48 protein-coding genes and 1 other annotated feature (2 of these 49 running past the window's edge) are annotated in these 57,671 nt (G+C 55.7%); of the genes, 26 read left to right on the plus strand and 22 right to left on the minus strand.

Going from position 1 to position 57,671, the window contains the following annotated elements:
• From AABA21_RS19320 to AABA21_RS19335, 4 genes are all read left to right on the plus strand, one after another.
• Positions 1-642 carry the 3' portion of an RRXRR domain-containing protein gene (locus tag AABA21_RS19320; RefSeq protein WP_338253064.1) on the plus strand. 453 nt of this gene lie to the left of the window's left edge, so 642 of the gene's 1,095 nt are visible here — the last part of the coding sequence; its start codon lies beyond the left edge, outside the window; the stop codon is at positions 640-642.
• Between the two features lies 1 nt (position 643).
• Positions 644-898, plus strand: coding sequence for a hypothetical protein (locus AABA21_RS19325; RefSeq protein ID WP_338253066.1), 255 nt, complete (start codon positions 644-646; stop codon positions 896-898).
• Positions 899-982: 84 nt separating this feature from the next.
• Positions 983-3,484, plus strand: coding sequence for a ComEC/Rec2 family competence protein (locus tag AABA21_RS19330; RefSeq protein WP_338253068.1), 2,502 nt, complete (start codon positions 983-985; stop codon positions 3,482-3,484).
• 166 nt (positions 3,485-3,650) lie between these two features.
• Complete coding sequence (locus AABA21_RS19335) at positions 3,651-4,301, plus strand: zinc ribbon domain-containing protein (RefSeq protein WP_338253070.1); 651 nt, start codon at positions 3,651-3,653, stop codon at positions 4,299-4,301.
• A 167-nt stretch (positions 4,302-4,468) separates the two neighbouring features.
• Here the strand turns inward: AABA21_RS19335 and AABA21_RS19340 are convergent, their stop codons facing one another.
• Positions 4,469-5,482 carry a tyrosine-type recombinase/integrase gene (locus AABA21_RS19340; protein ID WP_338253072.1) on the minus strand — a complete coding sequence of 338 codons (1,014 nt, stop codon included), beginning with the start codon at positions 5,480-5,482 and terminating at the stop codon, positions 4,469-4,471.
• Positions 5,483-5,808: 326 nt separating this feature from the next.
• Positions 5,809-6,234, minus strand: coding sequence for a hypothetical protein (locus tag AABA21_RS19345; protein WP_338253074.1), 426 nt, complete (start codon positions 6,232-6,234; stop codon positions 5,809-5,811).
• Between the two features lie 473 nt (positions 6,235-6,707).
• Between AABA21_RS19345 and AABA21_RS19350 the strand changes: the two genes are divergently transcribed.
• Complete coding sequence (locus tag AABA21_RS19350; protein WP_338253076.1) at positions 6,708-8,648, plus strand: sensor histidine kinase; 1,941 nt, start codon at positions 6,708-6,710, stop codon at positions 8,646-8,648.
• A 19-nt stretch (positions 8,649-8,667) separates the two neighbouring features.
• Entirely contained in the window at positions 8,668-9,324 is a 657-nt protein-coding gene (locus AABA21_RS19355) for a response regulator (protein WP_338253078.1), read from the plus strand.
• Between the two features lie 235 nt (positions 9,325-9,559).
• On the opposite strand, the gene AABA21_RS19360 is transcribed toward AABA21_RS19355, so the two are convergent.
• From AABA21_RS19360 to ade, 5 genes are all read right to left on the minus strand, one after another.
• The gene (locus AABA21_RS19360; RefSeq protein ID WP_338253080.1) at positions 9,560-11,557 is read right to left on the minus strand and encodes a serine/threonine protein kinase; all 1,998 of its coding nucleotides are present in this window, start codon (positions 11,555-11,557) and stop codon (positions 9,560-9,562) included.
• Between the two features lie 383 nt (positions 11,558-11,940).
• On the minus strand, positions 11,941-12,789 hold the full coding sequence (locus tag AABA21_RS19365; protein ID WP_338253083.1) for a hypothetical protein: 849 nt from the start codon (positions 12,787-12,789) through the stop codon (positions 11,941-11,943).
• A gap of 647 nt (positions 12,790-13,436) precedes the next feature.
• Entirely contained in the window at positions 13,437-16,403 is a 2,967-nt protein-coding gene (locus AABA21_RS19370; RefSeq protein ID WP_338253085.1) for a molybdopterin-dependent oxidoreductase, read from the minus strand.
• Complete coding sequence (locus AABA21_RS19375) at positions 16,404-17,372, minus strand: FAD binding domain-containing protein (protein ID WP_338253087.1); 969 nt, start codon at positions 17,370-17,372, stop codon at positions 16,404-16,406.
• Positions 17,373-17,377: 5 nt separating this feature from the next.
• A complete protein-coding gene (gene ade, locus AABA21_RS19380; protein ID WP_338253089.1) occupies positions 17,378-19,123 on the minus strand; it encodes an adenine deaminase in 1,746 nt (581 codons plus the stop codon).
• A gap of 353 nt (positions 19,124-19,476) precedes the next feature.
• Between ade and AABA21_RS19385 the strand changes: the two genes are divergently transcribed.
• Positions 19,477-19,749, plus strand: coding sequence for a hypothetical protein (locus AABA21_RS19385; RefSeq protein WP_338253090.1), 273 nt, complete (start codon positions 19,477-19,479; stop codon positions 19,747-19,749).
• 4 nt (positions 19,750-19,753) lie between these two features.
• Complete coding sequence (locus tag AABA21_RS19390) at positions 19,754-20,725, plus strand: uroporphyrinogen decarboxylase family protein (protein WP_338253092.1); 972 nt, start codon at positions 19,754-19,756, stop codon at positions 20,723-20,725.
• 170 nt (positions 20,726-20,895) lie between these two features.
• Here AABA21_RS19390 and AABA21_RS19395 read toward each other — a convergent pair whose 3' ends face one another.
• The 6 genes from AABA21_RS19395 to proS all read right to left on the minus strand — a co-directional run bounded on the left by AABA21_RS19395 (position 20,896) and on the right by proS (position 28,384).
• Positions 20,896-22,317: a putrescine aminotransferase gene (locus tag AABA21_RS19395; RefSeq protein ID WP_338253094.1), complete on the minus strand. Its 1,422-nt coding sequence runs from the start codon at positions 22,315-22,317 to the stop codon at positions 20,896-20,898.
• Between the two features lie 331 nt (positions 22,318-22,648).
• Positions 22,649-22,900: a hypothetical protein gene (locus AABA21_RS19400; protein ID WP_338253096.1), complete on the minus strand. Its 252-nt coding sequence runs from the start codon at positions 22,898-22,900 to the stop codon at positions 22,649-22,651.
• A 540-nt stretch (positions 22,901-23,440) separates the two neighbouring features.
• Positions 23,441-24,604: a bifunctional glutamate N-acetyltransferase/amino-acid acetyltransferase ArgJ gene (argJ, locus tag AABA21_RS19405; protein ID WP_338253098.1), complete on the minus strand. Its 1,164-nt coding sequence runs from the start codon at positions 24,602-24,604 to the stop codon at positions 23,441-23,443.
• Between the two features lie 36 nt (positions 24,605-24,640).
• A complete protein-coding gene (locus tag AABA21_RS19410) occupies positions 24,641-25,117 on the minus strand; it encodes a GNAT family N-acetyltransferase (protein WP_338253100.1) in 477 nt (158 codons plus the stop codon).
• Between the two features lie 51 nt (positions 25,118-25,168).
• Positions 25,169-26,914, minus strand: coding sequence for a proline--tRNA ligase (locus tag AABA21_RS19415; RefSeq protein WP_338253102.1), 1,746 nt, complete (start codon positions 26,912-26,914; stop codon positions 25,169-25,171).
• A gap of 18 nt (positions 26,915-26,932) precedes the next feature.
• Positions 26,933-28,384 carry a proline--tRNA ligase gene (gene proS / locus AABA21_RS19420; protein WP_338253104.1) on the minus strand — a complete coding sequence of 484 codons (1,452 nt, stop codon included), beginning with the start codon at positions 28,382-28,384 and terminating at the stop codon, positions 26,933-26,935.
• Between the two features lie 48 nt (positions 28,385-28,432).
• Positions 28,433-28,677, minus strand: a binding site (T-box leader).
• A 131-nt stretch (positions 28,678-28,808) separates the two neighbouring features.
• Between proS and AABA21_RS19425 the strand changes: the two genes are divergently transcribed.
• A complete protein-coding gene (locus tag AABA21_RS19425; protein WP_338253106.1) occupies positions 28,809-29,267 on the plus strand; it encodes a cupin domain-containing protein in 459 nt (152 codons plus the stop codon).
• 30 nt (positions 29,268-29,297) lie between these two features.
• On the opposite strand, the gene AABA21_RS19430 is transcribed toward AABA21_RS19425, so the two are convergent.
• Positions 29,298-29,615 carry a winged helix-turn-helix transcriptional regulator gene (locus AABA21_RS19430; RefSeq protein WP_338253108.1) on the minus strand — a complete coding sequence of 106 codons (318 nt, stop codon included), beginning with the start codon at positions 29,613-29,615 and terminating at the stop codon, positions 29,298-29,300.
• 167 nt (positions 29,616-29,782) lie between these two features.
• Here AABA21_RS19430 and AABA21_RS19435 point away from each other — a divergent pair, with 167 nt between their 5' ends.
• Entirely contained in the window at positions 29,783-30,415 is a 633-nt protein-coding gene (locus AABA21_RS19435) for a class I SAM-dependent methyltransferase (protein WP_338253109.1), read from the plus strand.
• Between the two features lie 191 nt (positions 30,416-30,606).
• Positions 30,607-30,987: a cupredoxin domain-containing protein gene (locus tag AABA21_RS19440; RefSeq protein ID WP_338253110.1), complete on the plus strand. Its 381-nt coding sequence runs from the start codon at positions 30,607-30,609 to the stop codon at positions 30,985-30,987.
• An 89-nt stretch (positions 30,988-31,076) separates the two neighbouring features.
• On the opposite strand, the gene AABA21_RS19445 is transcribed toward AABA21_RS19440, so the two are convergent.
• On the minus strand, positions 31,077-32,900 hold the full coding sequence (locus AABA21_RS19445) for a S53 family peptidase (RefSeq protein WP_338253111.1): 1,824 nt from the start codon (positions 32,898-32,900) through the stop codon (positions 31,077-31,079).
• Positions 32,901-33,313: 413 nt separating this feature from the next.
• On the opposite strand from AABA21_RS19445, the gene AABA21_RS19450 reads away from it, so the two are divergent.
• From AABA21_RS19450 to AABA21_RS19495, 10 genes are all read left to right on the plus strand, one after another.
• Positions 33,314-34,324: an ABC transporter ATP-binding protein gene (locus tag AABA21_RS19450; protein WP_338253112.1), complete on the plus strand. Its 1,011-nt coding sequence runs from the start codon at positions 33,314-33,316 to the stop codon at positions 34,322-34,324.
• Between the two features lie 33 nt (positions 34,325-34,357).
• A complete protein-coding gene (locus AABA21_RS19455; RefSeq protein ID WP_338253113.1) occupies positions 34,358-35,020 on the plus strand; it encodes an ABC transporter permease in 663 nt (220 codons plus the stop codon).
• 12 nt (positions 35,021-35,032) lie between these two features.
• On the plus strand, positions 35,033-35,689 hold the full coding sequence (locus AABA21_RS19460; protein WP_338253114.1) for an ABC transporter permease: 657 nt from the start codon (positions 35,033-35,035) through the stop codon (positions 35,687-35,689).
• A 99-nt stretch (positions 35,690-35,788) separates the two neighbouring features.
• Complete coding sequence (locus AABA21_RS19465; RefSeq protein ID WP_338253115.1) at positions 35,789-36,763, plus strand: glycine betaine ABC transporter substrate-binding protein; 975 nt, start codon at positions 35,789-35,791, stop codon at positions 36,761-36,763.
• 154 nt (positions 36,764-36,917) lie between these two features.
• On the plus strand, positions 36,918-37,667 hold the full coding sequence (locus tag AABA21_RS19470) for a sulfite exporter TauE/SafE family protein (protein WP_338253116.1): 750 nt from the start codon (positions 36,918-36,920) through the stop codon (positions 37,665-37,667).
• Positions 37,668-37,840: 173 nt separating this feature from the next.
• The gene (locus AABA21_RS19475; RefSeq protein WP_338253117.1) at positions 37,841-38,749 is read left to right on the plus strand and encodes an LLM class F420-dependent oxidoreductase; all 909 of its coding nucleotides are present in this window, start codon (positions 37,841-37,843) and stop codon (positions 38,747-38,749) included.
• A 39-nt stretch (positions 38,750-38,788) separates the two neighbouring features.
• The gene (locus tag AABA21_RS19480; RefSeq protein WP_338253118.1) at positions 38,789-39,235 is read left to right on the plus strand and encodes a TIGR03668 family PPOX class F420-dependent oxidoreductase; all 447 of its coding nucleotides are present in this window, start codon (positions 38,789-38,791) and stop codon (positions 39,233-39,235) included.
• A 400-nt stretch (positions 39,236-39,635) separates the two neighbouring features.
• Positions 39,636-41,342: an ABC transporter substrate-binding protein gene (locus AABA21_RS19485; protein ID WP_338253119.1), complete on the plus strand. Its 1,707-nt coding sequence runs from the start codon at positions 39,636-39,638 to the stop codon at positions 41,340-41,342.
• 71 nt (positions 41,343-41,413) lie between these two features.
• Entirely contained in the window at positions 41,414-42,376 is a 963-nt protein-coding gene (locus AABA21_RS19490) for an ABC transporter permease (RefSeq protein WP_338253120.1), read from the plus strand.
• Positions 42,377-42,394: 18 nt separating this feature from the next.
• Complete coding sequence (locus AABA21_RS19495) at positions 42,395-43,327, plus strand: ABC transporter permease (protein WP_338253121.1); 933 nt, start codon at positions 42,395-42,397, stop codon at positions 43,325-43,327.
• A 69-nt stretch (positions 43,328-43,396) separates the two neighbouring features.
• Here the strand turns inward: AABA21_RS19495 and AABA21_RS19500 are convergent, their stop codons facing one another.
• From AABA21_RS19500 to AABA21_RS19510, 3 genes are all read right to left on the minus strand, one after another.
• Complete coding sequence (locus AABA21_RS19500) at positions 43,397-44,869, minus strand: DNA-3-methyladenine glycosylase 2 family protein (protein ID WP_338253122.1); 1,473 nt, start codon at positions 44,867-44,869, stop codon at positions 43,397-43,399.
• Between the two features lie 487 nt (positions 44,870-45,356).
• Positions 45,357-46,277 (minus strand): protein DA1, encoded by a 921-nt coding sequence (locus AABA21_RS19505; RefSeq protein WP_338253123.1) that lies wholly within the window; start codon positions 46,275-46,277, stop codon positions 45,357-45,359.
• 133 nt (positions 46,278-46,410) lie between these two features.
• On the minus strand, positions 46,411-47,202 hold the full coding sequence (locus AABA21_RS19510) for a GNAT family N-acetyltransferase (RefSeq protein WP_338253124.1): 792 nt from the start codon (positions 47,200-47,202) through the stop codon (positions 46,411-46,413).
• Between the two features lie 257 nt (positions 47,203-47,459).
• Here AABA21_RS19510 and AABA21_RS19515 point away from each other — a divergent pair, with 257 nt between their 5' ends.
• Together AABA21_RS19515 and AABA21_RS19520 are read left to right on the plus strand one after the other, a co-directional pair.
• Positions 47,460-47,630: a hypothetical protein gene (locus tag AABA21_RS19515; RefSeq protein ID WP_338253125.1), complete on the plus strand. Its 171-nt coding sequence runs from the start codon at positions 47,460-47,462 to the stop codon at positions 47,628-47,630.
• 196 nt (positions 47,631-47,826) lie between these two features.
• Positions 47,827-49,107, plus strand: a complete 1,281-nt coding sequence (locus AABA21_RS19520; protein ID WP_338253126.1) for an alkaline phosphatase family protein — start codon at positions 47,827-47,829, stop codon at positions 49,105-49,107.
• A 134-nt stretch (positions 49,108-49,241) separates the two neighbouring features.
• On the opposite strand, the gene AABA21_RS19525 is transcribed toward AABA21_RS19520, so the two are convergent.
• The 3 genes from AABA21_RS19525 to AABA21_RS19535 all read right to left on the minus strand — a co-directional run bounded on the left by AABA21_RS19525 (position 49,242) and on the right by AABA21_RS19535 (position 53,534).
• Positions 49,242-51,980, minus strand: a complete 2,739-nt coding sequence (locus AABA21_RS19525) for an ABC transporter permease (protein ID WP_338253127.1) — start codon at positions 51,978-51,980, stop codon at positions 49,242-49,244.
• Positions 51,980-52,669, minus strand: coding sequence for an ABC transporter ATP-binding protein (locus tag AABA21_RS19530; protein WP_420917201.1), 690 nt, complete (start codon positions 52,667-52,669; stop codon positions 51,980-51,982). Before AABA21_RS19530 ends, AABA21_RS19525 begins: the two co-directional genes overlap by 1 nt.
• A gap of 634 nt (positions 52,670-53,303) precedes the next feature.
• A complete protein-coding gene (locus tag AABA21_RS19535; RefSeq protein WP_338253129.1) occupies positions 53,304-53,534 on the minus strand; it encodes an RNA polymerase sigma factor in 231 nt (76 codons plus the stop codon).
• Positions 53,535-53,837: 303 nt separating this feature from the next.
• On the opposite strand from AABA21_RS19535, the gene secD reads away from it, so the two are divergent.
• The 3 genes from secD (at position 53,838) to AABA21_RS19550 (ending at position 57,629) form a co-directional block, all read left to right on the plus strand.
• Complete coding sequence (gene secD, locus AABA21_RS19540; protein WP_338253130.1) at positions 53,838-55,232, plus strand: protein translocase subunit SecD; 1,395 nt, start codon at positions 53,838-53,840, stop codon at positions 55,230-55,232.
• Positions 55,233-55,243: 11 nt separating this feature from the next.
• Positions 55,244-56,620, plus strand: coding sequence for a protein translocase subunit SecF (gene secF / locus AABA21_RS19545; RefSeq protein ID WP_338253131.1), 1,377 nt, complete (start codon positions 55,244-55,246; stop codon positions 56,618-56,620).
• 103 nt (positions 56,621-56,723) lie between these two features.
• Positions 56,724-57,629: a VOC family protein gene (locus AABA21_RS19550; RefSeq protein ID WP_338253132.1), complete on the plus strand. Its 906-nt coding sequence runs from the start codon at positions 56,724-56,726 to the stop codon at positions 57,627-57,629.
• A gap of 38 nt (positions 57,630-57,667) precedes the next feature.
• Here AABA21_RS19550 and AABA21_RS19555 read toward each other — a convergent pair whose 3' ends face one another.
• Positions 57,668-57,671, minus strand: partial view of a hypothetical protein gene (locus AABA21_RS19555; RefSeq protein WP_338253133.1) — the 3' end only. Its footprint extends 638 nt past the window's final position; 4 of the gene's 642 nt are visible here — the last part of the coding sequence; the start codon falls outside the window, past its right edge — the gene reads right to left on this strand; its stop codon occupies positions 57,668-57,670.

Raw genomic sequence — 57,671 nt, forward strand, 5'->3', positions numbered from 1 at the left:
ATAGAGGATGTGCAAGCGGTCACCAGAAATGGGAAAGGAGGCACATGGAATCGCTCATTTAGTCCGGTCCAGGTTGGCAAAGACCATCTGTATCGATTACTCGCTGACATGGGGTTGCAGGTGCATCTCAAGCAAGGATGGGGAACCAAACAATTGCGCGAGAAGTATGGCCTCAAGAAAACAAAGCAGAAAGCCAAACGAAGCTTTGAGTCGCATTGCGTGGATAGTTGGGTCTTAGCAGCTTCAGAGAGTGGGGCAGAAAAACCGACCTGCCAACGGCTCTGGTATGTGATTGGAGCCGTGTTGCACCGTCGCCAACTCCATCGTTTGCAAGCCTCAAAAGGAGGTGTGCGCAAGCCCTATGGGGGCACGCGTTCACTTGGCTTGAAGCGTGGAACGTTGGTGTATCACGCAACATATGGCCTCTGTACAGTAGGTGGCTTTGATCGCAAAAAGCAAACGGTGAGCTTGCATGCCGATCGAACGAACACGCGTCTCACACAGGGAGCGAAGCCTGCTACATGCAACGTCAAAACGTGGGTTGCATGGCGTAGTTGGCTTGTCCCCCAAAAAGAAAGAAAGGAGCGGCTTTGTTTCCTCCCCATGACTGAAGTCAGGGATCTCCACAAAGCCGAGTTTTAAGATGGCGTTGCTGCAAGGCGCGGTCTGGGTTGTGTGTCTATTGTTGGGTATAGGCGTGGGAACATTGCTGGGGCGCTGGCTGGGCGCGTTGCTAGGCTGGATGGTGGCGACGTCGCTGGACCTGAATATTATGAGAGGAGGACGACTGGGCAAGCGCCTGGGTATGTTGATTGGCATCGGCATCGGTGCCGCTATCGCGGCTTTCTATGCCAATCAACTGGTAACCTTGATGGCACACCAGTTCACGGCCCACTAAGCAACGGCGGCCCGACTTCAACATGCTGAATGGGCGCGAAAAATCTACAAGCGTTTGAGATGGTAGTGTGGGGAGGAGGAAGTAATGGACAAAACTTGGCCGGAGCCAGCCTCTGTTCCTGGGTTTGCGCTGCCCGGGTTGTCCGTTGTGGTTGCTGGCAGCGGCTGGTTGGCCGGTATCCTACTAGCCGCCTGGTTTGCAGCATTCTCGCCATTCTTACTCCTCTGCGCGGCGATAGGAGCCCTGCTGGCCCTCGCCTATTACTGGCGAACACGTACCATACGCCAGCCGCTGCTGGCGCTGCTATTTCTCATTCTGGGGGCCTGGCGCTATACAGGTGTCCTTCCCGCCAATGATCCCTTGTCCATCGCGCATCAGGTTAGTTCCAGGGTAGTAAAGGTTCAGGGTACGGTCAGTGATGAGCCGCGTCTGGAAGGTCGGACCCGTCTTTTAAAGGTGGCGGTGGAGGGGATTACCACACCGGGCAGCACTGCCTGGCAGGCGGTACACGGTACGATTGAGGTTCAGATCAGTGGGACCAGTATTGAAGATATCTATGGCGCCAATTATGGTGATCAACTGACGCTCCAGGGAAAGCTTGGCGCGCCTCCTCCCCATGGTCCAGCGGATGTGCTGGCGCAGATGACGTTTCCACGGCTCACCATCACCGGTCATGGTGGCAATTCGCTCGTAGCCTGGCTCTATCACTGGCGCGTTCAATTCATGACGTTAATCGAGCAGTCCCTCCCCCAGCCATACGCGGCCTTACTGGTCGCGATCGTGCTCGGCCTGCGTACACAACAACTCGGGCCGCTGAGCCAGGCCTTTAATGTTACAGGAACTGCCCACCTCATTGTTCCATCAGGATTCAAAGTTACGTTGGCGGCAGGACTGGTCGCTAGCTGTATGCGCTGGCTTTATGAAGGTTGGCTGGCGACAAAGATTGGCGGATCCAGGGTAAGGAGCTGGCAACGCTGGCTCAGCACCATTATCGTGCTGCTCAGCATCGGCGCGTATACCATCCTGAGCGGCGCTGGCTCAGCGGCCATTCGTTCAGGAGTGATGGGATGCCTGCTGGTGCTGGCTCCTCGGCTGGGTCGTAGCTACAATATTTATACCGCCCTGGCCTTTACGGCCATGGGCATGAGCCTGCTCGATCCATTGGTGTTGTGGGATACAGGCTTCCAGCTCTCTTTTCTGGGGACACTGGGTATCGTACTCTTTACGCCCCATATCCAACGACCTCTGCATCCACTCACCCGCTTACCCGGAGGTCATTTTCTGGTAGAGACCGGCGCTGTGACGCTAGCGGCACAGTTGGCAACGCTACCCATCTTCGCCCTGACCTTCCAGCAGATTTCGTTCATCGCACCCATCGCCAATATGCTCACCGTACCGTTGCTGGGGATAGTTATTACCCTTGGCCTGCTCCTCTGCGCAGTGGGACTGATCTCAACGCTGGCGGCAGCTATCTGTGGCTGGCTGGTCTGGCCGCTGCTGTGGTATATGAGTCAGAGCATCCTTATCTGCGCATCCATTCCCGGTGCCTACCTGAGCGTCACTACGCTGGATAGCCGCCTGGCCTGGCTGTATTATCTCCCTCTCTCCCTATGGCTGCTCTTTCTATTGAAACACCGGTCCAGCTATCCAGCCGGTGAGAAACCCAATATCCCCAGGGAATCACGCTCAAATTGGGGGCGGCGCTTACTCTACGCGGGCATAGCAATTACCATTATCGCAACTACCGCTATCGCCAGCCTGCCCTCACAGGCCACAGGAACAACCATCATCGACTTCTTGCGCGTTGGTCCCACCGGCAAGCCCGCGCAGGGTGAAGCGATCTTTATCCGTACGGCAGACGCGAAAACGATATTGATCGATGGCGGACTGGATGTGCCATCCCTTTCTCAGGCGTTAGATAACCGTCTCCCATCCTGGCAGCGTTCCCTGGATCTGGTTATCTTAACGGTTCCGCGCACCGATCATCTGCTGGGATTACAGGATGTGGTGACGCGCTATCGTGTTGGTACAGTGGTTGATGGGGGCATGCTCCATCCTTCGGCCACCTATGCCCGCTGGCGGCAGACGATTCAGGAGCAACAGCTTCCCTATCAATCTCTGACACGTGGAAACGTACTGGCGGTGGGAAAATATACGTCGCTGCAGATCATGTGGCCGGGTGCGCAGCTCCATCCCAGCAACAGCATACAGGATAATACGCTGGTTATACGCCTCATGGCCCCCGGTATCCGGCTACTCTTGCTGGGTACGGCAGCGCAGAGCCAGTATGCCCTTTCTCAGTTGAGCAGTCAAACGACATCGGGTGCGCTCGGTGCTGATATTGTTCAGATTGTTGGCGATGGTCAGCAACCGGTGCGCAAAGAATTGAGTCTCCTCGTTCAGCAGGCCCATCCATCTCTGTTGATCGAAACCCCTCCGGCAAAGCAAAAGAAAGGCCAGGCAACAGATGTAACCGCCATAAAGCTACCAGAAACGCTATCCCATATTCATACTGTAAATGTAGGGAAAGCGGGTACAATTGAAGTTACAGGTGATGCTCAAGGATGGAAGGTAGCCCCACCATAACGGGTCCGCTGGCGCCTTGCATCTACAACCTATATCTTTTGCGTACGTACAAGTAAGTAATCAAATACATACGGCACATGGACATGCGACAGCGGATACTGTCAGAGTGTATTAGAGGCCGTAAAAACCTGCGCGTCCATTGATAGTAAGAGGGACTTGGCTAACCATGTTTTGTACACGTTGCGGAAAAGAAATAGCAGAGACAACCAGGATATGCCCGGCATGTGGAAGCAGCACCGGCAATGAGCAGCCACATACATCATATGGCGCATATCCGCCACTTGAAAACGGGTCGCCCACATCCCGGCAGCGACAAAACGTTGTACCACCAATCCAGGAGCCAGCACCACGTGGTCCAGGTCAGAGCTCGTATCGTCCTCCCTACTCCAATGGCTATACCGCCTCACCTCCACCTTATCAGCAACCACCAACGTACCAGGCTACATTTACCGCCTATGCACCGCCTGCAGATGGAGCCAGCGCATTTACCGTCACCCAAAGAGATAATACGGCCCTGATAACAGAATTTATTTTATCGCTGATCGGCATCTTTGGGGTTGGCTGGCTCATGACGCGTGAAACAACGGTTGGATCGATCCTGCTAGTATGCAGTTTCTTCCTCTACTGGCCTTTAATGATCCTTGGCACCCTGTTTACGCTTGGCTTCGGGCTGATCTGCCTGGGACCGCTGGCCATTGGAGCCATTATTCTCAATGTTGTACTGCTCAACAATGCCATCAAGCGTAAAGCTACCCACTTCGTCATCACACCCCAGCCTCCTCAAAGAATGACGGTACCACCGCAGCGCTACTCATAAAAACACTGTTGGGAAACATAGGCGCACCAGAGTGCTCCCTATTTAATGTGTCGGTGGCACCTGGTGCGAATGCACCAGGTGCCACCGACACATTAAAACCAATTGCGGCCGCGCATGCGGACGCCTATGCGGAGGCGCCCACGTACGCAAACAAGAAGAGTGCCCCGCTACTTAGCGGGAAAAGCCAGGCGGCGATACTTTTCTTTTGACTCCAGCCAGGCTTCATCTGAGAGGCCCAACTTTTCACGCAGGCCATCCAGCGAGATACCATCGCGCAACTGCTGTACAGCAAAGGTGTCACGCAACAGTTGCAGGGTCACGCGCTTCTTGATGTTGGCGGCGCTCACTGCCCTGGCCAGAATATAATTCAGGTTGCGATCGGTACAGGGAAAGACCACATCTGTCACATGGTAGTCCTGCTGATAGCGGTGGAAGATATCTGTAAACTCAGCTGGCAAGGCGATGCGGCGCTCGCGATGCTGCTTGTTTGTGGAGGCGGCAAAACGAATGGAGACCAGGGGATTATGGGGATCGATCAGATCGATATGGTGAACCTTGAGCCCCATCACCTCTTCTTTTTTCAGGCCGGCTCGTAAGATAAGATACACCAGGCAGTGGCAGCGGGCGTCCTCCTGGGCCGCCTCCATCAACTGCCGAACTTCATCGTCCGTAAGGAGTTCAGGGAGCGGCGGCTGTGGTCGCTCCAGTGTCAGGCTGGCGGACGGATTCTCGCGAATAATATGCTCACGCTCCAGCCAGGTAAAAAAGTTCTTCAGAAATGTGACGCGACGAGCCATTGTCTTAGGGGCCGGGGTCATACCGGGCGTGCCAAACTTCAGCTTCATCAGCCAATCCGTCACGTTCTCTTTCGTAATACGACCAACTGGGATATCAGCGCCCATAAAATCTATCAGCATCTTCAGATCCGAGAGAAAGCATGTCACAGTGTAATTAGATTTGCCGCGCAGCATCAATTCCTGACGATACGGTCCCGCGCAGGCGGCCAGGCTGGTCTGCTCGTTCAGAGCAGCCATGTGCTCGGGTGGAGACGCAGGTGCTTCAGACTCATCGAATTGATCGTCAAGCACAATGGGGGTTCCGAAAAGATTGTCCTGTTCAATGGGTGCTTCTTCGGTTTGCACCGCGATAGGTTGTGTTTCCTGCTCAGAATCCTTCTGCATTTTAGCTCCTCATTGCTTTATATATTCCACTTGCACATTTGTATGGAGTCGCAACCGATGGTATTCCTATAATGTGCCGCATTGGTACAGGAAAACGTCTCGATGCACACGTCCATCAATGCTCTCTTATTGCCTCATGCCACATGCTTATGCATTTCATTATAGCAGAAGATGAAAAGATAGCAAAGCATCTCATACTCATTCAAGGCAATTCTTCATGCATAAAAAAAACACCTTCCAGATCGCAACTATCCAGAAGGTGCCGCACACAATGCGCTACAGTCACATTGATATTTAACTTTTATCTATATAAAAAAGGCCTGGCGCTACTCGCGCTCGGCATCCAGGTCTTCGGCATCCCACTCTTCGTCTTCGTCTTCATCCTCATAATCATCATCGAGATATTCAAGGTCTGAATATGAGTAATCAGTTAAATACGACTCTCGACGAATCTGGATGGTCGGCTGAATGACAGGAAAAGGCTTCAATCCGTTTAACGCATTCGGGCCTTCCATCTGCATCTCGGGCATAGGAGAACTTTCTCTCACCAGAACATTTTCTGCTATGGCTACCGACTCAAACCCCAGGCGCCGCAGGTCCATTACCATTCCAGGCCAGATGTCTTCAGAGTCGACAGCCCACCACTCACGACCCATGTAGCGCACCGGTCGGACGCGCAACGGTCGGTTCCCCAGATCGTTCAGAATCGCTATCTGACGACCCGATGGTTTGTTAGCTTGTTTTGATCCCACTTAGCACCTCCATAAAGTTTTGGTGGTGACACCTGATCCTTGAAGATCTATTCCAGGATATACGTAAACTCTTACTCCTAACGGTCTTATGATACCTCGTTTTTCTCCGTAACTCAAGAGCAGATAAGGGTTTTCATTAATATTCACATCAATATGGGAGATATCTCGGTGTCAGGAATACCTATATATGATTATACGTCCATACTACATAATTTTTTTCAGGGTTCGCAAATCTGGCATTACTCCAGGGTCATTTAAAAGTCTTTCCTTGCTGCCTTCGGCGGCGCGAAAAAAAGAGAAGCCGGATGGAGCGCTTCCAAATTTACTGTTCACATACTATAACACTCCGAACGTCTTCGATATTCCAGCCACGTGAGCTCATCTACATTGACTCGCCCTGTAAAACAGGGCATAATTGAGAAGATTAGGATGAATCTACAATACAGGTTCAAATCATAAAGGCGGCAGTTGCCATGATGCAAGCGAGAAATTTTTTCCGTGCACGAAACGTGCCCCGCTCAACCTTACGGCGGCTCCGTGTTATACCCAGTTACTTCTTTCTGGTCTGGCGCTGGAGCATGTGGCTCTATGCGCTTATCGTTATTATCTTCGCCCATTCTACATATATTGATAGCCAGGCAATCAAATACGGGTCAATGGCAACCCTTCTACTGGTCATTACATTCATCGAAACCCTGATCGTCACCCTCTATGCCCCTGTGCTGCGTATCCTGTTTCCGCGCTTACTCTCAGGGCCGGTGCGCTCCCCAAAGGGCCAACCCGGCTCCTTTCGACATCGGCAAGAGGACGAAGAAGGAGAAGCCGAGCTCATTCCGCCCCTGGCGCAGACACGCAATCATTATTGGAATATCACTATTTATACTATGGATGTCATTATCTGTGGACTCGTCATGTATTTTAGCGCGCCATTTTTGAATCCGCCATTCGGTCTTGGCTCACCATTCTATCGCTATGGGATGTCGACCGTTTTCGCGGCCGCGGCGGCGTTCCGCTACCGGGGTGGCCTGCTGGCCGCCCTGGGCTATGATCTGTTCGCGCTGCTGGGCCTGTTCATCCATGCGCCCGGCGCAGTCAACTATACGCCAAACGCGGTCGATATCGCGGGCTCGCTCGTCGATACGCCCATTGTGGCCATCCTGGTCGCCTACTTATCTAACTTGTTAGAAAACTACGCACGTAGCAAACGGCAAGAACGGGAGAATGCACGCACGCAGGCCGCGCTGGTCCACATTGGTGAGGCGCTGCTCCAGGGTAGCGGCGATCGTCAACAACTATTGCAGCGCAGCCTCAAATCTATTCAGAGAGGCCGTTTTGACCGCCTGACCATCGCCCTGATCGATCTTGCACGCGACGATACGACCGCCCGTGTACCGCTTCACCTGGCACCTATGTTGATCCGTCAGGAAAATACGTTTACAGTGGATCAACTGCCAGATAACAGCACCCGGCTCATCCAGAAGGTGCTGCAGACCAAACAAAAATTGCTGACGTTTGAACCGATTGAGCAAGAGAACAGAGGCATCGCGCGCCTGTATCTGCCCCTGCTCAAGGATGAGCATGCACAACTGGTGCTGGGAGCCGAAAGCCTGCGCATGACGCCATTCAACATGCAGCACGAGAAGTTTTTGACCATTGCTGGGACCCAGCTGCTGGTAGCGCTAGATAATATTCGCCTGGCCGAACAGACGGTCCGGCTGGCTGCGGATGCCGAACGTGGGCGTATCGCCCGTGAGATTCATGATGGGATCGCGCAGCTGACGTATATGCTGAGCCTGCAGGCGGAAACGTGCCAGGCACAGGCGCAACGCATCATAGAGGCGTCGGAAGAGGATGCCGAGCTGCTCTCTCCACTGGCGGAACGCCTGAGCAAGATGGTCATGATCTCCAAGCAGGCCCTGTGGGAGACGCGCAACTATATGTTCTCGCTCAAACCATTAATGAGCGGCACCACGACCCTGACGCAGATGCTGAGCAACCAACTGCGCGAGTTTGAGGCGATCAGCGATATCCCCACCCAGTTACACCTAGAAGGGTCAGACGATATATATGATGAGGCACGCCTCCGCTCGCGCCGCTATGCGCAGATAGGAACGACGTTCTTTCGCATCGTGCAAGAAGCATTGACCAACGCCTATAAGCATGCCGGGGCCAGCCAGCTCGATGTCGTGATACGCTATCAACCAGAGCAGATTGAAGTTGATATCCGCGACAATGGTCGTGGCTTTCCCTTATCCGATATGCGAGATATTCGACAGACACCTGAAGCACCGCAGATTCTCTCCGGCCACGGCATAAAAGGCATGCGTGAACGTGCCAGCGAGCTTGGGGGGCACTTCACCATCGTACCACAGCCAGACGGTGGCACAACCGTCCGTGTCGGCATACCTTTCTAAACAGAAAAAGGAGTTTCCCATGCCCAAAATCCGCCTCATGATAGTTGACGATCACGAAGTAGTCCGTTTAGGAATGCGTGCCGCATTTGAGCTGGAATCCGACATCAACGTGGTCGGCGAGGCCAGCAACGGGGCCGAGGCCCTGGCAAAAATCACTGTCCTCATGCCCGAAGTAATCCTCATGGACGTACGCATGGAAAAGATGGGAGGGATCGAAGCCTGCCGCGAGATCCGCAGTCAATATCCCCAGGTAGCGGTCCTGATGATCACTTCTTATCCCGACGGTGAGGCGGTCACCGCTTCAATCCTGGCGGGCGCCAGTGGCTACCTGCTCAAAAACGTGAGCCGCGCAGAACTGCTCAAAGCGGTGCGCCAGGTAGCGGGCGGACAATCTCTACTCAAACCAGATACCACCAGAAAGGCCATTGCACACATGAGCAGCATAGCCAGCCACGGTGGCACCACACCTGGAGACGATCTCACCGATCGCGAACGGGAGGTACTCGCGCTGGTTGCCCGTGGCTATACCAACAAACAGATCGCCGAAGCCCTCTACCTCAGCGAGAAGACCGCCCGCAACCACGTCAGCCACATCCTGGAAAAGCTGGGCCTCTCACGCCGCAGCGAAGCGGCCGCCTACGCCGTCGAGCACAAACTCACCAATCCCCACAACTAAAAATCATGCGCAATTTAATATTTAACGGGGTGATGCCACACGGTGCGCGACATCACCCCGTTAAATATTAAATTGTGAGGCTCTTCCCTATTAATAGCGTAGTGCCAATGGTGCGCGAATGAGCACCATTGGCACTACGCTATTAATAAAAATTGCGGCCGCGCATGCGGACGCCCGTGCGGGGGCGCATACCTTCCCAACGCACTAAAAACAAGCAATATAAATGTGCATCCGCTCACGAAAGCGGATACACACTTACATTGCTATACACCACAGTAGTCTTCTCCCCTTTATCCCAGGCGGCCATGAAACCGATGTCGCCACCGTTTAAGGTAGCATCCTGAATGGGGGCCGGCTGATACATCCCATTGATATAGAAGAGCAGCGTACCGTCGCGCGCAATCACCTGCAACCGGTTCTTATTGGTGCCGGTCTTCAGATCGGGAGAGGCGGTCCAATCGCGCAGAACGGTCATGGAACCTAGATCATAGTTCTTTGAGACAGAAATTTTATAATTCCCCTTATCATCTACCTCAAACAGATACCCCTTCAAAGGACCGACATCCATACGAAAGAAGAGTCCGCCAGAATGCCCGCTCTGAATCGACATATCGATCTGGACGGTAAAGTTCTGGAATTGCTTGCCCGCTTCATGGCATCCGACGAAAGTATTCAGCTGGTTGGCGGTAACGTGATAACCATCATCATGAAATGAGCAGGTCATCAGATTGGTGTCCCACTGCGCCGCCTGGGTATTGGCGTCATTCGGATTATTCAGGGCGTCCGAGTAGAGCGGATTGGCGGCGGTCGCCGTCTGGATGACGCCCGCGGTGGCGCTGGCCTTCGCCTGCACCGTCGCCGTAGACTGGGCCTGTGCTGTCGCTGTGGCCTGCTTTTTCGCCGTCGCGGTTGCGCTCGCTTTAGCCTGCACCGTTGCCGTAGACTGGGCGACCGCAGTCGCGCTTCCGTTGGCCTGCTGTACAGCCGTGGCCGTAGACGCCTGTGCCGTCGATTGTAGATCTGGAGTAGCTGTAGGGGGAACCGGGGTGGACACCGCGACCGGGCGATTGATGGTCTTCATCACCGCGTAGGAGACCGGTATGGCAATGATCAATAAAATGATAATGGCGATCATGGTCACGATCCAGCCCTGCGTGCGAGCCGGTTGATTTTTCTGCAGGTCCGGCGGCGGATAGAGCGAAGCCTGGGCCGCGTACTGTCCGGGAGCCTCTCCGTAATAGCCATCCGCTGGCGCGGCGACCGCTGGCGTTGGACGCGGCGCAGGTGGATAGGAGGCGGGCGGGTAAGAGACAGGGGGAGGCACAGCCTGCCGACGTGTGGAGGAGGTAAAAGCTCCGCTTGGCTGGCTTTGCGCACTGGCGGCCGGCAACTTGGCCGTCGGGCGGGCGGTGCTGGCGCGGCAGAAGGCGGTGGCCAGTTCATTGGCGCTACCGTAGCGCGCTTCCGGCTGCTTCTCCAGCGCCCGCAACATCACATTTTCAACCGCAGGCGACAGATTTGGCACATACGTATGCGGAGGCGGAGGCAGCTTATTGACGTGCATAGCCACCACAGCGATCTGATTCTCGGCCACAAACGGCAGGTGCCCGGTAACCATCTCATAGAGCAACACGCCCAGCGAATAATAATCGCTACGCTCATCGGCGCGATAGTTCGACTCAAATAGCTCTGGAGCGATATAATCCACCGTTCCCAGCACATTACCCGTACTGGTCATTTGCGTCGAATCGCTCGCGGTACGCGCGATACCAAAGTCGGCCAGGTAACAACGCCCATCGGCATCCAGCAGCACATTGGAGGATTTAATATCTCTATGGATGATACCCTGTCCATGCATATAATCGAGGGCATCGGCGATATCACGCAGATAGCGACATGCCTGCTTCAGCGGAATGGGGGCGCGCCGAATGCGCGCGCGCAACGTACCTCCATCCATAAAAGGCATGACGATATAATATATATTCATGCCATTGAGGCGACAGGTTCCTGTATCATAGACCGGCATCAGATGGGCATTGTGAAGAGATGCCATCAACTGAGCTTCACGAATGAAGCGCCTCAGAAGATCTTCATCCTCACGCTTAAACACTTTTATAGCCACCTCGCGCTCAAAGTGGGGATCATAGGCCAGGTAGACATCGGCCATACCGCCACGCCCTCTGAGCTGCCGTAACTCATACCGATCGAGGTTCTTTCCCTCCAGATCTGCCATACATTACTCCAATACACAAAAAAGCCAGCAACTGTTGTTTTTTGATAAACATAAGATATAAAACGATCTTAACAGCGTTTCGTTGCTGTCTCTTGCTATGCCTTATAAAAAGATACAACGAAATCCGGACGCAAAAATAAAGAAGAATCTCAGGCCGGTAATAATACGCAGCACAATCAGGCGGGGTAGCATGCCTGCCACTCTGATGCGTTCCTCATAATGATGTGGGGAAAGAAAGGAGATCGGCCTGTGATGCACACAATGTCGAGATACATATAATACAAATGAGGCACAACCTGCCTGCACAAGTGTATGCCTCACTATACCATAAAGCCACCAGTTTCTCAACAGCCCGATGACCTGACAACAAACTTGCTGTCCATCTACAACTTGACGTAGAGCTGCGATATGGCATCATAGCGATAGATGGGATCACCGCGATGGTAGCGTAGGGCACCGTTATCGTTCTCCAGCCAGATCATGATCTGTGTACCGGAGGAAGCGTGAATCGGGTAGCGCCAGTGATCCAGGGAATTGGAGCCAGTGACACCCAGCAGCCAGGCACCGCCATCGACATTAATGGTATTGGGATTGAGATCGCTGCAGGAGACCGAATTATCGTCGTGCGTATCGTTCACCTGAAAATCACAGGCTTGCAGGGTCTTGCCGTTCAAACTGGCGGTGGGGTCGGCGTAGGGGTAGTTGCTAAAACCGGGAATGGATTTGCGCGGCAGCATAGCCTGCGTCCAGATCCAGGCACCTGGATGCAGTGCCAGCGAGGTCTGCACATTCAAGCGTACGCTGACGTTGGAATTGATGCGCACCGTCAGCAGACAGCCATTGGAGCAGTCAGGCGTGTAGTCCTCCTTTGAGGGCACCTTGATGAGGGGCGTCGGTAGTACCTGGCGAGTGGTGGAACCCTCAATTTTTGTCAGCACACCACCCAGGGCCACCAGTGGATACTGGGGGGAGAGGGTCAGAACCATGCCGGGCTGCAGGCGATGGCAGTCCTGCCCCACATCGTGGCTCAACTGCTTCACGGTAACGGCATTGGCATCGCTAAATACCTCGCTGGCGCTGTACATGTGCATGCGATACGCCAGCACCGCGTCACAGTTATCTCCCTCACCCACCGTATATTGAATCGATCCGACCTGTGGCAACGTCGTCAAGAAGGCTGGCAGAGGCGTGGGGGTCGGCAAGTTAGAGACATTGGACAATGTATAAAACATATTAGTTACGGAGGGGATAATACCACTTCCGGCATGAGTCCCGTAAATAAATGTAGGGACCGCCAGCAATACCATGATGGGTATGATTATTATTAATTTCCATGGTATGGAGTGAAAAAAGATATGCAAGTTTTCTCTGGGCGTGCTTTTTGGGTGAAAACGACGAGCCATGGGCGACTCCAATCTAAACTAGCTTTTCCACACGCATTATAGCAGGGAATGACTGCCAGCACTATCAATAAAAATAGGGGTACGACGCCAACAATCGAGAAATGCCGGTCGCATTCTTCCACATAAAAACAACGTCCACGTTACGTTCTTCGTGCATCAAAATGTTTCAAAGCGTACGAAATCACTCCACAGCTATCATCATACTATTTCTTTTGTGTACACCACGTCCACCCCTTTTGGGGGCCTGATGAAAGAAAAATAAGATAGCCCCTATTTACTATGCTCATGGCGATATGGCGGCCCTACATAGAAATATATCGACCAAAAAGAGCATTCCTTTAGCCTCTCCATGTTTGAAATATATAGGTGCAAACGCATTTCCGATAGAGGCAGAAGTACTATTTCTTGCAAAGAGGAAAGCTCAACCCCTCCCGCGGGAGGGGTTGAGCTTTCCTCTTTGCAAGAAATCATTCCTCTTAGCTGCTCTGGCGGGCCATGTAGGCGTGGATGGCGCGCAGGAGGCGTTCGGGGGTGAAGGGCAATTGCCGGATGTGAATGTCGGCGGCGTCCAGGATGGCATTGGCGATTGCTGGCGCGACTCCGTAGAGAGGGATGCCAACAACCGCTTTGGCCCCGAAGAGCTCGGTGTTATCTTCTGATTCAACCAGGTAGTTCTGCAGGTCGGGCATCTCGACCGCGCTGAAGGGATGGGATTCCGACCAGCCACCATTGAGGGACGCCCCGTTCTGATCATAGAACATCTCTTCGCTGATGCTGCGACTGAGAGCCAGCGTAACATCGCCGGCGATCTGGGTTTCCAACAGAGCGGGATTGATGGGGTGGCCGGCGTCAACGGCGGTAATAACCTTGACGATACGGATACCACCGGTCTCGACGTCTACCTCGACCTCAACGCCCTGGGCGGCAAAGGTCATGGGGATAACCTGAGACTTCCAGGAGGAGTTAGTCATCAGCTGGCGACCCTCTTCGTACATGGCATGGGTAGCTACCTCCGCCAGGGTCAGCCGGGTACCCGGAGCTCCCTTGATGATCCCATCGCTGATCTTAAGGGTCTCGGGAAGCACATTCAGCATGCGACCCGCCACCATCAGGATCTGGCGGCGAATCTGTTCGGCGGCCCGCTTCACCACGTTCCCACTCATATAAAAGGCCGTCACGTCGTTGATGTCTCGCTCAAAGGGCGCCGCGCTGGTATCAGACGCGTGTAAGAGGATGTCAGTCATAGAGACGCCCAGCACCTCGGCCGCGATCTGCGTCAGGAAGGTTTTCAACTGGGTACCGTTCTCGCTGCGTCCCGCGAAGAGATCAAATGAGCCGTCCTCATTGAGCTTGATTATCGCTCCGCTGGTGCCGCTCACCAGGCCAGGATCGCCGTAGAATGCGAGGGCCAGGCCAATGCCATGGCGATAGCGATCATGGCCACGCCTACCACGCCGTTTCTTCCATTCCAGCTTCTCTTCTACCGCACGCATACAGGCGGCCAACCCACAGCTCTCGATGACGACGCTGATGTCACGAGCACCGCCGGTGGCCGAGCGCAGCGGATAACGATCTCCACTCTTAAGCCAGTTCTGTCGCCGCAGGGCCAATGCGTCCATCCTGAGCTGGCGCGCAATCTCATCCATATGGCTTTCGAGCGCGAAAAATTCATGCTGCAGGTCATAGGCCTGCGTCGTGCTAGCGGGCGCATGATTGGTATACAACACCTCCGCCAGGAAGCGCATGTTGGGACAGGGATAGAGGGCCAGGGCATTGACGGCGTGCGCCTGCGACGTCAATGGATGGGTGGCATAGGCGCCGGTATCGGCCAGCACCACCATCTGGCTGGCCAGTAGCGTCCCATCCCGCTTCAACCCGGTCTTCATGCGCAGAATATACTGCTGACGCGTATGGTTGCTGCGGAACTCTTCGGCGCGCGAATACTCCAGCAGGACCGGGCGCTTCGTGACCATGGTCAGGAGCGCGCACAGGTCCTCACCCTCTATGTGCTGGCGCTGACCCAGGTTGCCGCCAACCTCTGGCTGCTCGACCCGAATGCGGCGCAGTGGCAGATTCAGCAGTCGCGCCAGCGTATGGCGGATATAGTGTGGTAGCTGGGTATTGGTGCGTACAACCAGATCGTCTTCCGCATCGAAATAGGTGAGGACGCTATAGCGTTCCAGGGGAGCCTGCTGTACAGGAGGCACGATATATTCGGTCTCAATCACATGATCCGCTGAGGCAAAGCCCTGCTCGACATCGCCCACCTCATTGCGAACGCGAGCGGCAATATTGCGGACGGCATCCGCGATCCCCTGCGATTCCCGCTCGCTATGGACATGGGCCGCGCCCGCAACCAGGGCCTGGCGCTGATCCAGCACCGCTGGCTGCACCTCGTATTCAACCGAGATCAACGCGAGCGCCTGGTCCGCGACCTCCTGCGTCTCGGCCACCACGACCGCGACCCGATCACCAACGTAGCGCACGACATAATCCAGGCAGTACTGGTCCAGCAGCGAACCTTCACCGCTGGCGCGCTCAATACTGGAATAGGGGATGCGCGGCACATCTTTATAGGTCAATACAGCCAGCACACCTGGCAGGGCACGGGCCGCCGAGGCATCGATAGAGCGAATGACGGCGTGGGCATGGGGACTGGTTAAAATACGGGCATAGGCCATTCTGCGCGGCTGCACGTCGCTGGCGAGCACCGCCTTGCCGGTAATAGCCTTGACGGCATTATGGGCCGAGGCAGCTGTTCCAATGACCTGTAAGTTCGGCCGGGGAGCCGGCACGGTCGGGGCCGCCGGCTGGGACATCATCTGCGGCGTAATCACCGGAATCCTGGTCGTGACGGCGCCGCTGCCTGAGGCCACGCTGCTGGTCTGCTGCTGTGACCCTGACCGGCTGGCTATCTCCTCGGTCTGCTCTGTCGCGGGCAGATCGGCGGCGATCGTGGTCTGGTTCAAAGGCTCGACCTGCTCACCACGCAAGATGGCGGCCGCTCGCAAGACGGCCTGCACAGGTTTGACATAGCCGGTACAGCGGCAGATATTACCGGAGAGCGCGTCGCGCACATCAACTTCTGAAGGAGAGGCGTTACGCTGCAAGAGAGCGTGGGCGGAGAGCAGCATACCTGAGGTGCAGAAGCCGCAGCCAGCGGCCCCCATTTCCACAAAGGCCGACTGCAACGGATGCAGTTTGTCAGGATTGCCCAGGCTTTCTACCGTTGAGAGGGTGCAGCCGCCCACCTGGGCCGCCAGCATGACGCAGCTCGGACGCGGCACGCCATCAACCAGCACGGTACAGGCACCACACTCACCTGTCTCGCATCCCTGCCTGACGCTGCTATATCCCTGGCGGTGCAGTAGCGAGATCAGCGGCTCGTTTGGCGCGACCTCCAGGCCCTCAACGACCCCATTAATACGTAATTCGAGTTCCATCTAGCCTCCTCTTTCAGATGACACCATGCCACGCCAGCTGGCCACGTTCATTGCTTCTTCGAGCGCGCGATAGGCTAACCCCATGCCACTCACACGTCGATAGCTACTGCTGGCACGCACATCTGCAGGAGGGCGAAACATGGTCATACCTTCTTGCAAGGTGGTAAGAAGCCTCTGACTGTTAAGCGGATTCATGACCGGCTGCCCCTCGAGCAGCTGCTCAACCCCATACAGCCGCACCGGCTCCATGGAAGCACCTCCCAACGCCAGGCGTACCTTGCGATAAACCTTATTTTCAATTTCAACCAGGGCCGCCGCGTTGAGCAACGCGGCATCGGCCGCCGTGCGACTGACACGCATCAAAGAGGTGCCACTGCTCAAAGCCGGGCGAGGCACGATAATTTCAACAATCAATTCGGCCGGTCGGCGCTCGATGGCAACTTCCTGGCACGGGATACGGCGCTCCTGCTTTCCTTTATAAACAACGCCAGGCAACGCCAATCCGGGGCGATCATACGTGCCGCCGCTCAAATCTATCTGAGATTTTGAACCCGAGCGCACGACAACTTCCGCGTCCATGGCGACCAGGGCCGTCAACAGATCAGCCTGCGAGGCCCCACCAGTCGCGATAGTTCCCCCGATGGTTGCGCTATTGCGTATCAAGCGCGAAGAGGAAGAGGCGTAGGCGGAACGAGCCAGCAGGCCGGTGGCGAACTCTCTTAATAGAGGTTCATCCACCAGCTGCTGCAGCGTCGTCATGGCACCGATATGGACTCCACGGGCATCTTCAGAAATAGAGGCAAGCTCCAGGTCCCGCAGATCTACCACAGCCTCGATACTATCATCCTGTAGACCCAGCAGATAGGTTCCACCAGCCAGGGGGACCGTCTTGACATCAAGACGACCCAGTAGCAGAAGAACATCGTCGATGTTCTCCGCCCAATGATATTCAATCAGCTCGGATAGCATAGGCATTACCTTTGTAGGGGGATACGAGTGAATGTTTCAACGTCAATTAACCCTTGATCTGTCAGCTTGAGCGACGGGATCACCGAAAGAGAGAGAAAACTCAGGGTCATGCAGGGATGCTCTAATGAGCAACCAAGTTCGGCGGCCACAGCGTCCAGTGCGCGTAGTTGTTGGACCACTTCAGCGGCGGGTAGCGGCGAGACCAGGCCTGCGATCGGTAGCGGAACGCGTGCCCGCACCTGGCCATCGACGACGCAGACAAAGCCTCCACCCATCTCTTCTAACGCGTACGCCGCCTGCACAATATCGCTATCGCTGGCGCCCGCGATGACGATGTTGTGAGCATCGTGCGCCACGCTGGAGGCGATGGCACCCTTGCGCAAGCCAAAGCCTTTGACGAGCCCCAGCCCGACCTTTCCACTGGCATGATGGCGCTCGATGACCACCAGCTTCAACAGGTCGCGCGCGGGATCGGCCACGATCTCACCGGCGCGCAGGGGCGCCTCCTCCCGCAGATGCGTGGTAATGATCTGGCCCGGCTCGATGCCGATCACCTCTACCGGTCCAGGCCTGCCGACGATGCGCAGATCGGCCTCAGTGATGGTACCAATATGAATCGTTCCGGTCACGCCAGCGGTACCCGCGCCGTCCTGAAGGATCTCAGCGGTCAGTTGACCATGCTGAGCCACTAGCACGCCGTCTTTATAGACTTCAGCCACTTTGAAGGTCTGCAAGTCATCCAGCACCAGCAGGTCCGCCACATAGCCAGGGGCGATGGCGCCCCGATTCAGCAAACCAAAATATTGGGCTGTATTATAGGAGGCAAGGCGAATCGCTTCTACCGGCTCCAGTCCCAGTTCGATTGCTCGCCGCACCATCGAGTCGATGTGGCCGCGGGTCATGATGTCTAAAGGATCGCGATCATCGGTCACAAAAAATACGCGGGGCGGATGCAGCTCTCGCACCAGGGGCAGCAGGGCGTCCAGATTCTGAGCGGCCGAGCCCTCACGAATCATCAGCCAGAGTCCCAGCCGGATACGTTGACGCGCCTCCTCGGCCGTTGTGCATTCGTGGTCTGACTGGATGCCGGCGGCCGCGTAGGCGTTCAGATCATGCCCAGCAACGCCGGGAGCGTGCCCATCAACAACCAGGCGCTGCTGCCGCGTAGCCTTGATCTTCGCCAGCACCTGTGGATCGGCCGCCAGCACGCCCGGGACGTTCATCATCTCGGCCAGCCCCAGCACCTGCTCCTCTGCTAGCAACTGTAAGAGATCCTCGGCCAGCAACGTCCGATAGGGGCTCTCAAAACTTGACGCGGGCACGCAGGATGAGAGCATTACATAGGAAGTGAGCGGCAGATCCCGGCCCGACTCCAGCACGTAGCGAATGCCATCCAGGCCCAGCACGTTCGCGAACTCATGGGGATCCAGTATCACCGACGTTACGCCGCGTGGCACCACCTGGCGCGCGAACTCAGCCAGGGTCAACATCGTGCTCTCAATATGCATATGGCCATCGATCAAGGCGGGGGCCAACCAGCGTCCCCCAAGATCACGCACCTCGCGCGCGGTCAGGGTTGGGAACGATCCATCCTGCTGGGGCATCACACTGATAACAATGTCATCCACAATCGCCACATCGGCCCGATAATATTCACCGCTACAAACATTCACCAGTTGAGCATTGCGTAGCAATAGATCCGCCGGTTCCGCGCCACGTGCCACCTGAATACGCCTTCGCAATTCATCCATTCATAATCCTCACTTTTGGCTCGAAAAAAGAGCAGCTTTCAGAAAATCCCAATCCTGGTTATGGTATCCATTCTACGTCTCCCCCACACACACTACAATATATTCTATCAATTTGTAGCCTCTTGCTATCGAACTCAGTAGCAGATTTTAACACATAGATGTACTTTTCCTATAATTTTTATAGATCTGGTAACCATTATGGGTGTCTTCAGGTACCAGATCGTGTATCAGTAACATCACAAAATGCCTGTGCGCAACCCCCGTTTTCATCCTTCATGCCCTCTCTAACGTATACTTGTATAGCAAATGATTGAGAGCATCGCTGTGCACGCACATGACGAAAGGAAACCTCGATGGAAAATAATAATTCTGTTGGTGGCGCAATCGTAAAGATCGTGGCTTTAACCGGAGGCGCAATCGCGGGTGCCATGCTTGCTAACTGGTGTGACAAGATATTAACCAACATAATACATGAGCGCGCCGAATTTGATAAGACGCGCTATTCGCAGGGTCTGGCCTCAAAAGAGTTCTCAAGCCAGGGGAAACGTTTGCCAGACACCGAGCCGCGTATCATTCGCATCGAACACGTGGAGACTCAGGAATATCCAGGGGAAGGAGACCTCTAAGACGATGCCTATAACGATGACCCCCGCTCAACGGGTACGCGCCGCGTTGCGCGGAGAGCCTGTTGACCGGGTCCCCTTGTGCTTCTGGCATCACTTCCGCCCACAGGGATCGGGTGAACGGCTGGCGGAGGAGACGTTTGAGTTTTTTAAGAGCAAGTTTGACCTGGACATCGTCAAGATTATGCCAGATCTGCCGTATCCAGAACCAGGGGAGGCGATCAGCGATGTCTCTCAATTCCAGTCGTTGCCACAGCTGGATCTGGATACTCCAGCCTTTCAAGAGCAACTGCACTGCATCCGTACGCTGCGCATGCAGTTGGGACCCGACTATCCGCTCATCCTGACCCTATTTAGCCCGTTAACCTACCTCTTCAATTTTATGGGGGATAACTTTAGCGGCAGGCAGCGGGTCATTGAGGGGGCGCGCCGGCAGCCTTCCGTCATAGAAAAAGGACTGGCCATCGTGGCCGCTAATCTGCGGAACCTGATGCGGGCCGCGATAGAGGCGGGCGCCAGCGGCATCTTCTTCTCATGCATGGGCGCGACCAACGCGGACTTTACCCCCGAAGAATACTGGCGCATTGCTCGCCCACACGACCTGGAAGCCCTCAAGGGGGCGCAGGCCGGCTGGCTCAATATCGTCCATATCCATGCTGATCCCGGCCAGGAGGGCGACGAAATCCACTTTGAACAGTTCACCGACTATCCGGTTTCCGTGCTCAGCTGGAGCGACCGCGTGACTGGTCCCGAGCTAAGTGAGGCCATGGACCTCACGGATAAATGCCTGATGGGTGGCTTATGGGAACGCGGTCCCCTGACCCACGGCAGCGAAACTGAGATCCAAAATGAGATCCTCTCGGCCATCACCCAGACCAAGGGGCACCGCCTTATCCTGGCCAACGGTTGCTCGATTCCCGATGACACATCGGAAGAGCCATTACACATTGCCCGCAGACTGATTGATCAGCTAAGCTAAGCTGTGCGTTTCGTGCCTTCGGCCATGACACTACGCGCCTACGGCGCTCAGAAAAATTAGGAGAGGCGATGATGCAAAAACACGCGTGAACGCGTGTTTTTGCATCATCGCCTCTCCTAATTTAAGGGCGGCCGCGCATGCGGATACCCACAAGGGATAGACAGCTATCTTCAGGCGACCACGTGATCCTCGGTAGAGGGGGGAAGGGGGCCCAGGGCCAGTTCTGCTCCCGGTCCGGAGACGGAGGAGTGCAGGCACTGGATGGTGTCTTCCAGCCGATTGAGAACGGTATCGATCTCATTCCTGGTCATCACCAGCGGCGGCTCAACCCGAATGACGCGCGAGTTGTTCAGGGTACCAGAGATCAGGACGCCGCGCTTGAACAGGCCCGAGGCGATCTCGTAGCCGATATCATCATTCACGAAATGCTGTCCGATCAGCAGCCCCTTACCGGTAATATCGGTATAGATATCGGGATGGCGGGCAGCGATACCTCTAAGTTGCTGCATGAAGTATTCACCCTTCTCGGCCGCCTGCTCTACCAGGTTCTCTTCGAGCGTGACGTTGATAGCGGCGATGGCGGCGGCGCAGGCCAGCGGATTGCCGCCGGTGGTCGAGGTATGGATGAATGGATTGCTATTGAAGACGCTCCAGATTTTGGGAGTGGCCATGAAGGCTCCCACGGGCATGACACCACCACCAAGCGCCTTAGCCGACGTAATAATGTCTGGAGCTACATCCCAGTGCTCAACACCCCACAACTTCCCGGTACGTCCCAAACCGGTCTGCACCTCGTCGGCGATCAAGAGGACCTCGTACTCATCGCATAGCTGGCGTAGACGGGGCCAGAAATCGTCTGGCGGCACGATGGCGCCGGCCTCACCCTGAATCGGCTCCATAACAACGGCCGCGATATCGTTGCCCACTTCGCGCGCGATGCGCAGCTGCTGCTCAACCGCGTCGGCATCCCCAAAGGGGACGTGGTAGATATTATTGTGCAGCGGCATCGCAGGACGACGGAAGACAGATTTACCGGTCAGGGAGAGGGAACCAGCCGTCTTGCCGTGAAAGCCACGAACGGCGGCGATAAAGCCGCTCTTGCGCGTGTAGAGCTTCGCGATCTTCATCGCACCCTCCACCGCCTCGGTACCGCTGGCGACAAAGAAGCTATACTGAATATCACCAGGGGTAATCTCCGCCAGTAGATGCGCCAGCATGCCCCGCAAGGGGTCCAGCAGTTCCTGGGTTGGCAGGGGACTCTTCTGCAGTTGTGCCTGCACGGCCCCAATGACCTTTGGATGCGCCCAGCCCAGATTGAACAGGCCAAAGCCACCCAGGCAGTCGATATACTCCTTCCCCACCACATCTCTGAAGGTCGCGCCACGTCCCGTCCACTCCACGGAAGCAAAATCACCCGCCTCGGCCACAGACTTACGATATTCGATAAAACCACTATTATAATATTTGGCGAAATTGTCAACCGTGGTCTCAACCAGCCATTCGGCTTCGCTCTTTCCGAGCTGGGGTTTGTGGACAATGTCCAGATAGCGCTGGGAGTCATTAAGGGCCTTTAGTAAACCATCGGAACTCATAAAAATCCTTTCCGGCAATGCGGCATAAGCGTACTATTCCACCGTCGATCCGCATACATCGGCAACACATCGGAACCCATACACAAAAAGCAGGCAACCGGTGTTTGTGGATATAGTGATACCTATCCTCATGGATAGGTGACATGCGATTTTTCACCAATGGGTCTCAACCCATCAGGAGCAAAGGGAAAAAGAGCAGTCTGTTCCTGCGCTACTTACCAGCATTAAAAGTGTAAAATCATACAAGGAACGGGTAAACAGCCAGGAGAAAAACAGAAAGTACGTGGTATGTCAACAAAACGCAGGTGCGTTGACACGGTTGAAGGGAGACTCAGGGGTAGCAAGTGGACAGGTGGAAGCCGCAGAACACATAGAATTTCGGGATGTAGCGACCTTTTTGAGTGCCTGGAATCAGCGTTTCTTTCATAGAACACCATTCTTCACTGCTATAGTGAAATTTCTTCCCTTCAAGTATAGCTGACAGGCTGAAATAAAGCAAGCTCTTTTTGATCAATGGGTATGATGCATTTTCTTGCAAAAGCGATGCTGTAGGTTCGGGCCTTGCGCCCGATTTACCCTCCACGCATGTCAAATCCCCTCCCAAAATCGTGTTTTTGATATATTATCGAATTAGGGGTAAAAATCGGGCGCAAGGCCCGAACCTACGATATTGCCTTCTTGCGCATGATGATCCCGCGCTGCGAACGCACCAACAGCCAGCAACACGTCATCAAAGAGACCAGGCCGATCACAACTAAAGAGACCTCATAGGCTGGCTGTCCAGTTACAATCGCATCGAAATCACTGGCAAATAAGACAACAGCTTCGATAAATAAGAGCGCGGTTATCGGCGAATATGGTCATCAGCCCGGAGATGGGGAAGCTGTTATCTCACGCGAGAACGCCCGCGCCCAGATCCTGTCCCAGACCCTACAATTTCTCCAGAACATCCATTGACGCATCCTTCTCGGGTAACGGTCACATGTTTCAAGAAACGTATGCGCCTGGGTACGGGGTCGCTGCGCTCCCAAGCTGGGGCAAGCCCAGCACCTACAGGGAGGGACGCGCCCGATATATGAGCGGGCGCGGCTCGCTTGTTTTTGGGATGGCGTGGAGGAAGGGGCTATGTGGTGTATTCGCCGTTGATGCGGACGTATTCGTAGGAGAGGTCGCAGCCCCAGACGGTGGCGCGCTCGCTGCCGGTGTGCAGGGAGACGCGAATGACCACGGTTGATTCCTTGAGATAGGCCTGAAGCTGGGGCAGATTTTCCTGTCCGAGGGCGCGGCCATCGTAGACGACGAGATCCCCGAAGGCGATTCTGACCTTTTCGGGCTGGATGTCGGGGTATTCGTAGCATTTGCCGATCGCCATGGCGACGCGGCCCCAGTTGGGATCGTTGCCGAAGATAGCCGCTTTGAGCAGGGGGGAGTTGACGATCGCTTTGGCGACGCGCTTGGCTTGCGCGAAGGAGGCGGCGTCCTCGACGGTGACTTCGATCAGCTTGGTGGCGCCTTCACCGTCGCGGGCAATATCCTGAGCCAGTTCGATGGCCATCTCCTGCAGGGCACGCTGGAAATCGGCGAGGGAGACTTCGCCAGCCATGCCGTTGGCCATGATGGCGACGGTATCGCTGGTGCTGGTATCGGTATCCACACTAACCATATTAAAAGAGTGGTTGACGGCCTGGTGCAGACATTGCTTGAGCTGATCGGCGGGGATGGCCGCGTCGGTCACAAAGTAGGCCAGCATGGTAGCCATGTCTGGCTCGATCATCCCGACCCCTTTGCACATGCCGACCAGGACAGCATCGCCGATCTTGCTGGCCCGCATCTTGGGACGAGTATCTGTGGTCATGATAGCGTGGGCCGAGACATGCAGCTGTCCCTCACTCAGTTCAGAGCGGACACCACGGATACCGTTGCGCAGCTTATCCATCGGCAACTGCCAGCCGATGACACCGGTGGAGGAAGGGAGAACATCTCCCGGCTGGATCTCCAACTCCTCGGCCACCAGGCGCGCTACTTCGCGGATATTGGCCAGACCCTCCTCACCGGTCGCGACATTGGCGTTCTTGCTGTTAATGACAAACGCCTGTAGCTGTCCGTTGGCAACGTTTTCGCGGCCAACGGTGATGGCGGCTCCGCAGAAACGGCTCTGTGTAAACATAGCCGCCGCAGCCGCCGGCACATCAGAGGTGATAACCGTAAAATCGAGCGTGTTATCTCGAATACCGATATTTTTCGCACAAGAGCGGAAGCCCTGTGGATAGAAAGGGAGTGATTGCATGGGCACCTTTCCTCTCGTTTCGGATGCTTCTCACTGCTATCTGGAGGTAGCAGGTAGGGTGAGGGAGAAGAAAGCAGCGTCGCCTAGTTCTTCCCAGCCGTGCTTGATGTAAAATTGGCGCGCATATGATTCGCGAATGCGGCGATTCATCAATATAAGACGTGTGCAGCCACGTCGGCGCGCCTCCTCTTCTATGGTGGCGAGGAGCTGGCTTCCTACCCCGTGTCCCGTCTGATCGGGATGGATGAACAGTTCTGAGACGTAGCCGTCGCTGCCACGCATCAGGTGGAAGTACCAGTGGACCGCGATATAGCCCACAACCTGGCCCTGCTGTTCCGCCACTAAAATGGTGTGTGTCTGTTCGTTTTCTAAGCGGGCAAACCACTCTTCGATCTGCGCCTGCGTTTCCGCGAATGTCTGTTGCTGGATATGTTCTGACCAACCTAAGGCTCGCAGGATAGTGGTGATGGAGCCGCTATCCTCCAGGCGTGCTTCACGAATGGTTACCGCCATCTGTGATCGTTCCTTGATAATGTCAATGCTCCCACGAATATACTGGACAATCTACGAATGATTGAGACCGGTCGCGATCTCCTGCTGAATCACCTGGACGGCTTGCGCCAGGGGCACGATGCGGCTCTCCTTCTGGCCACGCAGCTTGAGCTCGATGCCACCATTTTTCAATGAGCGCTTGCTGACCACGGCGCGCAGCGGCAGACCGATCAGGTCGGCATCGTTGAACTTGACACCAGCGCTCTCAAGGCGATCGTCGAAGAGCACCTCGACGCCGGCGGCCTGCAGGTCCCGGTAGAGTTGTTCCGCGATCTCCCTGTTCTCACCCTTGTCGAGGTCGAGCCCGAGCAGCGCGAGATGATAGGGTGCCATGCCAAAGGGCCAGATGATGCCTTTCTCGTCGTGGCTCTGCTCGACAGCGATAGCCATCACACGTCCCAGGCCGATGCCGTAGCAACCCATCAACAGGGGCTGCTCGCTGCCCTGAGCATCCAGGAAGGTAGCTCCAAAGGGCACGCTGTAGCGGGTACCGAGCTTGAAGATATGACCCAACTCACTACCATGAATCACGTGCAGACTGCCGCCGCAGTGGACACATTGCGCGCCTTCGTAGGCCGAGGCGATATCTTCCCAGGCATCCACACGAAAGTCGCGCGGATAATTGACGTTCTTTATATGATAGTCGACGCGGTTGGCCCCTCCGACAAAGTTGCTGCCGGCCTTGAGCGAGATATCGGCTAGAATAAAGATGTCTGGACTCTTCCCGATTGGGGAGGTGAAACCGGCGACGATACCCGCCAGTTGCAGCTCCTCGGGCGTGGCCATGTGCAGATCGGTGGTGTTGATGCCGGCCCGGCGCAGGGCGTTGACAAGCTTAACCTCGTTGATCTCAAGATCGCCCCGGACCGATCCCAGGATCAAGCGGCCACTCGAGCTGTAGAGCACCGCCTTCATGGTCTGCGCGGTCGGGATGTGCAGGAACTCGGCCAGGTCGGCGATGGTGGTGCAGCCCGGCGTGTAGACCTCCTCAAGAGGGGCCTCGGGCTGGCGTTCCAGTTCGCTGCGCACAAACTCGGCCTTCTCGGTGTTGGCGGCGTAGCCGCAGCGATCACACTGGACCGCGTCGTCCTCGCCGGCATCGGTCAGGGCGATGAACTCCTGCGAGTCTTTGCCACCAATGGCGCCGCTATCGGCATCGATGACGATGAAGCGCAGACCGCAACGGGCGAAGATAGCCTGGTAGGCTTCGCGAACGGCGCGATAGCTCTTATCCATCGACGCTTCATCGGCATCAAAGCTGTAGAGATCCTTCATCAGGAACTCGCGGGTACGCAGCAGACCACCACGGGGACGTGGCTCGTCGCGCAACTTGACCTGGATCTGATAGATCAACTGTGGCAGATCCCGGTAGCTACGCACGAACTCTCTGGCCAGCAGAGTGACAATCTCCTCATGGGTTGGACCCAGCACCATATCGCGTCCCCGGCGATCCTTGAGTTGAAAGAGGATATCGACGGCCTCGGCACGCGAGGGACCGCCGTCGGCCGGCTTGACCTCCCAGAGATCTCTGGGCTGAATGACGGGCATCGTCACCTCCTGCCCGCCGATGCGATTCATCTCTTCCCGGATAATGGTCGCGATCTTTTGCAAGACCCGATTGCCCAGGGGCAGGAAGCTATAGACGCCAGAGGTTAGCTGGCGTACGAAGCCGGCCCGCACCAATAGTTCCTGATTGACCCCTTCGGCCTCGCGTGGGGCTTCACGCAAGGTGGTGGTTAAAAGCTGCGAACTGCGCATAATTACTCCTGCTTGAGACTAATAGGCACGCGCGAAGATGGCTTCGCAGGTGGCCGGCTTGCCGGTGTAGATACACTTGCCCTGCACGCCGCCCTCTGGCTGATTGAATGGGATCACGCGCAGCGTCGCCTTGGTCTCTTCCTTGATCGCCAGTTCGGCCGCGCTATCCTCGGCCCACTTCACTCGCACAAAGCCACGCTTCTCGGCGATGATCTGCTTGAACTCGTCATAGCTGTCGGTGGTGTAGGTGTTCTGCTCGCGGAACTCCAGCGCGCGCTGGTAGAGGGCCTTCTGGATCTCTTCCAGCAACTCCGGCAGGCGCTGCTCCAGGGCATCGACCGAGACCGGCTCTTTGACGCGGTTATCGCGCCGCACCAGCATGACGTTGTTGTTCTGCACGTCACGAGGACCGATCTCCATACGCAACGGCACACCGCGCATCTCCCATTCATTGTACTTCCAGCCCGGCGTGTTCTCGCTGCGATCAACTTTGACGCGCACCTTGCCTTTGAACATCTTCTCGACCCGATTGACCAGCTCGTTGACGGCTTCCTTCTCTTTCTCTTTGCGCCAGATCGGCACGATCACGACCTGGTAGGGAGCCAGGCGCGGTGGTAGGATCAGGCCCGACTTGTCGCCGTGGACCATGATCAGGGCACCGATCATGCGCGTGCTCATGCCCCAGCTGGTGGTGTGGCAGTATTTGCGCTGGCTATCGGCATCCAAAAATTGGATATCGAAGCCACGGGCGAAGTTGTCGCCCAGATTATGGCTGGTGGCGGACTGAAGGGCCTTGCCGTCACCCATCATGGCCTCGATCGAATAGGTGCGCAGGGCTCCGGCGAACTTCTCGTTCTCGCTCTTGCGGCCTGGGATGACCGGGATGGCGGCATCCTCTTCGGCGAAGGAGCGATAGACCTCAAGCATCAAACGGGTACGCTCTTCTGCCTCCTCCGGCGTACGGTGGGCGGTATGGCCCTCCTGCCACAGGAACTCCGATGTACGCAGGAAGAGCGCGGTACGCTTCTCCCAGCGCATCACGTTGGCCCACTGATTGATCAGCAGTGGCAGATCGCGGTAGCTCTGAATCCATTTGGAGAAGCTATTGCCGATAATCGTCTCGCTGGTCGGGCGGATGGCCAGTGGCTCCTCCAGCTCCTCGCCGCCGCCGCGCGTCACCCAGGCCACCTCGGGCGCGAAGCCCTCGACGTGCTCGGCCTCTTTCTGCAAAAAGCTCTGCGGGATCAGCAGTGGGAAGTAGGCGTTCTGCACGTCGGTCTCTTTGAAGCGTGCGTCCACCTTCTGCTGCAGATTCTCCCACAGCGCGTAGCCATATGGGCGAATAATCATGCAACCACGTACCGGCGCGTAATCGGCCAGCTCGGCCTTACGCACCACCTGGTTGTACCACTGCGAAAAATTATCGTCCTGATCGACGATATCTTCCACAAATTTTTCATCGTTGACCATATAAGTCCTTTCTCTCTATAAACGAGCATAAAAAAAACCCGTCCTTCTCACAAGGACGAGCATATAACCCGTGGTACCACCTCAATTGAGCCGTTGGCGCGAACGCACACAACAGCTCCACTCATGCGGTCAACTATGAACCGCGCCTTCTGATAACGGCGAAGGGGGCCCGGTCAGGCTTTTTATACCGACGCTCTCAGGTGGGTTCAATGCAGGTTCATCGACCGACTTGCACTATCTCGGCTCGCTGTGCGATCCCCAGAGCATTTACTGGTCCTGATCAGCGCGTTAAGGTTGTTCTTTTTAATTAAGCAAAGCATACACCATCCCCCCCCGGTGTGTCAAGCAATTATTTTCCCTTGACGCTCGATCATCCCGGTGCTATAATCCTGCGTCCGTCTCATTCAGGAAAGGAGCATTATTCATGAGTTCTGACAATCTGGAGCAGATGCAGCCAGCCGGAGGTGTACGCGTAATCAAGCCTTCCCAGTTTGATAGCAATACGCCCCAGACGCCGGGGATGCAGCGCATGGCGGCCGTCTCAAGGGAACTGGCTGGCTCACAGGGGATCTGGGCCGGCGTCACCAACGTGGGACCACACGTAGCCAGCGGCAAGCACCACCACGGCGAGCTGGAGACCGTCATCTATGTCGTCTCGGGCCGCGCGCAGATCCGCTGGGGAGAGCAACTGGAGTTCACCGCCGATGTCGAGCCGGGCGATTTTATCTATGTGCCACCCTTTGTGCCCCATCAAGAGCTCAATCCCGGCAGCGAACCATCCCAGTGGGTCATCGTGCGCAACTCGCAAGACCCGATCGTAGTCAACCTGGAGCCGACCTCAACAGAGCAGCAACAGGCCAACGATACCACCCACGGCTCATAAGCGGGCACAGTCTCCTGCCTTAGATCTAAGCTAAAAGCCAAGGTTTATACTTTCACCAAGGGCATTGAACTGACGAAGAGGGGACTCTAAACTGCGTCCCAACTCGGTCAACGAATATTCAACCTTTGGGGGCACCTGCTCATATACCTGGCGGTGAATCCAGCCCATTTGCTCTAAATCTCGCAATTGCAAGGTCAGCATCTGCCGACTGGCTTCTGGTATCAGGCGCTGTAGCTCGCCGAAGCGCCTGGTCCCACCGAGCAAATGATAGCAGATCCGCAGCTTTAGCCTTCCACCGACACTAACGATGCCTGCCGGACACCTGGTAGCTTTCTTTGGCTGGATCATCTGATTTCCTCCTTGTGGAGAACGCCACGCTCTCCTGGTCAAATTATTTTGCGTACTTGTTTGCCTTTCAGCGTTCAGCTACATTGGTTGTATCTAATGATATACGAGAGTGAATGAGAAATGTTCTGTTTTTCGTTTGCTTTTCCAGTTCGATCAGGAGCAATACAATGCATAGCCATGAGATCGGAAACCACACACAGTCGCGTCACTTAAGCCACCTGAACTTTCTGTTTACCGGCCGGGGCAGTCGCGTCTATGAGCACACGATGGTCCATCTGACCAGGCCCCTGTACCAACGGGTCATTGAAGATCTGGCCTCGCTTCAGCTCGCTGGGGAAAAGGTACTGGACGTAGGAACCGGACCAGGCGTGTTAGCCAGGGACATCGCTCGCGCTTTTCCCCAACTTCGGGTCTATGGAGTCGATCTATCAACAGAAATGATCCAATTGGCGCGTGAGCGAACCAGACAAGAGCAGCTCAATGAGCGCGTACAGTTCGACTCCGGTGATGTCCGGCAGCTCCCCTATCCCGATCACAGCTTTGATGTGATCGTCTCAACGATCAGCCTGCACCACTGGCAAGAGCTTGAACGGCCTCTGCGCGAGCTCTATCGTGTGCTGAAACCGGGAGGGCGACTATGGATCTATGATGCCCGTTTTATCAAGCCAGCAATGATAGAGAAGGCGCAGGCGGCCACGCCCCTGGTGGGCACACGCATGGAGCATCAGCTGATAAGAACCGGCCGATGGCCATTCGCGCTCTATAGGCGCTTCGCCTGGCACCTACATACTTTCCCCTAGAGAAAAATCAGGTAGCCTTTTGATGTGGTAGAGCCTTATAATAGGGGGCAGCGATACCCATACCCTATAGATTTTAATCGATAGATAAGGATACGCTGTCTTCTTTATATATGTAAGCCGCACATAGCATAAAGCGAAAACAGAGAAGATAGGCTATCATCCTTACCAGCTTTAGGAGCAACCTACCGACAATGAAAAAATTGTTTGGCGCCTTTATATTGTTCAGCCTCTTTACGGTGTTCATCTCGGCCTGCGCGATGGGTGGCAATACCGCGACCGGCCCGAATCCTGTTCATATGGATAGCACCACCTTCACACAATCTTCAATCACGATCAAAAAGGGTGAGATCATCACGCTGATTAACGACGATGCCCCACCCCATATCATCGCTAACGGCACCTGGGATGATAGTACACCGAAACCCGCCACTGAGGCCGGCGCGCCTAAAATCAATAATATGCAGGTCGATGGCTTCGGCAGCGGCAAGCTGGGACCGTTTAATACGGCCGGCACATTCAAGCTCTATTGTACGGTTCACCCCGGCATGAAGATGACGGTGATCGTGAAATAACCTTCCAGAACATTTCTATACAAACAAAAGCTCCCGACCTCTAATGAGATTGGGAGCTTTTGTTTGTATCCAGACAGGTCGTCGCAGGATCAGGGTTGGGCGCTGGTGGCCGGGGATTGCGCCGGCGTGGCGGTCGGCTGCGGCGTGTCTGTAGGCGTGGCGGCAACGGTTGGGGTGGGAGTTGGCGTGTCGCCACCGGTCGCGGTGCCATTGATACCATCGCGGGCAATGTTATACACATCGGGTGAACCCAGGCCCGTGGTCAGGTCATAGTTGGGGCCGGCCATGTAGTGCAGATTGTTACCGGTGGTAACGTCGTGGAAAGGAGCGTAAGTCTGCTGGTTACTGGCAAGCTGGTAGAGCATTGGATTGATCCAGCCAACGCGCTGCTGGCCATGCTGCTGCAGGAAATCATTGAGCAGAGCCGTGCTACCGGCCCACAGGGGCGCGGCCGCGCTGGTGCCACCCACGGTCACGTCTCCCGAAGAGGGGCAACTCGATGCGGCGACAGTACAGTAGACCGCGTATCCGGAGGCCGGATCGGCATCGGCCGCCACGTCGGGTACCTCGCGCATGCCATTGCTATTCTGGTTGTCGACGCCGGGACCCGTCTGCCAGTCGGGCTTGTTGAAGGTGTTGCTGAGTCCGCCACCACCGCCGGCGCCATTGGGACTGCGCTGGGTATCGGTCGGACTGCTCCAGGCGGACTCGCTGCCATAGCCGCCACTATTGGCCAGCTGTAGATTGGTGCCACCCACACCGGTCACGTAGGGATCGCTGGCGGGCGAATCAACGGCCAGGTTCAGGTCATTGCAATCATAGGCGCCCGAATCGCCCGAGGCCGCGAAGACAGAGATGCCCTGCGCCGCCGCCTGCTTGAAGATGCCATCCAGCGTCTGCAGTTCGGCCGAGCCCGACTGCGCCTCGCATTCGCCCCAGCTGACGGAGACGACCTGCGCCTGGTTGTCGGTAACGATACGGTTATAGGTATCGTTGACACCCTGCGTCGAGTTGGGTCCTTCATAGACCAGCTGGTGCGCCTGGGGCGCGATCTCATTGATGACCTCGATGTCGAGCTCGGCTTCGATCGCCCCAGCGCCGGCCGCGCCATTGGCCCCATCCACCAGCACGTTGGTCAGATTGGGCTGGCTGAGGTGATGCTCGGTGGCGAACTGGCTGATATCGGCGGGCTGATAGCCATCTAATTCAAACACGGCCACGGTCTGGCCGTTCCCCTGCACGCCCGCCTGATAAAGCGGATTGATATCATAGGCGCCCGCCAGCTCGTTCTGGGCGTAGCCAGCGCGAGGGGTCGGGACCAGGTGAGATAATGGATGCAGTTGCGCGCTGTTATCCAGTCCTCCGATCGAGAGGATGACGGTAGATAAAGCGGCAGGGATCGAGGGCGCGCCGGCATTGGCATAGAACGTGCGCGCGCCGAGCTGATACTTCTGCATCTGAATCTGGAAGGCTGATTCCGCCTGAGACGCCGTGCCATGCGCATTGACCAGCAGGCCGTTGGATGACACGCTATCCACCGTCAGACCCTGACTGCGCAGATAATCAACCACCTGCTGACGCTGATCGGAAGTCGGACTGAACTGGGCCTCGAATTGTTGTGGAGTCAAAAAATGATGATATTGGGCGGAATGGGGATCGGATATGTTATGTAACAACTGTGTCAGAACATCTTGATGCTGCAGGCGCAGTCCGATTGATAGATTGAGCGTCTGCCCGGCATCGACCTCTCCCGTTTTCCTGGCCTGCTTCAATAGCGGCACGGTCTGCCCCACCATCGGGACGCGCTGCTCCGCCTGAGCATGGACCGCGATCGATACACCAGCAATAGCCATCCCTATGACGACAGCAGCTACCACCCACAACCACAGTACCTGTACAAGACGATGTTTCATGCAATTCTCCCACTAAAAACCAACTGTACACGACATGGCTACAAATAACGTCTATAGGTGTAAGCCACTGGATAAAATGAAGTACAAGTGGCTACTTATGAGAGTAAACGGGAATTACGGCAGGCTTCGAGTTTTCAAGGTTGAAGTAGCCAAAAAGGCTAGTAATCTGCTGAGTTTTAACGTACACTTGTGAGAGTAACTTTGGTTACATAGAGAGAGCTGGAGCGGCAGGATAGGAATCGGCCGTAGTATAGTCGATATATACATAGAAGCGAGACGATTCATGCTAGCTCTGCGTATCATAATTATGCCGTAAATTGTTAAGGTAATATATATGGCATGTGAGCAAAAGCTCTGGTCATAACGTATAATAAAAACTCATTATTTTTCATTGCGAGAGGAAAAACGGCTGCATGACAACCATCGCATTTCACAACATCACCAAACGCTACAAGGGCATGGATGCCCCGGCAGTTGATGGGGTCACATTTGTGGTCCCCGAAGGAAGCACATGCATGCTGGTAGGCACCTCTGGTTCGGGAAAAACCACCCTGTTGCGCATGGTGAACCGCTTGATCGAGCCGACATCAGGAGAGATTCTCTTTGACGATAAAAATGTGCTGCAGGAAGATCCCATCCAGTTGCGACGTCGCATCGGGTATGTAATTCAGCAGGTCGGCCTGTTTCCGCATATGACGATCGCGGAAAATGTGCGCGTGACCGCCGACATCGCCGGGGGCTGGAACAAGCAAAAGATCAACCAGCGGGTAGATGAGCTGCTGGACCTGGTGGGATTGGATCCGGCTGATTATCGTAAGCGCTTCCCTCGTCAGCTCTCGGGAGGTCAGCAGCAACGCGTGGGGCTGGCCCGCGCCCTGGCTACAGATCCCGCGATCCTGTTGATGGACGAACCATTTGGCGCTCTGGACGCGATTACGCGCGCGCGCATGCAGGATGAGCTTCTGCGCATTCAGCGCGATGTGCATAAAACTATTTTATTTGTCTCACACGATATTGAAGAAGCCTTCAAGCTGGGCGACCAGGTTGCCGTGATGTCACAGGGCAAACTGATTCAGATGGGATCACCGGTTGAACTGCTGGCGAAACCAGCCGATGAGTTTGTCAGTCAGCTGGTGGGGGCAGATAATATCGTGCGCCAGCTACAGTATTTACCCATTGGCAGCACACTCGACAATCGACCAGAGGCCGTATCTTCAGCGCACTGGGGAGATGTTCCCGCGATTTCAGATCAGGCGACGTTATTCGATGCCCTCTTGAAACTCCTCGAAACGAATGCTCCCGCCCTTGCCACTGAAGATCCCCAGAACCAGGAAAAAACCGGATACATCACCCTTCCCGATATTAACCAGGCGATCACACATTTGCGCAGCGATGAAAAGTCGCGTGCCGCATCGAGCATTTAGCCATGCCTGTGGTTGATGTATTAAAGGAGATCTATGAAATACTTGCTGAGTCCCTATAACTATGATCTGACTGATCCAACAAGCATTCCATATCTGCTGCTACAGCATCTCTACCTGGTTGGATTGACGATGTTGATTTCGCTGATCATTGCTATTCCGGTGGGGATTTATGTGGCGCGCAACCGCTGGCTCTATACGCCGGTCATCACCTTTACCGGCGTGCTCTATAGCATTCCGGGCATCGCCCTGCTGGCCCTGCTGATCACGATCCCGGCGATTGGTCTGAGCCTGGCGACGATCATGATTCCGCTGGTCGCCTATACCCAGCTGGTGTTGATTCGCAATACGGCGGCGGCCATCAACGGCATTGATCCGCTGCTGCTGGAGGTGGGACGCGCTATGGGGATGAGCCGCTGGCAGGTGTTACGGCGTGTGACGCTGCCGCTGGCCCTACCGGTGATTATCGCCGGCGTGCGCATCGCCACTGTGACCACGGTTGGCACGGCCTCGCTGGCCTCGCTGGTAGACCAGGGAGGACTGGGAGACCTGATCTTCAAAAATCTCACCAGTGGCGACCAGCAAGCTATCATAGCGGGCGCGATCCTTATGAGTCTGTTCGCCGTTGTAGCCGATATCCTGCTGCTGGGCGTCCAGATGCTCCTGAGCCGGGGCCGTAGCGCGACCGCCGTCGCATAGAAGGGGAGAAGCATGGGCGATTTAATCAATTTCATTCAGGACCCTGGCAATGCGTTTGCCGCACACACAATCGCATATCTGCAGATCTGCGCCGTCTCCATCCTCTTTGCGATCATCATCGGGGTGGTTCTTGGCGTGGCCGTCTCGCGCAGCGCCATCCTGTCGTTTATCGCCGTCAATCTCAGCGGCCTGATGCGCGCCATTCCAGTGATCGCGTTCTTGATCGCGGCGCTCCCCTACCTGGGAGTCGGCTTTAAGCCAACGGTGATCGCTTTGATCGTGCTGGGCATTCCACCGATCCTGCTCAATACCTATACGGGCATTCGTGGCATCGATCCCTCGATCATCGACGCCGCCCGTGGCATGGGCATGACGCAGTGGCAGATCATCAGCCGCATTCAGACGCCGCTGGTGCTACCGATCATCGCCGCCGGCGTCCGTACCGCGTCGGTGCAGATCGTCGCCACCGCCACCCTGGCCGCGATTATCGGGGCAGGTGGCTATGGTGAATACATCATCGATGGATTGAACAGGTTGAATAATGTTGCTATTCTGGCCGGCGCTATCCCGGTAGCGATACTGGCCATTGCCGTAGAATTATTCATGAGCTGGTTGCAGCGCGCCCTGACCCCGCAGGGTCTGCGCGCCCACGCCCAGATAAACTCATAATAACCCACACGAGACACAGGCCACCTCACGCTATGAGGCGGTACAATGTGTCTTGTATCGACCTTATACTGTAATTGTTTGATCTTTTCAGGAGGAAAAATGCCTTCAGTATTCCGCTCATTACGAGCAAAGACCCTTTTCGCGTTGGCCTGCGTGCCCCTGTTACTACTCACCGCCTGCGGCGGCTCCGGTGGTAGCGGCACAACAACGGGTGGCGGCAACACCAATAAGAATGCCAATATTTCCATCACCGTTGGTGGAAAGCTCGATACAGAGTCCAAACTGCTGACCAAGCTCTACAGCCTGGTGCTCAAAGACCAGGGCTTCAAGGTCAACGAGAAGCCAGCCTTTGGTAACAACACCATCGTCTTCCAGGGCATCAAGAGCGGTGCCATTGATCTGTATCCTGAATTCACGGCTACTGGACTGGACGCCCTGAAGAAGACGTCATCTCTGAATGATCAGCAGGATTACCAGACCGTGAAGGATGGCTTCAAGCAGCAGTTCCAGATCGACTGGCTGGACTATTCGCCGCTGAACGACACTTATGCCGTCTGCGCCAAATCGAGCAATTCAATGGGTCTGAAGAATATCTCGGACCTGGCGGCTAAAGCCAAGCAGATCACCTTTGATCTGCCCAGCGATAGCACCTATGTGTTTGACTACCTGAAACCAAAGTATGGCCTGACCCTGGAAAGCTTCAAGGCTGTGCACAAAGTCGACTACACCATCGGCTTTAAAGAGGTTGGCGGCGGTCAGTCGGATGCCAACTTCTGCTACTCCAGCGACAACGGCATCAACACCAACAATCTGATCGCGCTGAATGATGACAAGCATGCCTTCCCGGCCTACCATCCAGCTCCGATCGTTCGTGATAGCGTGCTGCAGAAGTCACCGGATATCGCTACCTCTCTGAACGCGCTGGCGCCAAAGATCACCACCGACGTCAGCCTGCAGCTGCAGAAAGCGGTCGCCGACAACGTCAGCTCTGGTATGTCGCAGTCCAAGGCCATCACCGAGGCCGCGACCAAGTGGCTGAAGGACCAGGGACTCTGTAAGAACGGCTGTCAGTAAGCCTGACAATGCCAGTTTTCTGGCCATCAACCAGGGACCGTCACCCAGCACATGCTGGGCGGCGGTCCTTCTCTCATTCCGGGGAGGGATATGGTGACATCCTTTATTCATTATTTCAAGAGTTTAGTAGCACAGCAGGAAAGGATTCTCAGTGATGACGACAGCAATCATTGTCCTGGTGGTCGCGGTGGTTTTCGCCGGGGCACTGATGCGAGCCACCTTTGGATTTGGGGAGGCGGTCATCAGCATGCCGTTGCTGGCACTACTGCCGATCAGTCTCCATACATCAATCGCGCTCATCGGACTGGCCGGTCTCACGGTGGCGGGAATGACCATCTCTTCTGGCTGGCGCCACATCGACCGCTCCACCTTACTCGTGCTGAGTATCGCCACGCTCCTGGGCATCCCGGTTGGACTGGCGCTGGTGAAGTTCGCGCCGGCCGGCGTCATCACCAGAATCCTGGGAGCCTTCCTGATCGTCTACAGCATCTATTCATTGATACGCGATGCCATCACCCGGACGGCCACCTCCCTGTTGCCGGAGAACAGATACTGGATTCTTCCATTTGGCTTCGCCGCTGGCGCCCTGGGTAGCGCCTATAACGTAACAGGCATCCCAGTCGTCGTGTATGGCACGTTGCGCCGCTGGAATCAATCCCGTTTCCACGGCACACTGCAGGCGCACTTCCTGATTGCCGGCATCTTTGTGGTCATTGGGCAGGCCCTCGGCGGCCTCTGGACCGGCGACCTATTTCTGCTCTACGGACTCTCGCTCCCCGCCATCATCATCGCTACTTTGCTGGGCATGTTTCTCCACCGACGCATTCCAACCGAGAAGTTCAAACAATACGTATTCGTAATCATCCTGGCCCTGGGTGTCCTGCTCCTGATCAATCCGAGCTAATCACAGTACGTATAAGTAAGGATATAAGGTAAGGCAAAGGTACAGGTTATCCACACGCAAGAACATGTATATCAGCATCCAGCGGTTGTATACTGATTACGGAATAAAGAAACAAGCAACAACTGATCAGTTTATCAACAATAGTCGAATTGTGTAACATTTGAGGAGTAGATATGCGCTTAGGAATACAGGTGCCCAGCTTTACCTGGTCACAGGATCAGGGATTGATTGGGGATACATTCGCTAACATCGCCGCGCGCGCCGAACGCGCGGGACTCTATAGTCTGTGGGTGATGGACCATTTCTTTCAGATTAGTATGGTCGGACCCGCTGAGAATGAGATGCTGGAGGGGTGGAGCGCGCTGGCGTTCGCCGCCGGACACACCAACCATATCAAACTGGGCACGATGGTGACCGGCGTTACCTATCGCCATCCGGGCTTGCTGGTCAAGACTGCCACTACACTGGATGTGCTCTCGCACGGTCGCGCCTACTTTGGCATCGGCGCCGCCTGGAATGAAGAGGAGCACAAGGGTCTGGGCGTCCCTTTCCCGCCCCTGGCCGAGCGCTTCGAGCGCCTGGAGGAGACCCTGCAGATCGCGCACCAGATGTGGTCCGGCGATGAGAAACCATTCAACGGCACCCACTATCACCTGGAGCGGCCCCTCAACTCACCACTATCGGTACAGAAGCCGCATCCACCCATCATGATCGGCGGTACCGGAGAGAAGAAGACACTGCGCATGGTGGCTCAATATGGTGACGCCTGCAACCTGTTCGCCCGCATGGGCAAGGACGAATTGCGGCGCAAGCTCGGTGTCCTGCAAGACCACTGCCAGACCCTCGGTCGTCCCTATGCCGACATTGAAAAGACCACCCTGGATACGCTGCACATTACAAAAGATGGGCGCAACAATACGCTTTCACCCAACGCCGCCATCGATCTCTTTGGTAGCCTGGCTGAGATGGGATTTGACCAGGCGATCTTCAACATGCCCAACGTATCCGACCTGGAGCCCTTCGATCTGCTGGCCACACGCATCGTGCCCGAGGTAGAGAAGATCAAAGTAACCGGACGCTAACCAGCCAGAACGTAGCAAGAAAGAAAGGACCATCGATCCATGGCACCGCGAACGGAATTGAGCTTGGTTGAGAAGGATTTTATACTGCGCATGCGCGTGGCGCGCCTGGCAACCTCAAATGAGCAGGGGAGCCCGACGCTGGTACCGGTCTGCTATGCCTTCGATGGTGTCCACTTCTTTACGCCACTGGACGAGAAGCCGAAACGTGTACCTGGCACGCAGTTGCGCCGGGTACACAACATCGAGGCGCGCCACGAAGCCAGCCTGCTCATCGACCAGTATAGCGACGACTGGAGTCAACTCGGCTACGTCCAGGTCTACGGCCATGCCGAACTGATCTATCCTGAACATCCACTTCACACCCCGGCCATGAAACTCTTGCGCGAGCGCTACAGCCAATACCACAATATGGCTCTTGAACAGGCCCCTTTCATCATGCTCACTCCACAGCGCATACGCTCCTGGGGACCTGCACTCCAGGCTTAGTGCATCGCCAATTTTTCATTTCTTATAAAGCTCGTGTCCATATCGTATATTTAAATGCCCCTTACGACGTCATACTAAAGAGGAATGGTGAAAGGAGCACCAGCATCCCTGTAGCCGTTATTGATAAGCTTTTAGACAAACTGGAGGTGCCTGACGTCACAGAGGCCCACCAGGTTGAGTGGATCAACAACCACTGACTAGAGAGGAGCACATCCGCCAGCTAGCTTCCTATCAGAGGAAGAGAGAATTCCAACATGTATCCCTATTGTGGCGAGAGTTGAGGAAAGGTTATTTCCCGCAACAATCCCGGATCAAACAGACACAGCATGGTCGCTGTCGTTCACAGCTATTTTGCAGCGAACCTGCTCACCTGACGATCCGTATCTCCGAGGAGTTAAACATGTTCGCGAACATCCGGCACCGTTATCGGTTCATAACACTCATCCTTTCTGGCGTAACAATATTGACGCTCATTATGAGCGCCTGTACGCCGGCTGGCACAGCGAATAAACCATCTCAGACCAACAATTCCGCCATCACCAACGGCGGAACCTGGATCGACGACCTGGTCAATGAGCCAGACTCGTTTATTCCCAATGCAACAGTACAGACCTTCGCCCAGATGGTGATGCAGGCCCTGTATGCGCCGCTCTTCATAGGCGATGCCCAGGGACAGATCCATCCCGGACTGACTACACGCATCCCGACGGTCTCCAATGGCGATATCAGCCAGGATCAGAAGACCTGGACCTTCCACCTGCGTCCCAATCTGGTCTGGTCCGATGGGCAACCTTTGAACGCCGAGGATGTGTTATTTACCTGGCAGCTCTGGAAAAATCCCAAGTTTGCCGCCTCAAATACCAACATCATCAATCATATTCAATCGGCCGAGGTCTCATCAGATAAACTATCGATCACTTTCCATCTCAAAGATGCCTTTGCGCCATTTTTGACCGCCTGGACCGATGGCGGCTACGCGCCCATTCCTAAACATCATTTTGAAAGCATTCCACCCGACCAGATCAAGAAGTCGGCCGATAACCGCTTCCCCAGCGTGGTCAGTGGACCTTTTATGATGTCGGAGAGCAAGCCCGGCGACCACTACACCGTCGTGCGCAACCCTAAATATTATCTTGCTTCACAGCATCTACCGCACCTGAACAAGGTTATCTTCCGCGCCGTTGGCAACCAGTCTACGGTCCTGGAGGATCTGAAGTCGGGGGCGATCGACTCGGCCTGGTTCCTGGATGCCTCAAAGATCCCTGCCTATAAGAAGCTCAGCAACTATCAGCTGATCCAGACGACTTCGGCCGGCTACGAGGCGATCCATTTCAATGAGAACAATCCGGCGTTGAAGGATGTCAATGTGCGGCAGGCGGTGGCGATGGCCATCGATCAGAAGCAGTTGATCCAGGTAGCGCGCCTGGGAGCAGCCCAGCCCATCTGCACCGACCATAGTGCAGCCTACAAACCCGGCTATCAGGAAGATGCGAAGTGCCCTACGCTAAATGTCGACGGCGCTAACAAGCTGCTGGATAGCGCGGGCTGGAAGCTGGGACCGGATAAGGTGCGGCAGAAAAATGGTCTGCGCCTGGAGTTCCAGTATTCTACCACCGCCAATAACGCCTGGCGTGAAGAGGATGAGACGATCATCCAGTCCGATCTCCAGAAGATCGGCATCAAGATAGATATCCATAACTATCCGGCCTCAACCTTCTTCAGCACCTTCCTGCAAAGCGGCAAAGCAGGCTCCTATGACATGGCGGAGTGGACCAGTAGCTATAACTACGATGCCAACGATGCCGCCAACTATGCCTGTGATCAGGTCGGTAAATCGAACTTCAACTGGTATTGCAATCCGGCACTGGATGCCCTGTTCAGCAAAGAGCAGCAGACAACCGATGCCAATGCACGTCAGCAGATCTTCAACCAGATTCACGATATCCTGTTGAAGGATTATCCAAGCGTAACCCTGTTTAGTGCCAACGACCTTTCTGTCGCGATGAATGGGACTCACAACTACAAGCCAGGTCCATTTGTGGCCTCTGAGACGGTCGATATCATGAATTGGTGGTGCGATAACGGGAATTGTCCCGCCAAAGGCTAGTAGAGTTGTGAAGGTTGTGGCGTGGTGACGCCACAACCTTCGCAACACCAATATAAAGAAGGAAGCTGTCTATGGGACAATACTTGATACGGCGGCTGCTACAGGCTATTCCGTTGTTGATTTTGACTTCGATCTTGATGTTCCTGCTGATTCATGCCATACCGGGTGGACCGGATGCTGTGTATGATAATCCGAACCTGGACCCGGCGGGTCGGCAGGCGTTGCGCGCCAGCTTTGGCCTCAACGATCCTCTACCGGTGCAGTATCTGAAGTGGATCGGAAACGCGTTACACGGCAACTTTGGCAACTCGCTCTATACCAGCCAGCCGGTCAGCGAGGTGCTGACCCAGCGCTTTCCAGCCACGCTGGAGCTGTTCGTCACCGCCTTTGTGCTTTCACTCATCCTGACGGTTCTACTGGGTACCCTGTCGGCTGCCCATCAGGGCAGATCAACGGACTATACGATTACGACCCTGGCCTATTTTGGGATCTCAATGCCCATCTTCTTACTTGGACTGATCATGCAGGATGTATTTGCCTCGACCCTGAACTGGCTACCGCCATCGGGCACGGCGACCCTGGGCTATACATTTAGTCCGTTTAACGCCTTTCTGGATCACCTGATGCACCTGGCAATGCCGATGATCGTGCTGGCCGTCACCTTTACCGCGCGCTGGAGCCGCTATCTGCGCACCAGTATGATCGATGTGTCCCGGCAAGATTATATGCGAACCGGGCGCGCCAAAGGCGTGGCTCCGGGAAGCCTGCTGCTGCGGCACGCGCTGCGCAACGCTGTCATCCCCTTGATTACGATTGTAGCCATCGACTTTGGCTCGGTCGCGGGCGGGGCCGCCATTACCGAGGGCGTATTTGCCTGGCCCGGCATGGGACAGCTCTTCATCGATTCACTGAATCGGCGCGACTATCCGGTTCTGCTGACAGCCCTGCTGTTAAGCGCGTTCTTCGTCATTATCTTTAACTTGATCGCCGACATTCTCTACGGCGTGATGGACCCACGCATCCGCTATGCATAACTGAAAGGCAGGTCCACCATGGATACATCCGAACAAGTCCAGACACCCGAGGAAGATTTTGAGCTGCCGCAGGAGATGACGGCCGAGCTCACGCAGCAGAGGCGCAGCCAGGGAAGGATCATCTTTGATCGCTTTGTACGCAACCGCGTGGCGACGATCGGCGCGGTCTTCCTGATCATCCTGGTAATCTGCTGCCTCTTCATCCCATTCATTCCAGGACATAACAGTCCTAACGCGGTGGGGCAGACCACGCCATTCGCCGGCATCTCCTGGCAATATCCGTTCGGGGCGGATAACCTGGGACGCGACACCTTCGCGCGCGCCATGATCGGTGGCCGCATCTCGCTGCTGGTCGCCTTGAGCTCCATGCTCATCTCGATCCTGCTGGGCACGCTGATCGGTGCGCTGGCCGGTTACTATGGAGGCTGGATCGACAATATCCTGATGCGCTTGACCGACACCATCCTGACCATTCCGCTCTATCTGCTGCTCTTCGTGCTCTCGGCGACCTTCGCTGATGGGACCCCAACCAGCGTGATCTTCCTGATCGCCATCTTTGGCTGGACCACCTCGGCGCGCCTGGTACGTGGTGAATTCCTGGCCCTGAAGCAAAGGGAGTTTGTGCAGGCGGCCGCCACCATCGGCGCGCGCGGTCCACGGCTGATGTTCTATCATATCCTGCCCAACGCGGCCGGGCCCATCATCGTCAACGCCACCTTGCTGGTGGGCAGCAACATCATCCTGGAATCAGTGCTAAGCTTTTTTGGCTTCGGCGTCAGTATCCCGATCGCCAGCTGGGGTAGCATGATCAACCAGGGGCGCGATTACTTTGACTCATCGCCGCTACTGATTCTGATCCCTGGCATCCTGATCTTCCTCACGGTGCTCAGCTGTAACCTGGTCGGTGATGGCCTGCGCGACGCCCTCGATCCACACATGACCGAAAGATAAATGCCTTTGGTGGGACGTGCACGCATGGGCACAGGCCGCTGCGCGGCAAAGCCGGGGCAAGCCTGGCACCTACGGTGATGATGACGAGAGGTTAGCCCACAGGTGGTGGGCGGCGTAGGCGCGCCAGGGGCGCCATGCTTCGGCATGGTGCTCGATGCTTCGGGGGGTGGTGGGCATGTCGTGACGCTCGAAGGCGCGGCGCAGACCCAGGTCGGCAGCGGGAAAGGCATCAGGATCGCCGAGTGTACGCATGGCGATATAGGAGGCAGTCCAGGGTCCGACGCCGGGAAGAGATTGGAGCCGCGCAACGGTCTGCTCGCGATCGGCGTCGCGATCGAGGATCAGGCTGCCATCGGCGATGGCGTTAGCAAGGGCGCGCAGGGCAATGATGCGATTACCGGTCAGGCCCAATCCCTGCAGGTCCTCCTGCGCGATAGCTTGTGGCGTGGGGAAGAAATGCGTCAGCGTCCCCTGCGGCTGCTCCAACGGCGTCCCGAAGCGCGCGGCCAGACGACCAGCCAGCGTTCTGGCACCCGCCACCCATACCTGCTGTCCCAGGATAGCGCGCACCGCCAGCTCAAAACCGTTCATCGCTCCCGGCACGCGCAAGCCTGGACGCTTCTCAATCAGGGGCGCCAGCATAGCATCCTTCCCTAAGACCTCAGCAATGGCAGACGGAACAGCATCAAGGTCAAAGAGCTGGCGACAGCGCTGCACAAGCAGACTGAGATCACTCAGGTTATCGAGTTGGACGCGCAGCAAGACTGTATTCGTCTTCTGCAGCGGTTCCAGTTCGACGATGCCGCGCGAATGGGGCAGAACCACCGTACGCCGGTAGCTGATCTCGCTGATCTCCTCGACACCGGACAGTGCACGCTGCCGCAGATAGCCAAGCAGGGCGGCGGCATCAAACGGGGGACGATATTGTAAGCGCAAGGTGAGCTTCCCTTCTCCGCCGCTCTCGGGTGGCACCGTACGCCGGAAGGCGGAGGGAGCGCAACCAAAGGCGGACTGCATCGTTTCATTGAACTGCCGAATACTGGCGAAGCCGGCGGCAAAGGCAATGGTGGTCAAGGAGAGGCCGGTCTGGTCGATCAGCAGGCGTGCCGTCTGCGCACGGCGCGTGCGAGCCAGCGCCAGCGGTCCCACCCCGACCTCAGCCAGCAGTTCGCGGCGTAGATGGCGTTCGCTCACGCAGAGGCGCCGCGCCAGTCCCGCCACCCCCTCGCTATCCACCGTCCCATCGGCGATCAGGCGCAGCGCGCGCGCCACCAGGTCGGCACGTATATTCCAGTCGGGAGAACCCGGACTGGCTTCGGGGTGGCAGCGGCGGCAGCCGCGAAAACCCGCCGCCTCCGCGGCCGCGGCGCAGGTGTAGAAGCGCACATTGGCGGCATGGGCAGTACGCGCCGGGCAGATCGGCCGGCAATAGACCCCGGTGGTCACCACGCCGATAAAGAAGCGCCCATCAAAGCGCGAGTCACGACTGCAGAGCGCCCGGTAGCACAGATCGAAATCTTGAGAAATATGTTGCTGTTCCATACGCATCATCATACACTGAAAAGCTTTGCCAGACTAGCGAATTTCGGACATTGCCATTTTATACAGTGCTGGTGTGCAATTGATGAAGACAAAATGGACATGTCCCCTCACAAGAGAACGTTTCCCTGTAGGCGGCATAGGATTGCGGTCTCTTCGATCCTTTCTTTCTTCTGAAAAGCAGCAATCCGGCCTTATGCATACCGCTCTGCTGGCATACGATATGTTGGCTGATACATAGTTATATGACAGCTTTTCTCGCTTTTTAGGAACGATATCGTACGTGAACGGGCGCGGCATGCGCAAGGCCGGATTGCTGCCTGGTCGACAAGCCAGCGTATCGAGAAAGCCGCAATCCTATGCCGCCTACAGGTACATAATCATGATGGGGAACCGTTCACATGCGCTCCTATGACGTTTCAGGTTCCCAAAGGCTTCCCTTTTCCCTTTTTTGTGCACAAGTTGAAGATATTGGGGGCAAGCCCGGCACCTACGGAGGGGAAGGGAGGCGTTTGGTGGTGCGCAACGTTTCGATCAAGGTGGGAAAGCCAACGCGATCGGCCAGGGCGCGCATGCGCCGAAAGCCATCCCCATAAACAGGATCGGCGTTGTGCTCTTTGCTCAGGCTATGGTAGCGACCCTCGGGGGTATTGGTTTCCTGGTAGTAGCGATAGGAGAGCAGTTCACAGAAGCCTTCTTCAGCCCAGGATGGCAACTGGTGGATGCCGTTCACGATCAGCCAGACGTGGCCGAGCTCGTGAATGGTCACCCCCTGGAAGAGGATGGCGGGCAGGCCCTGAATCACGGCGATGCCATTGATCTCGGTCCGGATCAGGCGCCCGTTCTGGGTATACATGGCGCTGGTCGTCGCGCCCAGGGAATGCCCGATATTGCCTTCGCGCAGAAGATCGTTCAGATGGGCGCGCCCGCATAGATCCAGGCTGAGGCGCAGGTTGTTATATATCAAGCCCTGGCTGTTCATCCAGCGAATGACGCGCGAGAAGAGCGGTTTCGCCTCGGCCGAGCCCTCGATGGCGCTGCTGCAGCACACGGGGCAACGGATGGCCTCGGCACCGGACTCCTGCTGCTGAGGAGGAACCAGCCGGCCACAATAGGCGCAGTGAGGAAACTGCTTCTCGTGCTCACGACAGAATTTCTGGCCCCAGTAATCAACCAGAAATTCGCCCACCAGGGGCTTGTGGCAGTAAACACAGCGGGGAGCGATCTGGCGATTGTAGCACTCGATATGATAAGGGGCTCCCTGGTGAACCTGGAAGCTGCTCCCCTGGATCATGTGGCCACAACCCGCGCAGATAAAGTGCTCGGGATGCCACGTCGCCCCCAGAGCCCTGAGGTAATTACCCCAGATCGGCTGTCCACAGCCCTTACAAACCGGTTGTACTGCGCCCATATTGCCTGCTTCCTAGTGCAGATAATGTAGCTTGACTTGGCTTGCCTGTCCTTATATTGGCAGGCGGTAATAATCATAACGGCTCAGTTGCGCAAAACCACAGGAGGTATAGAGTCCCAATGCGTGCTCATTTTCAACCGCCACCTCTAACACTGATATTTGTCGGTCCATTTTTCAAAATCTCGTGCAACGCATAAATCAGCATCTGCCGCCCATAGCCGCGTTTCTGATACTGAGGCGGCACGCCGACACCCGCGATATAAGCCTCGCGCTCGCTTCTGAACACATCGATCTTACCAACCACCACATCATCGACGCTGGCCAGGTAGAAGGCGCGCTGCTCATCAGTCAGCAGCCTGGTCGAGTACCAGTCAACTTCATCCTCCGGCATCGCAAACGCGGCCGCGGTAATAGACGCCAGGGTAGCACGATCAGCCAGGCCGGCGCGACGGAATTGAAGCGGGGAAGAGGCTAGCAGGTCGGGCGGCTGCGGCGCCTGGAAAGCCATCTTATACTCGGAATGATCATACTGTGGCTGCAGAGCTGCTACAAAGGCCTGTCCAGATGCGGATTGATGTTCGACGATAAACAGCAGCGAAGGCAATTGCCGTCTCTGACATTCTTTACGCGCGGCCTCCAGCAAGGTTGTAAAAATGCCGCGGCGGCGCCAGGTGGGCGCTACCATGCCGCTGACCTCGGCCTCCTGAGAATTAAAACAAAAGATCGGCAGGTAGCCAACCAGCCTACCCTGCTCATGGTACAAAAAATCATTGCTCTCGTCTTTGGGACGCGCCTGCAAACTATTCCAATTCAACTTGAGATCTAACTGCTCATAAGTGTTACATTCATCGGCCAGATTACGAATCGCGGTCAGCTCATCCTGACTCAATCCCTGCGCGATATACAGACCCTGTTTACTACTCATTCAGTTATGTCTATTCTCTCTCTATTCATACTAGCGGCTGGCATCGCACCAACGTCATCTGTATACTATGCATCATACAATGAAAGTGAAAAAAAGTATAGAAAAATGCTGCATTCGATGCCGGAATAGTGGGAAGATCTTAAAGAATACCGCTCATGAATAGGGTGTGAAGCCGGTATCGGGGTCGATTCGTGTCAAAGGTATGTACGATAAGCAGGCTATCAGCCAGCTAGTTTTCGACATTCAGGAGGACAAATATGCCTGAGAAGAAACCTCTTAAGGGCGTAGGCCCAAAGGAAGAGCGCGAGTACGAGCACATCAAAGAGTCGGCAAAGAAGAGTGGTCGCTACGGCGATCGTGCCGAGGAGGTAGCGGCTCGCACCGTTATGAAACACCATAAAGAAGAGCACCACAAAAAGGGTGAATAGTAGGTTGGACACAAAAAAGCAGGGGCACGTGCATGCCCCTGCTTTTTTGTGTCCAACCTACATTACTGCTAAGGTAAAAAATAATAGCTGTATCTTGAAGGTTCCGTGATATACTGTTGGAAAGATATTCAGTACAATATATTTGGGAACGCCCATAGCCAGAAAATGACCTCCTATTTAGGAAGCAGGAATACGCATGCTCAATTCGGCATCAGTCAAGGCAGTCAATAGCTCACGCTTTGCTCAGCGCTTCATCCGTCCACGGTACGATTCTTATTGCTTCTCCAATCTTCCCGCAACGATTCAGTTTCTGCTAACAGGAGAAGGTCAAAGCGCACTGCCCCTTGATGTCTTTGGCCAGCTCCCTACCCAGTACGATACTGTGGTGCTCTTCTTTATCGATGCCTTTGGCTGGCGCTTCTTCGAAAAATACGCGGATAAATATGAGTTGCTGAAAACGTTTATGGCGGACGGCGTGGTCTCGAAGATGACGTCGCAGTTTCCCTCGACGACGGCGGCCCACGTTACCTGCATCCATACCGGCCTCAACGTTGGTCAGAGCGGCGTCTATGAGTGGAACTATTATGAGCCCCTGGTCAATGATATCATCTCGCCACTGACGTTCTCGTTCGCGGGCGATAAGCTGACGCGAGACACCATTAAGAGCTCTGGCATCGCGCCAACGGCCTTCTTCCCACGTCAGACCTTCTATCAGACGCTGAAAGAGAAGGGCGTTGATTCACATATCCTGCAGTATCACGCCTATACCCCCTCAACCTACTCAGATATCGTTTTTCGCGGGGCCGAGGTTCATCCATACAACCTGATATCCGACGCTTTTAGCAACCTGAGCGACATGCTCAAACGCCCGCGCAAGAAACCCAGCTACTACTTCCTCTATTTTGATCGCATCGACACCACCTGCCACAATTACGGCCCTACATCCAAACAATTGGACGAGGCAATCGAGCATTGCTTAAAGCAGATGAATGAGCTCTTCCTGCAGAGCACGCGGCACAGCAGCGGCAAGACCCTGTTTATGATGACGGCGGACCATGGACAGGTGGAGGTCAGCCCGTACAACACTTTTTATGTCAATCAGCAGATGCCGATCATCAATCGCTATCTCAAGACCAATAGTCGCGGCCATGTGCTGGCGCCGGCCGGCTCGGCGCGCGATATGTTCTTACATATAAAAGAGGAATATCTAGAGGTTGCGGTCAACGAGCTGCGGCAGCGATTGGCAAACAAGGCCGATGTCTATCTGACGCGGGATCTGCTGGCCCTGAACTTCTTTGGCATGCAGAAGCCTTCGCGCACCTTTATGGATCGCGTGGGCAACGTGGTCATCCTCCCCTACAAGCGCGAGACCGCCTGGTGGTATGAGGAGAACAAGTTTAACATGCACTTTCTAGGCCATCATGGCGGCCTGACACCCGAAGAGATGGAGATTCCGCTGCTCCTGATGGCGCTTTAAGATCCCACGTGTATCGATTGATGCCATCTTATGTGCGTTTTCGTGGGTCGAGGAGAAAGCGCCCGCAAGGGGCGCACCTACGATGTTTATCCGGCGGCAGAGGAGAAGGCGCCCGCAAGGGGCGCTTTCTTACGTTATTCGTAGCGCAGGACCTCCAGGGGGCGCACGCGTACGGCGCTCCAGGCGACGCAGACTGCGATGAACATGGAGAGGACTACGGAGCCCAGGACGAGCGCCAGCACAATGGTGGTGTCGACGATAAAGTTGGCGTTAAAGGCATATTTGCCGAGCATCCAGGTGATAAGAGAGGCCAGGACCATGGCGACCAGGGCACCCATGCCACCAACCAGGCCATTTTCCAGCATGACCTCACCCAGGATGGTGCGGCTGGTATAGCCGACCGATTTAAGGATACCCAGCTCGCGCCTGCGCTCCAGCATGGCCAGGGCCACGGCGTTGGCGATGATGATGATGCCCGCCAGCAGTGTCAGCGAAGCGATCGTGGTCAGGGTCAGCAGGATGTCGTTGAGCAGCTGGTTGATAAAATCGGTCAGGCTGGCCAGGTTGAGCAAGAAAGCCTTGGGGACCGTCTGTCCGATCAGGTCGACCGCGCTATTCAACTTGTTGGGATCGATCTTCATGTAGAAGACGGTCTGATCAAATCCTGATGGAGTCAGGGCCTTGACCGTGTCGGTGGTGCCAAGGATCGGCTCAAAGTTGGCGCCCAGCGTCTTCTGGTCATAAAAACCCACCACGGTAACCGTCTTGGTGCTGACCTGGTCAACCCCGACCAGGGTAATCTTGTCACCCACCTTGAGATTTACGCCGTTCAAGCGCGAGAGCGATGAGCGCACCAGCACGTTGTTGGTGCCCGCGTCATTCAGGCTCAGGTTGCGTCCCCCCGTGATGTCGATAAAGTTGAGCGAGGGCAGTTGATTGTTGCCGACGTTATACCCCTCGACGCCATTGGTGAGCGAGAGCAGCTGGCGGCGCGCCTGCGTTCCACTGGAGCCAGTGACAAACGAGGCGAACGGCTTGCCATTGATGGTCGCCGGGACCGTCGAGGCCAGCGTGTGCTCCTGATACGTACTCAGTCCGTTCAGGCGCGGCAGAACTCCATTGAGCTTCTGAGTGTCATCGCTTGAAGTAATGGCATAGACGTTATAGTTGAGGGTATGGGCGATCACCTCATTGACCTGCGTGCGCAGATTCTGTCCCAGCGCCAGGATCAGGCCGATGGTGAAGATACCCACGAACAGGGCGACCATGGTGGTAGTGGTGCGCGTGCGCTGGCGACCAAGATTGCGCAGAGCCATCTTGGTCGAAGCCTTCAGGGTACGCGGGACGAACATGATCAGGAAACCCAGCAGCGCGAAACCCATGAAAATTATGCCATAGGGTGGCGCCACACGATAGAGTCCGTAGGCTATAGCCCCCACGGCCACCACCAGCAGAATCTGCCAGAAGCTGAAGCGCTCCGGCACTGGCAGGCGGCTGACCAGCACGATCATCAAGCTCAAGACCAGGCTGAGCAGGCCCAGGAAGATGAAGATACCATAGACCGAGATCGCGCCCAGGCGTACATCGCCGTTGAGGATCACGATCGAAAGGACACAGAACAGGACTGAGAGCACGAGCAGCAGGATGACGGTCAGGGCCTTGCTACCCACACCACGCCCCTCCGGCATTTCGCGAATCACGTTCAGAGGACGAATATTGGCGGCCTGCACAATCGGCAGCAGACCAAAGATCAGTGAGGTGGCCACGCCGATGATCATACCCCCGATGATCGTAAACCAGTCCAGCACAAAGGGCACGTTCAAACCAAAGTTCTGCTCGACAAAGTTGCGCACCAGATAGCTGATGCCGGTGGCGGCTGCGGCTCCCAGCAGGCCACCAACCAGACCCAGCAGGGCCGCCTCCAGTCCAAATAACAGATAGAGGTCCAGACGGCGATAGCCGGTCGTTTTGAGCATGGCGATCTCGGTACGCCGGCGCGAGAGCAAGACCTGCATGGTATTGACGATACCCACACCACCGATCAGCAGGGCCAGCAGGCCAGCGATCTCCAGGAACTTACGAATATTATCGATGATCGCCTGCTGCTGCTTCAGCACATCGGCTGCCGTCTGCGTGGTCGCGATCGGAAACTGCTGCTGGATCTTCTTGACGGCAGGATCAATCTTGGACTGCTCGGCCGTCACATCGACGGTATCGTAGGTCACAGGAGATTTGGGGGCGGCTGCGATATAATCGCTCTGTGAGATGAGGGCCACGCTGCCCGATTGGGCCAGCACACCACTCTCGGAAACGATGCCTGTGATCTTCGCGTGGATTACGCGTCCAGCCTGTCCCCGGCTCCCACCACCCACGGTGATGTCCAGCTTATCGCCCAGCTTATCTTTAAATTGATCGATGAAGGGCTGCGTCACCACCACGCCGTTGTCCTTTAACGCGCTATCCAGACTGCTATGGGCGGGACTGGTAAAGGTGGGCGCAGTGACGGTCACGGCCGGATAATGCGCCGGATCGACGATGCGGATGCTAAACGTCTGGCGCTTCGAGGCCTGAGTACCTGCGGAACCCAGCGAGGTAATCACCGGCGTATAATCAGTGATCGAGCCATCCTTTTTCCAGCTGTCAAAATGCTTCAGATCGTTCTGGCTGAACGGCTGCTGCGAGCGGATAGCGATATCCCCGCCGTTGGCGTCACGCACATTGCCGGTAAAAGCATTGTTGATCATGATGCCGACCAGCTGCAGCGCCACGATCGCCATCACACCCACGGCCACGCAAAAGATGGCCAGCAGCGTACGCTGTCCACCGCGAAAGAGGGAGCGCGAGGTATAGTTGAAGTACATCGAGGCTTTCATTATTGGGTGATTCTCCCGCCGGTGGTATCCAGATCCCCGATCAAACCATCTACGATGCGGATCGCGTGATCGGCGTGGCCAGCCACAGTTGGATCGTGGGTGGCGATGATAAAGGTCTTACCCGTCTTCGCGCGCAGGTCAGCGATCAGACTCAGGACGTTCTCGCCGTTGCGCGCATCCAGGTTACCGGTCGGCTCGTCGGCGATCACGATGGCGGGATCGGTCGAGAGGGCACGTGCGATAGCGACGCGCTGTTGCTCACCGCCCGAAAGCTGGCTGGGACGATGACCGAGGCGATGGGAGAGTCCAACCAGTTCCAGCAGTTCTCTGGCGCGGGCCGAGGGCGATCCTTTATGCTTGCCCACGTACAGCGGCACCTCGACATTCTCCTGCGCCGTCAGGGTAGGAATCAAATTAAAAGCCTGGAAGACCATGCCAATCTTCTGATTGCGTACCGCCGCCAGCTTCCCCTCGCTCATGCGCGCGATATCGATACCATCCACCATCACCTGTCCGCTGCTCGGATTATCCAGACCAGCGATAATTCCCAGCAGGGTACTCTTACCCGAGCCAGAAGGACCAACGATCGATACAAATTCACCGCTCAGAATCTGAAAACTAATGCCTTTGAGAATATCTATGCGCTCGCGCCCTAAAGGTAAGCTTTTCTTAATGTCCCGCACATCCATTACAACTTTACGTGGCTCGGAAACGGCTGCCCTGGTAGCATCCGTCGCATGCTGCGTCACTATTTCGTCCATGGAAGCATCCGCTCCTTTTATAACCATACTCAAATGTACATAATAAGGCAATGTGAATAAAGACGATATATCTTTTCTATACAAGTGACACTAGAGCCCACAGATTCGGGTCAGGGAGCATGCACTTGTTTCGGGGGTAGTCAACTCTGAGTACCACAGCGTAGCATAGCACGTATCGCGTGAGAAGAATAGATTTCTGCTCCTGGCATGCTGGCCTGGAAAATCTTTCCGCTCACGCGACTGATGCCTTTCTTAAAAGATACGAAGCAGACCGGTTTTAGGTTCTATATCTATCTGAATGTGTGTCCTACTTCCATTGCCCCGGTGACCTGCGCGATCTCCTTCAAACCCAGGCCAGCATAGAAACGTACTAATATAGTACTCCGGTACTCTTCTGCTATGGTGCCCGGCGCAAGAGAAATAATTTGCCCTTGCTCATCAGAGAGTGCGGCATCTTCAGGTCCTGGAGCCGGATCATACACTGCGAGTAGAATTTCATCCGTGGCATCCGTCCCGTGTTCGACCTGCGCAGACTTAAAATAATCGCGTATAATGTTTGTAGCTATAGTATAGAGCCATGGCTTAAGGGGCGACCGATCTGATAGTCACCTTGTTGCACCATGCGTAAAAATGTTTCTTGTACGGCGTCTTCAGCAAGTTGTTGGTCTCCATGAACGAGGCGATAGAGATAGCAGAGCAGCGGCCCATAGTGCCGCTCGATCAATATATTAAGGGCACCCTGATCGCCTGCCAGCGCATCCGACATCAGTTGCTCATCACGTAGCGCTTCCACAATACTCTTTCTTCTGTATAATACAAATAGAGTTCACATACATAGTGACTACGACACACGCGCCTCAAAGGTTCGCTAATGTCCACAAAACCTGTCCAAAAACCATCATATACGGGTATAAATAGATGAACAGGATATGCAACAGTGGTCAACTATGCTATACTGCACAGAAATAGTGTGGCGCATACCGTGTTCCTACCCAGAAACGCTCACATTGATGCGCCTGATGGGAAGAAGATGGGGGCGCTGCCAGGGCGCTCCTAGCCAAGATTTCGAACTAACCCAGTTGAGAGGAATTTATTTATGCGGCGAGGAACATTACTACTCCTCTTCTTAATTATTCTGTTAGCCGCGGGCGCATCATTTGTCGTCTTCTGGCCCCATGTCGACAGTGGTAAGCCCCTTTACGGCGTCAACAATCCGTTCACGACAGTACTCGGCCTGGACCTGCAGGGTGGTGTTCGTGTCCAGCTTGAGCCCAAGCCAGGCCAGACCGGCATCAACCACGACAATATGGAGGTCACGCGCCAGTTGATCGAGACCCGTGTAAATAGTGGTCTTGGCGTTAAAGAACCTAGCGTGCGCTTGCAAGAGGGCGCGGGCGCCTCCAGCATTGTAGTCGAGCTGCCTAATTTTAGCGGTAACCAGCAGGATGCGCTCAATACGCTGCTGAAAACTGGTAAGCTGGAGTTCTGGGACACCGGTACCAGCGGCGGCCTACAACAGGGCGCGGCGTTTGATCCCAGCCAGTACACCCAGTACAATCCCGGCGGCAAACCATTGTTCACCGGTAATGATCTGGACCCTAATGCCCTGAGCGTAGGTCAGGACCCGCAGACCAATGCCTACCTGATCCAGTTTCAGATGAAAAACAACGGTGCATCGACCCGCTTTGGTACCTTCACCGCCAACAACGTCGGTCACTATCTGACCGTGACGCTGGACCGCCAGGTTGTGACGTCGCCTGTGATCAATAGCGCCATCACCGGCCCTGGTACCATCCAGGGTAACTTCACCCAGACCCAGGCGCAGCAGACCGTCAATATCCTGAAGGTTGGCGCGCTGCCTGTGGCCCTGCAGCAGACCAGTTCAGAGCAGATCAGCGGTACCCTGGGTGCCGAGACCATTACCCACAGCATTCTGGCCGGCATCATCGGTCTGAGCATCGTCGCCCTGTTTATGCTGCTCTACTATCGTCTGCCCGGCTTCCTGGCCGACATCGCCCTGGTGCTCTATGCCGTCTTCACTTTTGCCATCTTTAAGATGATCGGCGTCACCATGTCGCTGGCCGGTATCGCCGGTTTCATTCTGTCGATTGGTATGGCGGTAGACGCCAACGTACTAATCTTTGAACGCGTGAAGGAAGAGCTACGCGCGGGCCGCCTGCTGGCATCGGCCATCGACATCGGCTGGAAACGTGCCTGGCCCTCGATCCGCGACTCAAACATCTCGACGATGATCACCTGCGCGGTCCTGTACGCCTTTGGTAGCAACTTTGGCGCCACCATCATCGTTGGTTTCGCCACCACCCTGTTCCTGGGCGTTGTCATTAGTATGTTCACCGCCGTGGTCGTCACTCGCACGTTCTTGAACCTGCTTGTGCCAACTGGCGTCATCAATCACCCTGCACTGTTCGGATTACCTGCCGATGTACGGCCCAGCGTAAAAGTGGCGGCACGGCGCAATAGTACGGTGTAGAGGAGGCTGCAGTGTTAAACCTAGTCAAATATCGCAAACTGTTTCTGCTGATCTCGCTGATCGTGATCATCCCTGGAACGATCTCGTTACTCATCTTCGGCCTGAACGTGGGTATCGATTTCGCGGGTGGCACCAACATTACGCTACGGCCCCAACATACCATTGCGGATGCCGATACGGTCAGAAATCTACTCGCTCCCTTCAAGCTGGAGAGCGAGCAGATCGTCCTGGGTAAAGATACCAAAGGCGCGACCAACGCCGCCTGGATCCGCTTTGATGGCCAGGTCGACAAGTCTGTTACCGATAACGTCCAGAAAACGCTGGATAAGAAATATAATCAGACGTTGGGGTATGATACGGCAACGATGTCTGGTAGTAAGCCCTATACCCTGGTAACCGTTACCAAGTTTACCAGCACGCCTAAGGCCAATGATATCAAGGAAGCTCTGAGTAATCTATCGACGACCAGCGGTACGCCCACCATCGGTAGCGCCACACCCACGGCTACCCCAACCGCGAGCGCTAAGAGCACTCCAACCGCGACACCCACCGCGACCAATACGCAGAATGGGAGCACAACATCCACTCCTGTGAAGATCGCAGACGTGCAGACCGGCGATAGCGCCCAGACCATCAATATCCTGACCAAAACCTCGATCACCCCGGTTTCCAGCGTGTCGCCAGCCGCCATCCAGAGCGCCTTCCTGCAGCATGGTGGTCCCTACTTCATGGTCCAGAGCAACGCACAGGTCGGCCCTTCGGTCGCCGGTCGTACGGTCACGATGGCTTTCCTGGCCGTGGTGGCGGCTTCGCTCTTGATCCTGCTCTACGTCTGGTTCTCGTTCCGCAAGGTACCGAAAGCACTGCGCTATGGCGTCTGCGCTATCGTGGCCCTGCTGCACGACGCGCTGGTCGTACTGGGTATCTTCTCGATCCTGGGTAAGCTCTTCGGCATGCAGATCGACTCGTTGTTCATCACCGCCCTGCTGACCGTAATTGGTTTCTCGGTCCACGACACCATCGTGGTGTTTGACCGCGTGCGTGAGAACATGCAGCGCCGCACCGTCGAGACCTTCGAGGAGGTCGTCAATGCCAGCCTGGTTCAGACCCTGGCCCGCTCATTGAACACCTCGCTGACCGTGCTCTTTACCCTGTTGACGCTGACGCTCTTCACCGGTATCGGCACCGATATCCATACCTTTACCCTGGCCCTGCTGATCGGTATCTTCAGTGGTACCTACTCCTCCATCTTCAATGCCAGCATGATGCTGGTCATCTGGGAGAAGGGCGAGTTGGGTATGAAGTACCTGCAAGGCAAGCGCGACGAAAAACCATACGCCCGCAAGCGCGACCGCGAGGTTCGTGAGCTGGCGGAGACCCGTAGCTAACCTCCTCTCACACAGATAGGCCAGAGAGCCGTTTGACAGCGTTGATCCCCACGAGGGACAATGAAGTCAAACGGTTCTTTTTTTATGTAGAGAAGGATGGAGTATGTTAACAGCACTTGATCATATCATTATCGGCGTGCATGATCTGCCACAGGCGGACCACACCTTTGGCCAGCACCTGGGACTGGTCAGCAGCGCCGGCGGCAACCATCCCAGCGGCGGCACGGCCAATCGCATCATCGTGATCGGGGATACCTACCTGGAGTTGATCACGGTACGGGCGCCCGAGGAGGCGCAACAGAGTATGCTCAATCGGCTGAAGCAAGGGGATGGCTATCTGAACTGCGTACTGGCCTCCAACGATATCGAGGCGGATAGCCGGGCCATGTTTCAGCGCGGCGTGGCCGTCATTGGACCCAACCAGGGATCGCTAAAGAGCGCGGACGGCGTTTCGCGTGGCTGGCTGCGCACCGATGTTGAGCGGCCAGACCTGACGCAACACTATCCATTCATCATCCAGCACGACAGCAGCGGCGAAGAGCGGCGCAGACGACTGGCAGGGGGCCAGACGCCCCCTGCTCATCCACTGGGCGTACAGCGCGTTGTCAGCGCCACCCTGGCGGTTGAGAATCTGGCTGAGGCCAGTCAGCGCTTTCAGCATATCTATGGTCTGCAGCCTTTGGAGGCACGCAGCCATGAGAAGTGGGGGACAAACGTTGTCACGTTCGCGTTGGGGGAGGGGACCCAGAGTCTGGAGCTGGCAGAACCATCGTCAGCATCCAGTGCATCGTTGCCACAGGATGCCTCGCTCTCGACACATCTACGCCAGCTGGGGGAAAGTCTCTATCGCATCACGCTGGCGGTCGTGGATCTGCGCCTTGTCAGACACTATCTGGATGCCCATAAGGTAAGCTATACCGTACTGGAAGACGGGCAGCCAACGTTATGGATACATCCAAATCAGGCCAATGGCGCGCTTATCGTGTTAAGCGAAGAGGAAATGCATTAACATACACCTATTAAATAAGCATAGCTGCCACTTCGTGACTAA

It is taken from the genome of Dictyobacter halimunensis, from assembly GCF_036245075.1.

Excerpts from the sequence above, each read along its gene's own strand:
- AABA21_RS19505 (WP_338253123.1), bottom strand. The coding sequence starts at position 46,277 with ATGGGCGCAGTACAACCGGTTTGTAAGGGCTGTGGACAGCCGATCTGG.
- AABA21_RS19450 (WP_338253112.1), top strand. The coding sequence starts at position 33,314 with ATGACAACCATCGCATTTCACAACATCACCAAACGCTACAAGGGCATG.
- AABA21_RS19510 (WP_338253124.1), bottom strand. The coding sequence starts at position 47,202 with ATGAGTAGTAAACAGGGTCTGTATATCGCGCAGGGATTGAGTCAGGAT.
- AABA21_RS19485 (WP_338253119.1), top strand. The coding sequence starts at position 39,636 with ATGTTCGCGAACATCCGGCACCGTTATCGGTTCATAACACTCATCCTT.
- AABA21_RS19460 (WP_338253114.1), top strand. The coding sequence starts at position 35,033 with ATGGGCGATTTAATCAATTTCATTCAGGACCCTGGCAATGCGTTTGCC.
- AABA21_RS19530 (WP_420917201.1), bottom strand. The coding sequence starts at position 52,669 with ATGGATGTGCGGGACATTAAGAAAAGCTTACCTTTAGGGCGCGAGCGC.
- AABA21_RS19330 (WP_338253068.1), top strand. The coding sequence starts at position 983 with ATGGACAAAACTTGGCCGGAGCCAGCCTCTGTTCCTGGGTTTGCGCTG.
- AABA21_RS19495 (WP_338253121.1), top strand. The coding sequence starts at position 42,395 with ATGGATACATCCGAACAAGTCCAGACACCCGAGGAAGATTTTGAGCTG.
- AABA21_RS19440 (WP_338253110.1), top strand. The coding sequence starts at position 30,607 with ATGAAAAAATTGTTTGGCGCCTTTATATTGTTCAGCCTCTTTACGGTG.
- AABA21_RS19325 (WP_338253066.1), top strand. The coding sequence starts at position 644 with ATGGCGTTGCTGCAAGGCGCGGTCTGGGTTGTGTGTCTATTGTTGGGT.
- AABA21_RS19435 (WP_338253109.1), top strand. The coding sequence starts at position 29,783 with ATGCATAGCCATGAGATCGGAAACCACACACAGTCGCGTCACTTAAGC.
- AABA21_RS19550 (WP_338253132.1), top strand. The coding sequence starts at position 56,724 with ATGTTAACAGCACTTGATCATATCATTATCGGCGTGCATGATCTGCCA.
- AABA21_RS19360 (WP_338253080.1), bottom strand. The coding sequence starts at position 11,557 with ATGGCAGATCTGGAGGGAAAGAACCTCGATCGGTATGAGTTACGGCAG.
- AABA21_RS19335 (WP_338253070.1), top strand. The coding sequence starts at position 3,651 with ATGTTTTGTACACGTTGCGGAAAAGAAATAGCAGAGACAACCAGGATA.
- AABA21_RS19415 (WP_338253102.1), bottom strand. The coding sequence starts at position 26,914 with ATGCGCAGTTCGCAGCTTTTAACCACCACCTTGCGTGAAGCCCCACGC.
- AABA21_RS19350 (WP_338253076.1), top strand. The coding sequence starts at position 6,708 with ATGATGCAAGCGAGAAATTTTTTCCGTGCACGAAACGTGCCCCGCTCA.
- AABA21_RS19395 (WP_338253094.1), bottom strand. The coding sequence starts at position 22,317 with ATGAGTTCCGATGGTTTACTAAAGGCCCTTAATGACTCCCAGCGCTAT.
- AABA21_RS19465 (WP_338253115.1), top strand. The coding sequence starts at position 35,789 with ATGCCTTCAGTATTCCGCTCATTACGAGCAAAGACCCTTTTCGCGTTG.
- AABA21_RS19355 (WP_338253078.1), top strand. The coding sequence starts at position 8,668 with ATGCCCAAAATCCGCCTCATGATAGTTGACGATCACGAAGTAGTCCGT.
- AABA21_RS19425 (WP_338253106.1), top strand. The coding sequence starts at position 28,809 with ATGAGTTCTGACAATCTGGAGCAGATGCAGCCAGCCGGAGGTGTACGC.
- AABA21_RS19430 (WP_338253108.1), bottom strand. The coding sequence starts at position 29,615 with ATGATCCAGCCAAAGAAAGCTACCAGGTGTCCGGCAGGCATCGTTAGT.
- AABA21_RS19490 (WP_338253120.1), top strand. The coding sequence starts at position 41,414 with ATGGGACAATACTTGATACGGCGGCTGCTACAGGCTATTCCGTTGTTG.
- AABA21_RS19515 (WP_338253125.1), top strand. The coding sequence starts at position 47,460 with ATGCCTGAGAAGAAACCTCTTAAGGGCGTAGGCCCAAAGGAAGAGCGC.
- secD (WP_338253130.1), top strand. The coding sequence starts at position 53,838 with ATGCGGCGAGGAACATTACTACTCCTCTTCTTAATTATTCTGTTAGCC.
- proS (WP_338253104.1), bottom strand. The coding sequence starts at position 28,384 with ATGGTCAACGATGAAAAATTTGTGGAAGATATCGTCGATCAGGACGAT.
- argJ (WP_338253098.1), bottom strand. The coding sequence starts at position 24,604 with ATGCAATCACTCCCTTTCTATCCACAGGGCTTCCGCTCTTGTGCGAAA.
- AABA21_RS19470 (WP_338253116.1), top strand. The coding sequence starts at position 36,918 with ATGACGACAGCAATCATTGTCCTGGTGGTCGCGGTGGTTTTCGCCGGG.
- AABA21_RS19525 (WP_338253127.1), bottom strand. The coding sequence starts at position 51,980 with ATGAAAGCCTCGATGTACTTCAACTATACCTCGCGCTCCCTCTTTCGC.
- AABA21_RS19455 (WP_338253113.1), top strand. The coding sequence starts at position 34,358 with ATGAAATACTTGCTGAGTCCCTATAACTATGATCTGACTGATCCAACA.
- AABA21_RS19410 (WP_338253100.1), bottom strand. The coding sequence starts at position 25,117 with ATGGCGGTAACCATTCGTGAAGCACGCCTGGAGGATAGCGGCTCCATC.
- AABA21_RS19445 (WP_338253111.1), bottom strand. The coding sequence starts at position 32,900 with ATGAAACATCGTCTTGTACAGGTACTGTGGTTGTGGGTGGTAGCTGCT.
- AABA21_RS19375 (WP_338253087.1), bottom strand. The coding sequence starts at position 17,372 with ATGCTATCCGAGCTGATTGAATATCATTGGGCGGAGAACATCGACGAT.
- ade (WP_338253089.1), bottom strand. The coding sequence starts at position 19,123 with ATGGATGAATTGCGAAGGCGTATTCAGGTGGCACGTGGCGCGGAACCG.
- AABA21_RS19365 (WP_338253083.1), bottom strand. The coding sequence starts at position 12,789 with ATGTTTTATACATTGTCCAATGTCTCTAACTTGCCGACCCCCACGCCT.
- AABA21_RS19475 (WP_338253117.1), top strand. The coding sequence starts at position 37,841 with ATGCGCTTAGGAATACAGGTGCCCAGCTTTACCTGGTCACAGGATCAG.
- AABA21_RS19520 (WP_338253126.1), top strand. The coding sequence starts at position 47,827 with ATGCTCAATTCGGCATCAGTCAAGGCAGTCAATAGCTCACGCTTTGCT.
- AABA21_RS19480 (WP_338253118.1), top strand. The coding sequence starts at position 38,789 with ATGGCACCGCGAACGGAATTGAGCTTGGTTGAGAAGGATTTTATACTG.
- AABA21_RS19390 (WP_338253092.1), top strand. The coding sequence starts at position 19,754 with ATGCCTATAACGATGACCCCCGCTCAACGGGTACGCGCCGCGTTGCGC.
- AABA21_RS19500 (WP_338253122.1), bottom strand. The coding sequence starts at position 44,869 with ATGGAACAGCAACATATTTCTCAAGATTTCGATCTGTGCTACCGGGCG.
- AABA21_RS19340 (WP_338253072.1), bottom strand. The coding sequence starts at position 5,482 with ATGCAGAAGGATTCTGAGCAGGAAACACAACCTATCGCGGTGCAAACC.
- AABA21_RS19385 (WP_338253090.1), top strand. The coding sequence starts at position 19,477 with ATGGAAAATAATAATTCTGTTGGTGGCGCAATCGTAAAGATCGTGGCT.
- AABA21_RS19370 (WP_338253085.1), bottom strand. The coding sequence starts at position 16,403 with ATGGAACTCGAATTACGTATTAATGGGGTCGTTGAGGGCCTGGAGGTC.